We start from the raw sequence: 57,671 nt of genomic DNA on the forward strand, positions 1-57,671 counted from the left end.
ACTTTGGTGTTTCTGAAACTTCGAGATTTTCGAGAACCAGTTCTGGTTGAGAAGGTTGGTTCGACTTTGGTGTTTCTGAAACTTCGAGATTTTCGAGAACCAGTTCTGGTTGAGAAGGTTGGTTCGACTTTGGTGTTTCTAAAACTTCGAGATTTTCGAGAACCGGTTCTGGTTGAGAAGGTTGGTTCGACTTTGGTGTTTCTAAAATCGGTTCGGATTCTGGTTGAGAAGGCTCGATCGACTCTACTGTTTCTACAATAAGTAGATTTTCGACTATCGGTTCTGGTTGAGAAGGCTCGATCGACTCTACTGTTTCTACAATGAGTAGATTTTCGACTATCGGTTCTGGTTGAGGATGTTCTAGCGACTCTACCGTTTCTGAAACTTCTAGATTTTCGACAACGGGTGCTGGTTGAGGATGTTCTATCGACTCTACCGTTTCTGAAACTTCTAGATTTTCGACAACGGGTGCTGGTTGAGGATGTTCTAGCGACTCTACCGTTTCTGAAACTTGTAGATTTTCGACTATCGGTTCTGGTTGAGGATGTTCTAGCGACTCTACCGTTTCTGAAACTTGTAGATTTTCGACAACGGGTGCTGGTTGAGGATGTTCTATCAACTCTTGTCTTTCTACAGTTTCCAAAAAATCGGCCACTGGTTGCATTTCAGGTTCTAAATCGCTTATTTCCTCTGCTGTTTCTGTAATTGGTTCGGATTCTGGTTGAGAATAGTTGATCGACTCTACGGTTTCTACAACTTGCAGATTTTCGACTATCGGTTCTGGTTGAGAATAGTCGATCGACTCTACGGTTTGTGAAACTTCTAGATTTTCGAGTATCGGTTCTGTTTCATGATGCTCGATCAACTCTTGCCTTTCGACAACTGGTTCAGATTCTGACTGAGGATGCTCGATCGACTCTACTGTTTCTACAACTTGCAGATTTTCGACTATCGGTTCTGGTTGAGAATGCTTGATCGACTCTACGGTTTCTACAACTGGTTCGGATTCTGGTTGAGAATAGTTGATCGACTCTACGGTTTCTACAACTTGCAGATTTTCGACTATCGGTTCTGGTTGAGAATGCTTGATCGACTCTACGGTTTCTACAACTGGTTCGGATTCTGGTGGAGAAGGTTCGATCGGGAGTCTCTCACTTTTGTAAAAAACATTTTTTACAAAAGTGAGCATCCTGCTTGCTTGTTTAGATATCTGTAGCGAGTAAGATGATCTGGTTCCTGTGACACCCAAACTGAGATGCTTCCCTTTTATCGGCTGTACGGTTTCTACAACTGGTTCGGATTCTGGTTGAGGATGCTCGATCGACTCTACTGTTTCTGAAACAACGGGCAGATTTTCGACTATCGGTTCTGGTTGAGGATGCTCGATCGACTCTACTGTTTCTGAAACAACGGGCAGATTTTCGACTATCGGTTGCGATTCGGATTGATGAGAATCCGCGATCAAGTCTTGAGTTTCTGCCGCTTCTTGCAGATTTTGATCGACCTCCGGTTCGCTATGAACCAGATTTTCTTCCGGTTTCTTTTCAGCCGCTGTCAGCCTTAAAAACACATCTTCCAGAGTAGCGCGAGAGCGACGCATTTCGCACAGTCCAAATCCAGAGGCGACGATAGCTGTAGCAATTTCTCGTCCGGGTTCTATGTCGGATTCGCACAATGCCCGCAGGCGGTAGCGACCCACTAAAAATTGATTGCTTGGAATCAATTCCACCGATCGAACTCCCCGCAAGTTTTCCAAAGAAGGCAACAGCAGACTGTTTACCAAATCCCCCTCGCCTTCAACTTCGAGTTCGTAGCCCTCTCCGGCGGCCAACTCTCCCATCAAATTTTCGGGACTACCCGCGGCGACGATTTTTCCGCGATTGATGATGGTGACGCGGTTGCAAGTCATGCTGACTTCCGGCAGAATGTGCGTGGAAAGGATGATTGTGTGCTGGCCGCCAAGACTTTTGATTAAATTGCGGACTTCGATGATTTGTCGGGGGTCGAGGCCGACGGTTGGTTCGTCTAAGATAATGACCGGTGGGTCGTGGACGATCGCCTGCGCGATACCGACACGCTGACGAAATCCTTTAGAAAGCTTGCGGATTAAAACTTTGCGTTTATCAACCAGGCCGCAGCGTTCGATCGCGGACGTAACTCGTCGCGCGCGATCGCCCGCAGGTACTTGCTTAATCCTGGCCACAAAAAACAGAAACCCTTCCACAGTCATTTCTGGATAAAGCGGCGGGTTTTCCGGCAGATAGCCGATGCGCTGTCTGACGGCCATCGAGTTTTCGTGAACATCCATGCCGGCGATGCGGGCCGTACCACTGGATGCCGGCAAATATCCCGACAAAATCCGCATCGTTGTGGTTTTTCCCGCGCCGTTTGGTCCCAAAAAACCGAGAATTTCTCCTGATTCGACCGAAAAAGACACGTCCGCGATCGCTGCGGTCGAACCGTAAGTTTTGCTTAAGTGTTCTACTTCAATCATTTGTCAGAAGTCACGCAATTTTAGATTTTAGATTTTAGATTTACTTTGCCAACCACAGGCGGGACGCCTGTTCCACGAAGTGGAGAGTCCCGCCCGGTCGGCGGGTCGATCGAATTTATGGCGAAATTTTTAATTTGATTTTGTCTTCCAGTGTAGTCTGGCAAGAACCAAATCTATCATAAGGGTCGATCGGACTTTGAAGCAAAATGCTAGGTAGTAGGGTGCGAAGCCCGGAAATGATTAGCCCATGTACATCGAATCGCTACCAACTGACGCACCCTACCAGTAGAGTCCGTGCCTACCCCAACCCTCAACTAGCTGGCTTCGCTACAGAGGCGCGGCTGTTTCTAGGTTGAGTAGCGCTTACGCGCCCCTCCGCGTAACGCGCCTTCGCGGTTCGTTAAAAAAAATCTCAACTCCTTTTCCAAATCTTAATTTCCCCCAACCAACCTGCACTAACAATAGTCTTACCGTCGCTGCTAATCGCCACAGCGCTAACGTAGCCAGCATGACCGCTCAAATTACCTCTCAATTCGCCTGATCGTACATCCCAAAGTCTCACACTCTTATCCCAACTCCCAGTAACCAGCGTAGTGCCATCCCGACTGAATGCCACCGACCAAACCCCGTCAGTATGCCCGCTTAAACGCCGAATTAACTGCCCGTTTCCGGCATTCCACAACCCAACAGTGCCATTGCTGTTTCCCGCAGCTAAACTCTTGCCGTCGGGAGTAAAAGCTAGCGACAAAACAGCCAAGTTTTTGCCGCTAATCGTGCGAATTGCTTGACCTGTAGCTAAATTCCACAACCTAATTGAACCGTCTTTGCTGCCGCTAGCTAAAGTTTTGCTATCGGGACTGATTGCAACAGCATTCACCAACCCAGAATGCCCCGTCAAAGTCCGCAGCAACTCTCCTGTTTTCGGGTTCCAAATCTTAATCGTTTTGTCCCAACTGCCACTGGCTACAAATTGACCGTCAGGACTAACGGCAACGCTCGAAACTGCATTGGAATGCCCGCTTAAAGTGCGTACAACCGCGCCAGTTTCTAAATTCCAAATTTTCACGGTTTTGTCGTCGCTGCCGCTAGCTAACACCTTGCCATCCGCACTCGCGGCCAATGCGTTTACTGCTTCCGTGTGACCTTGCAGGGTAGTTTTTAATTGCCCGCTGGGAAAATTCCAAACTGAGATTGTGCCGTTGCTATTTCCTGTAGTAAAATAAGCTGAAGCTAGGGCAAGGGAACTGACAACTTCCGAAGGGCCTTTGAGGGTATTTGTAGCAGCAAAGGCGATCGCACTTGCGGGCGTGCGTGGCGCATTATTCGCCGGAGTTTTCGGGTTTCCCGCAGTAGGAGATTGAGGAACGACTGGCAGCGAAACAGTCGATCGCCATTTCATGAAAGTATTAATTTCTATTCCCGCAGCCACGATTTTATCAGAGTTGTCCTCTAACCTGACAATGCCGTTAATTGCGACAAGTCGCCCCGCATCATCGAGCACCGGCCCCCCACTCATGCCCGCTCTCACTAAGTTGTTGTAGACCAAAGTATAGCCGTTCCAGGCAGTTTGGCGGCCGGTGAGCAAGCCTTCCGTGGCGATGAAAATCGGCTGTCTCAGAGAACCGCCGGATATCGGCCAGCCCGCCACATAAGCCTTGTTTCCCTTAGTTGCTGGGGAATTGGCTAATTGAGCCAAGGGGTAGCTTTGAGTGCTGCTGAATGGCACGATCGCCAAATCCGCACCGGGCATTCGCCGCACGAGGCTGTATGATACAGAGTGAGCTTTGCCGTCGGGAGTTACGACCTCGTAATCGCCTGCTTTATCGACAACGTGCCAGTTTGTGAGAATATAGTATGTGCTGCCTTGTTTCTCTAAAATTACTCCTGAACCGCCTTTTGGCCCCTGGATGCGAACAGTAATTTGTTGGGCAACGGTTTTAACTTTGTCGGCGGTTAATGCGAGGGCAATTTGAGGTGATGTCAGTGGGATGAGGGCGATCGAACTCAGGGCGATCGTAGCACTCAAAATAGCCGGAATTGTTCTGCTGTAATTCATTATTGTGTAAATTTAACATACCCACATATCCACTGACGGATAACTTTTCCGGTTTGTGGCATATTGACAACGCCAAAATGCCTGCGCGACGATATCGAACTTTCGACATTCGCACAAGCCTCACAATATTTGACACCGCCCTCTGGCTAGCAGAAAAATTTAGAATCGGGAACCGCACCTAGCCTCAACAATAGCAACTGGCTGATCTCTATTCTTTTCTCGGCAAAGGATACTTTGAGCCGAACGCTGGTCGGAAAAAGACCCATTAGCCATCCAGCCGAGGGGTGCGCCCGCGATCGCGCCGACTGCAAAACCAGTGATGAGGCTCCAAACAAGATGCTTTCTGGCGATCGGGTTTTCTTGCATAAAAATTTATCCTAAACACTTAACCTTAGCAAAAATACCACAAATAAAATTTACTGTCTTCCTCCTATTTACTTATTTCCTAAGTAGTAACCCACCCTAAGTAAGGTGCGGATTTGGCACCTTACTTAGTATGTAGGATGCCCAATTTTATGCCAAATCAAACAGCAAAAATTCCGCATCTGCCGTAGCTTCAATCACCACCTCAGACTCACCGCTAACCGCCGCAGCGTCGCCATTTTCTAAAGTCAAACCGTTCAGCAAAACCGAGCCGCGAGCCACTTGCACCCAAGCATGGCGATTCGGCTGCAAAGTATGAGAAACCTGCGAGTCTTTATCCAAAACAGCCGCATACAAATCAACATCTTGATGCACTTTCACAGCACCATCTCTCGCATCTCGTGCCGCCACTAAGCGCAATTTTCCGCGCCTTTCTGCTAGGGGAAAATCCCGCTGCTCGTAACTCGGCTGCAAGCCTTTTGTATCGGGTAACAGCCAGATTTGCAGCAAATGAACCGGGTCTGTTTGCGAGCTATTGAACTCGCTGTGCTCGATACCCGTACCTGCACTCATCCGCTGCACTTCACCGGGTTTAATCACTGCACCGGTACCCAAACTATCCTTGTGTTCTAACGCTCCTTCTAATACATAAGTAATGATTTCCATGTCGCTGTGTCCGTGAGTGCCGAAACCTCTGCCGGGGCTAACGAAATCCTCATTAATTACCCGTAAAGAGCGAAAATTCATATAATTTGGATCGTAATAGCCGGCAAAAGAAAATGTGTGGTAACTGTCCAGCCAACCGTGATTAGCGTGTCCTCTTGCTTCACTTTTTCTGACGGTAATCATTTTCTGAATCCTCAGTGAAATTTATCGGGTGTTTCTGTGATGTTTTTATTTTAAACCGAGTCAAGTTATTATGGATAGTACGCACTTAAAAGTGCGATACTTACCAAAAAGATACTATGCAAGTCCAAGAAGTAAAGGTCGATCGCGCAAATTGCCCTGTAGAACGCACTCTAGAGGTGATTGGCGGGCGCTGGAAAGTCTTGATTCTGCGGGAGTTGTTTCCAGGAGTGAAGCGCTTTAACGAGCTGCAACGAGCTGTCAACGGCATTACTCAGAAGATGCTGACGCAGCAACTGCGGGAAATGGAATCCGACGCGATCGTGCATCGGGAAATTTACCTGCAAGTGCCGCCAAAAGTTGAATATTCGTTAACGCCTTTGGGCGAAAGTCTCAAACCGATTATTAATGCCATGCACGAATGGGGAATTCAGCATATTAGCGAAGATGGAAAATGAGCGGTTTCTCGATGGTTTTTTCCGTCTTCCGACAGATTTCAAATTTTCAACCTAGTTCAACAATAATAATATGAACAAAATAGAGCGTCTCGCCACCCTCAACCGCATCCGCAAACTCAGCCGCCTGATGGATACCGCCATTGGCATCCCCGGCACTAAATTTCGCATTGGTTTAGACCCCATTATTGGTTTAGTTCCGGGTGCTGGGGATATCGTAGATACCGCGTTTTCCGCCTACCTAATTTATTTAGCAACTCGATTCAACATTCCCCAAAAAACTCTAGGGAAAATGGTTTACAATATCGGTCTAGAAGCCGTGGTGGGTTCAGTACCGTTAGTCGGAGATATCTTCGATGCTTTTTATAAATCAAACATGAGAAATCTGGCGCTTTTAGAAGCACACCTCGAAGAAGTTGAACCCGAACTAGCCGCAGTTGCAGAACCTATTCCTCAACCTATTAAAATGTAGGGCTGGTGTCACAAACAATAATTGTAAATAACCAACAATCTCTCAAGCCTACCCCAATCAAACGAAAAATCAGAATGTAGATTTTCCGCATTCGATCCAAATTTAATGTTGATGCGGGTTGTCTATTGTGGGGGGCGGGTTGATCTAGATTGTTGGTACTCGTCAGATATTATTCGTAAAACCAACCCTTACGAAATAATTACTGATGTCGTTTAACCGCTTCCACCAAAGCAATAACATCCGCTTCCAAAGTATTAAAAGCCGTTACCAGTCTAACAGTACATTCATCCCACCGATAAAACAGAAAGCCCTCAGCTAAAACCGCTGTAATTACCGATTCGGGAAGTTGAATAAAAATCTCGTTGGCTTCAACTCGATGGCAAAACTTCGCTCCTTCAACTCCCGCAAAACCTTCGGCTAATCGGGCTGCCATATTATTTGCATGAGCCGCATTCTTCAGCCACAAATCATCTGTTATATACGCTTCCAACTGCGCCGACAAAAACCGCATTTTCGAGAAAAGATGCCCGCTGCGCTTGCGGTAAAAAGGGAAAGTCTTTGCTAATTCTTGATTAAAAAAAACCACAGCTTCCGCAGCCATTGCGCCATTTTTTGTCGCTCCAAACGAGAGAATATCTACACCGGCGCGCCAAGTGATATCAGCAGGAGAACAGCCAAGACTGGCGACAGCATTGGCAAAGCGAGCTCCATCCATGTGCAGGCGCAAATTGTGAGCGCGAACTACTTCTGAAATGTGGGAAATTTCCGCTGGATGGTAGACTGTGCCGGCTTCCGTTGCTTGAGTGATGCTGACGGCTGCGGGCTGTACGTGGTGGACGACACCTGCACCAGCGCGATCGAGTATTTTTCCTAAAGTCTCTACCTCTATTTTACCATGATTTCCTGTTACTGTAACTAACTTTGCACCGCCTGTAAAAAACTCCGGCGCGCCGCATTCATCTAGATTAATATGAGATTCCGCGTGACAGTAAACCGCCCCGTAAGGAGGAGTCATAACCGCAAGGGCCAGAGCATTAGCAGCAGAACCTGTTGCTACCGGAAAAACTGTCACCGATGTCTCGAACAAATCCGAAAATTTAACTTGTAAACGCTGTGTATATTCATCATCTCCGTAAGACATCACAGCACCGCAATTAGCCGCTGCAATCGCCGCCATAATCTCCGGCGAAACCCCGGTTGCATTGTCGCTACAAAAATTCATTAGAATAATTGGTAAATAGAATCTATAATATAACTCAACACTCAACCGTCAACACTCAAGCATTAAACCAAGAGGAAGAATTATGGCAGAATACCGCCAAATAGAATACCGCATCGGCAAAGACGGCAAAATTACCGAAACCGTCCTCAACGCCACCGGTTCGAGTTGCACCGAAACCACCGCCGGAATTGAAAAAGCCCTCGGAAAAGTAGAATCTCAAGACTTGCTGCCAGAATATTACCAAGGCGAAGAAAATTTGGTCGTTGAACAAACGCAGACTTTAAAACAAGTTTAGAAAAATTAACAATGTTCTATCTCCTCGGTGCAACAGTTGATGTAACAACAGTGCCTGCCTTCAGCTTCGCGCTAGCTATCGGGGGCATTTTTCTAATTTTAGTCTACGTTTATGCTGCATCTGAGGCGGGAGATGCGATCGAGTTTAAGTACGATACAATTCTGCGGGAACGCATGAATCAGCTAGACATTCTCGATTGGCAAGACTTAGGCGAAAAAGCAGGCTTAAGTCGCTTCGGGGTGCGCTTAGTGCGGCAGGGAGACGTGGGAAAACTCACGCTAGACCAACTGAGACGGCTGGCAACAGTGCTGAATTTGAATTTTCAAGAGTTCGATCGCACTTTGCTCGCACTGCCAATATCGGCTACAATCACAACTGATCCCAGCGAAATAGAAGAATTGAGGCAGCAGTGTTTCCGGCTGCGATCGGAATTACAGCAGCAAAAAGCTCAACTAACGGCCGATTTTCGCCGCGCTACCTTTGAACAGTTGCAAACTTTGTTAACCAACTATCCCGCCGCCCGCAAAATGGCAGAAGCCAAGCCGGATATGCCCGCCAAAAATCTCTCAGCTTTGTTTACTCCCTTAGAAAATCTCTTGTCAAGTTGGGATTTTGAAATGATTGGTTCTGCGTGGGAACAAACTGCTTACAATCCGCAGTTGCACCAGCCGGATGTTGAGGATATAACCGAAGGAGAATTAGTTTATATTCGGTTTGTCGGCTATCGAGAGGGAGAGCGAATTCTTGCTCCTGCTAAAGTTAGTCGCACCCTTCCAGCGGGAATAAAAAATTAAATCTAAAATCTAAAATCTAAAATCACCATGACTACAGTTGCCAATGAAAAATTAAATCTAAAATCTAAAATCTAAAATCACCATGACTACAGTTGCCATTGACTTCGGCACCAGCAACACGGTTGTCTGCATTCTTAACCCGGATACGCAAACACCAGAAACTTTGAGATTGGGCGAGATGTCCCGCATTTTTAAAACGAAGAATTTGAGCGGAGATGTGCGAGAAATATCTGTAGTTCCGACTTTAGTCTTTGTGAAAAATGCCGGAGACTTGGTGTTGGGAGAAAAAGTGCGATCGCAGCGTTTGGGGCAATCCCAGCCAGACCGTTTTTTTAAAGCTTTTAAACGCAATTTAGCCGCCGACTTTCAGCCACCACCCCGCAATCTTGATGGCGACACCTACACGTCAGAATCAGTAGCCGAACAGTTTATCACAACTATTTGGAAACAGTTGTATATACAAAATATACAGCCAGACCAAGTAATTTTTACAGTACCCGTCGGAGCATTTGAGCGATATCTAGATTGGTTTCGCGACATAGGAGAAAGTTTGGGAGTTCCGGAAGTTCAGGTAATAGATGAATCCACAGCCGCCGCCCTGGGATATGCAGTACAACGCCCCGGCTCTCTAGTTTTAGTAGTTGATTTTGGCGGCGGAACTTTAGATTTAAGTTTAGTTCGCACTGCCCCTCCTTCCTCAGTCAAAAATAGCAAATCTCAAAGTCCAAATTTAATGCGTGCCGAAGTGTTGGCAAAATCCGATGCTTATGTAGGCGGCGAAGATATTGATATCTGGATTGTCGAAGATTATTTGCGGCAAATTGGTTCGTCGCGCGCAGAAGTCGGCCCAATTGGCTGGCAAAACTTATTAGAAATAGCGGAAAAGTTAAAAATTCAACTTTCTCAAGTTAATGAGGCGAAGGAAAGCTGGTTTGACGATGAAAATTTTATGTCTTACGACTTGCAGCTAAACCGAGACAAGCTTGAGGAAATTCTGGAATCTCGGCAGTTGTTAGAACAGTTGCGGGAAAGTTTAGATGAAGTCCTGAGTATTGCGCTGGGAAAAGGTATCGGCAAAGCAGATATCGAACAGGTTTTGCTGGTAGGAGGAACTTCTTTAATTCCGGCTATATCTAATTTAGTGGTTTCGTATTTTGGGCGGCAAAAAGTCAAAGCTGACAAGCCGTTTGAAGCGGTGGCGCACGGTGCTTTAGCCTTGACACAATTAGCTAGTGTTGACGATTATTTGCGCCACAGCTATGCAATTCGCCTCTGGGAACCTTATGCTAAAGCTTATGCTTATTCGCCGATATTTAGCAAGGAAATGAAGTATCCCTGTCAAAGTTCCGAAGAGTTGACGCTGCAAGTGGCAATTGAAGGGCAAAGGGAAATTAGGTTAGATATTGGGGAAGTGGCGGAGGTATCGCAAGCGGAGGTTATTTTTAACGAAAAAGGGCAAATGACGAGCAGTTGGCTCAACAAACAGACGGATTTTCGCTCTTTGGACAGCCACCACCAGCAGGTTTGTGTGGCGCATTTGAATCCGCCTGGGGTATTGGGAATTGATAGGGTTTCGGTGAGTTTTGAGGTGGATGAGAGGCGGGTTTTGTTGGCGACGGTGCGGGATTTGGTGACTGGTAAGGTGTTGGTGGAAAAAGGGGCGATCGCCAAACTGCAATAATGGTAAAATTTTTAGATAACATTCGGATCTGGAAATTGCTACTCCACAAACTCTCGTCTGGATGGTGCGCTGACTGAAGAATATCGCTTTAAATCAAATTTATGCCGCCATGAAAAAGCAACAAAATAAATTCAGCCACCTGACGGCCATCGAAAGAATTTACCTGTCATTTCCAGCCAGATTTTTATTAGATAAAAACTTGCTGAAAGGCAAAGTCTTAGATTTTGGGTGCGGCTTCGGCAGCGATGTGAGATTGTTGCAGCAAAAAGGCTTCGATATTACGGGTTATGACCCTTATTATTTCCCGGAATTCCCCGAAGAGAAATTCGACACAATCATTTGTTTTTATGTTTTGAATGTTTTGTTTCCTGAAGAACAAGCTAATGTCCTGATGGAAGTCTCGCACCTGTTGAAACCAGGAGGGAATGCGTATTTTGCGGTAAGAAGGGATATCAAAAAAGAAGGCTTTCGAGAACATTATGTCCACAAAAAACCTACATATCAGTGTATTGTCAAACTTCCCTTTAAGCCAGTTCACCTAGATGAGTCTTGCGAAATTTACAAATACGTTCATTACAACCATCAAAGAAATTCTACTAATAACTGCATATTCTGCAATCCTTACAAAAACCTAACTTTGCTAACTGAATCAGCAACAGCTTTTGCGATGTTTGACGGTTATCCCGCCAGCAAAGGTCATGTTTTAATCATCCCCAAGCGTCACGTTGCTAATTATTTTGAACTGCCTTTTCGAGAACAATCGGCTTGCTGGTTTATGGCTAATAAGGTGCAAGAAATGTTAAGTAAAGAATTTCAGCCTGACGGGTTTAATGTGGGAATCAATATTAATAAACAGGCTGGTCAAAGTCGCAGTCACGCGGCTATTCATGTTATCCCCCGTTACAAGGGCGATGCGGCTGGGAATAAAGGCGGAATTAGGTATGTGATTCCCAAGAGTGAAAAATAAAAGTTAGTAAATTGTGAAAGGAATTATTTTTTACCGCAGAGGCGCAGAGAACACAGAGGAATAGAGAAGAGAGGAATTCATAATTTTTGTAAGGATTGTTATATTTGAGCAAACGGCGAGCCAAATAGAGTTAAAATGTGTTTGCAAGGTCTAAAACTACACATTAGCAGCAATTTGGTGTTCTGTTTATGTCTAAGCGCAAAAAGCAAGAATGGCTCAAGGAAACTCTAGAACTCAAAGAAGACCACAATTGGAAGTCAAAGCCTGGAACTCGAATTTTTGTAGCAGGAAGAGGTGCAGTCCGCTTTGATGTCCCGGAAGATTGGCATTTTGAACCGGATACTAATTCGTTCCGGTTTACGGATAAAAAGCCGCCGGATGATGATTGTCGTTTGGAGGTTTCTTTTAATTTGCTACCACCTGGTAACTGGGCAGATTTTCCGCTGGTGCCGCTATTACAGAAGGTGGTTGAAGATGATACCCGGAATCCGATCGCTTTTGGGGAAATTATCCAATTGAAGCGGCAAACTGCCCGCGTTGTTTGGACTCAATTTAAGTTTATCGACCCTCCAGAACAGCGGGAAGCTTATTCGCGAATCTGTATTGGATTGGGTTCTAATGTTCAGTGTTTGATTACTTTTGATTACTGGGTTGATGATGCTGAACGTTTGACTCCTGTCTGGGATACGGTGATGGATTCGTTAGTTCTGGGTTTGTTTATTAGCGACCCTCGAACGGGGTTCGCACGTCCAGACTAGACCGATTTTCTGGGAAACTTTCAACAACTAATTTTGCTAAGTGTTGAATTGGCAAGCCACCGGACAGTAAATTTAGAACCTACATTAAACTTTACAACCGCTTTGCCATGAAAATATCTGGCTTGCCAATTCCGTTGGCGTCGGGCATCACTCCGACGATCGCAAAACCCATTTTTTGATAAAATTCGTAGGGATGACCGCGCAAATTTCTAATTTTGGCGATGTGTTCCCAAACGTTAGGATAAAGATTGATGCCTGAAAGAGTGGTTTGATTGTCTTCGTCGTCGGTACCCACCCACAGCACGAGCCCTCCCCGGTTTTTAGCTTCTGCTGCTAAATCAGCTACGAGCGATCGACCAATTCCTTGTCCGCGAAATTCTGTTCTCACTACCAGCGGGTGCAGTTCCCAAACATTACCATCATACTGTTTAATCCCGCCAATCCATCCCAAAACTTGATTGCTGTCGCCGACAGCAATTCGACTGATGCGATCGGCTCCTAAAGATTCTTGCACTTCTTGCAAAGCAGATTTTAGATCGGGCCAAGCATCGGGCCAATGCTCTTTAAAACCTTCAACTATTAATCTAGCTACCTGTTGAATTTTTGGCTCGTCAACCGCACGCAAATCTGTAATTTGTACGTTCATGATTTTACATACTAAATTAAGGATGACGGACTAATACGCTCACAAACCGGATTTTATAACAGGGGTAAACGGCAAAAACGAAATATTATTCATAGTCTTCAGGCTCCTTATGTTCCAAAGCGAAAAGTTATTATTGGAAAGTTGCGTGAAGCGAAGCTATCCCGCTCTTAATCGCCAGTTAGGGAAGCCCTCGAAGAGGATCGCCAATTCGTCGCAAAATACTAACACAAGTGCCGTACAATTATCCCACCATCCGGCATCAACCAACCTGCTAACCCCATGCTTTGCGATTACCTGGTACAAATCCTCACCGCCCGCGTCTACGATGTTGCTCAAGAAACAGCCCTAGAATGCGCCCCGAATCTATCAGCACGGCTCAACAATAAACTTTTGCTGAAGCGAGAGGATATGCAGTCGGTGTTTTCCTTCAAACTGCGGGGTGCGTACAACAAAATGGCGCAACTGTCGCCGGATTTGCTAGCACAAGGTGTGATTGCAGCTTCCGCCGGCAACCACGCCCAAGGAGTCGCCCTCGCCGCCCGTCACCTGGGAACTCGCGCGATCATAGTCATGCCCGTAACGACCCCGCAGGTGAAGGTAAATGCGGTGATAGCCCGTGGTGGAGAGGTAGTCTTGCATGGGGATGCTTACGATGATGCTTACGCTTTTGCGCGTCAATTAGAGGCGGAAAAAGGTATGACTTTTATTCACCCTTTTGATGACCCCTACGTGATTGCTGGACAGGGTACGATCGGCATGGAAATTCTGCGGCAACATCAAAAACCAATTCACGCGATTTTTGTGGCAATTGGTGGCGGCGGATTGATTTCTGGAATTGCGGCTTATGTCAAGCGGTTGCGGCCGGAAATTAAGATTATTGGCGTCGAACCGGTGGATTCCGATGCAATGAATCAATCGCTGAAAGCCGGTAAACGGGTGCGTTTGTCGCAGGTGGGTTTATTTGCTGACGGCGTTGCTGTGCGGGAAGTGGGGGAGGAAACTTTTCGCTTGTGTCAGGAGTATGTGGATGAGATTATTTTGGTGGATACGGATGATGTTTGCGCGGCGATTAAGGATGTTTTTGAAGATACGCGATCGATCTTAGAACCTGCAGGCGCTTTGGCGATCGCAGGTGCGAAAGCTTACGTCGAACGGGAACAAATCGCAGGAGAAACATTAATTGCTGTTGCTTGCGGCGCGAACATGAATTTCGATCGCCTGCGTTTTGTAGCAGAAAGAGCCGAGTTTGGCGAACGCCGCGAAGCCATTTTTGCAGTCACAATTCCCGAACAACCGGGAAGTCTCCGCAGGTTTTGCGAATGTCTGGGAAAACGCAATTTAACTGAATTTAGCTATCGAATTGCGGATGAGAAAGAGGCACATATTTTTATCGGCGTACAAATTCAAAACCGTGCGGATGCGGTGAAGATAGCCGCAAGTTTTGAAGATTGTGGCTTCAAGACTTTGGATTTAACTGATGATGAATTAACGAAGTTGCACGTGCGGCATATGGTGGGCGGGCGTTCGATGCTGGCGAATCATGAATTGTTTTATCGCTTTGAATTTCCCGAACGTCCGGGTGCGTTGATGAAGTTTGTCGGTTCGATGAGTCCTAACTGGAATATCAGCGTTTTTCACTATCGAAATAATGGCGCCGATTACGGGCGAATTGTGGTGGGAATTCAAGTACCGCCCGATGAGATGCAGGAGTGGCAGGCTTTTTTGGATACGCTGGGCTATCAGTATGGGGATGAGAGTCAGAATCCGGCGTATAAGTTGTTTTTGAGGTAGGGGTTTTTGGGGAAAGTTACTTGGTTTATGAAGGAGGCGGTTGAAACCGCTTCTTGTCAAACGAAGTCTGCCTCCGCAGACTAAGAAATAAAGGGAGTATTTAAGCCGGACTTGGTATGGCATCATGGGGTGCATGGGAAAAGCTGGTCGAGTTTTGAGAGATGTGCTGAACACCTATGGCATTAGCCAAAACAAATTGGCATCGCAATGGGTGTGCGAAGTTCTGTTGTCTATCGTTGGTTTAATGAGTTGATAGATCCAACGGTCAACACGCTTGTGAAGATGGTTGTGGCGTTAAAGTTGCTTGATATAGATGCAGCGCGGGAGTTTGTGCAGCGCTATTTGGGTGAGATTTTGGAGGATGAGGGTGAGGGTGAGGTCGATCGGTCTACAAACACAGAATAGACTTATTGTTCAGAAGGTCGATCGAACTTGACGGGGGATTCCCTTCCGGATAGCTTCGCTGGCGCGCACTTTTCCAGATAGACGCGATGGGAAGTACAATAAAGTTGAAGAATCTCGGTAGAGCAGCATCAAGTTAACCGCATTGTTTACGATCCTGTGAAAGAGGTGATTGTGCAATGGATAAGCTAGAGCAGTATCGTCAGTGGATTCAATCATTATTGACTGAATATGTGGCAACTCCGATCTCCAATGGTGCTATTGAATCCCAAACGCTTTTTGATACGCAGCGGGATCATTATCAGGTGACGAATGTTGGTTGGGATGGGCATCGGCGAGTGTATGGATGTGTGCTGCATTTGGATATTAAGGATGGTAAGATTTGGTTGCAGCAGAATACAACGGAGATGCGAGTCGCGCACGAGTTGGTGGCAATGGGTGTGGCAAAGGATGATATTATCTTGGGATTTCAAGCGCCCTATGTGCGCGAATATACGGGCTTTGGGGTGGCTTAGCCATTGCCAAGGATGCGGCAATGCTTTTTTTAGAAAGAAACCGGGTTTTTTACGAAAAGACGCGTTGCAGCCAGCAGATTCCGCAAAAACCCGGTTTCTGGGCCCCATGTGTAAGTCCTAATTTATTGCCTGCATCAACACTGCACCAGCACCAAAAGTATCGTAGGGGGTTGGTAAGTAGTAAATCTTGTAAGGTTCCAAAGGAAAAATATTCTCACTGATATCTTCTTCTGCGATTAGAATGCGGATTAACTCTCGTTTGTCGATCGCAGACAGTTGTCTAATGGTAGGGAGTAATTCTGTTAGTGTCATCGGTTGTTTTCCTACGATGCGTCTATGTTAACGGTAGCAGGTTAACGTAGTAATTGCAACTTCCAGGGGAGCTTGAGAAAGATAGGCGCGATCGATCGCATTTTAGTTGCGATCGCGCGGCGGTATGATATTCCTAATGTTGAAACGATTTGGTAGTTGCGGGCGATCGCACTTGGGTTTTCTGGTTAGGGCGATCGCCTTTGTAGTTACAAACTGTTTACTTTTAGCTTCTGGTTAGATAAGTATGCTACTTTTGAAGAACATAAATATAGTCACTTTTGTCGGACTTATCTGTCACAGTAAATTCCACTTTGTATGTGGAAGCATTTGTGATGTCTATGTTTTCTCTCAATGCTTCACCACGATTTAAATCAATATTCTTTCGTAACTTTCCGTCAACGTATATTTTAGCTACTATGCTATCCAATTCCGAATTTTCAGGTAAGGCATATGCTAAAGGAAGCTCACCAAAATTTTTCTGAATTTCACACACAATCGACCGAGGACTGTTTCTAGTAATATAGAATCTTGATACTGGTTTTGCAGCTTTATTTGCAACAGGAATTATATCTGTGTATTCACCCTCATTGGCTAAGGTCCCACCAAAATTTTTACACTCGACTTTTGGTGGCTTCGGCTCCTTTGCAGAGATTTGAGTGGGTGAAAGTCCCGTAGGAGTAGCACCAACAGGGACTGGAGTTGGTTTATCAGCAGATATTGGCGGTGTTGAGAATGAGGTACTCTTTGAGGTACTCTTTAATATATATGCCTTTGCTACGACTGAACCTCCTTTTAGATCTACTATCTCACTAATTGTTTCAAATCCCTCTTTCCTCAGCGTGATTTGTAAATCTCTTGTGCTAGGTATTTTCACCATGACGTAGCCATTTGACTCAGTAACTGCTGTCGCGGCTATTCCTCTCTGAGATGTGAATTCAACGTTAACACCTGCAAGAGGTGCTGAAGATTCAGTTCTAACGATGACAGGAACCTCTTTGATTTCAGCATCTTTAGAAGACTGATTAGTTTCAAATCCGAAAATTTGACGAACTTTGGGAGTGGTGACAGCTACTATAATAGCTAAAGTTGAGAGCAAAATACCAATATAAACAGTCCACCTAGAGTTCATAGAGTTATTTCCTTATAACTAATTTTTGATCGTGCCTTAAATATCCATACATCGGTGCAAACTGCATTTCCGAACATTCCGATAATTAATTTGTTATACAGGAAAGTTATGGCTGCTGACGGGGCAACAAGTAGCGTAAAATCTAAGCTAGCAAAGGGTTTAATTAGATAGGCTTCACAAACATAGAAGCAGTCGATCGCTCTTTAAAAAAACTAAGGGCGATCGACCATCTTTATTTGACCAAACCTGTGCATAGAGGCTCTTTTCCTGGACGACTTACGCAAGCTCGAATATCTGTTATGTCTGCAGACAACATACCCGTAACTTGAGGTTCTGGATAATCATCTTGCATACGCAGAGGCTGGAATCGTTTTTTATCTTTGCCCTCAAAGTAAATAGTTGCACCAGGCACGGTTGGCAGTTTGACCCAACGAGCATGACATTTAGCGGAGTATTTTATCTCAAGATTCAGATTCTTGAACTTTTCCCCTAACTCTGGAAAACTAACGAGTTCGGTAGTGTAAATACTCATATCTTGATCGCAAAGATTTTTTGGAGCACGTCCTGTGCAACTCTCTGCTTTGCAATTTCCTAAATCAGCTTGTTTTTTTTTTTAATATATATGTCTTTGTTACGACTGAACCTCCTTTTAGATCTACTATCTCACTAATTGTTTCAAATCCCTCTTTCCTCAGCGTGATTTGTAAATCTCTTGTGCTAGGTATTTTCACCATGACGTAGCCATTTGACTCAGTAACTGCTGTCGCGGCTATTCCTCTCTGAGATGTGAATTCAACGTTAACACCTGCAAGAGGTGCTGAAGATTCAGTTCTAACGATGACAGGAACCTCTTTGATTTCAGCATCTTTAGGAGCAGGAACCTCTTTGATTTCAGCATTTTTAGGAGATGGATTAGTCTCAAGTCCCAAACCATAACGAACTTCGGGAGTGGTGACAGCTACTATAATAGCCAAGACAGAGAGCAAAATACCGATATAAACAGTCCACTTAGATTTCACAGAGTTGCTTCCTTCTAACGAATTTTTATCAGGCCTTAAATATCCATACATCGCCGCCAACTGCATTTCCGAACTTTTCGAGAGTTAATTTGTGGTACAGTAAAATCATGGTTGCTGACGAAGTAACAAGCAGCGTGAAGGCTTAGCTAGAAAATGGTTTAAGGTGATTTGCAAAAACTCTAGTAGGATGCTGATGGCAGACTCATCCATACTATACCGATCGCCCAAAAATTGTCCATAAAAAAAAGTTGGAAAAAGTGGGAACTTCCTAAAATTCGGATGCGCTGCCCCAAAAGTTGCAAAAAGTTGGAAAAAGTTTGCTATAGTAACTAAAATTATCTCACCATCCAACCTATGGACAGTCCTCAGATATTGCAATTTGTCGATGAAGCTGTCTGCGCCACGACAGGCAAACATCTAAACAACTTGCAGCGCAAAATTATCACGGGAATACTGAATCGTAAAAAGTATACTGATGTTGCAGAAACTTATGGTTATAGTTCCCAGCACGTTAAAAAGGCTAGTCACGAGCTTTTGCAAATGTTATCTGAGGTGTTTGGCGAACCCGTTAAGAAAAGTAATCTTGAATCCGTTATAGAAAGACAGATAAATCAGAATATAAATCTGGGCAAAAATAATAATTTTCAAAATAACAGAATTAGCTACGTCAATAATTGCCCTAATCCCTCTACTTCTACCCCAGATGAAACTCAGCCGGAAAATCCCGACTTGCAGGAGGAAACCATAAATCAAACTAAGATTGAAACAATAGATAAATTACGGCAGTTTGGCTTGAGCGACGAACAAATTGCAGAAGCGCTAGATATACCTTTAGAACAGGTTAAACAGGTGGACTTGGAGGAGTAAAGTCTCCTACAGTAATGAAAAGGTAAGTTTTGAAAAGAAATTAGGAGAATCAATTGAAAATCAAAATTATTATTCACGAAGCAGAAGAAGGCGGATATTGGGCAGAAGTTCCTGCTATTCCGGGCTGTGCAACAGAGGGAGAAACCTTCGAGGAACTGCTGCAAAACCTCTATGAAGCAATCGAAGGTTGCCTTAGTGTAGATATTGAATCGATCGAGACAAATGAGCGAGACAAAATTATGGAGATTGCGATATGAACTCCATGTCTGGCAAAGAGTTAGCCAAGCTGCTAGAACGTAATGACTGGATATTATTAAGAGTTCAAGGCAGTCACCACATCTACGGGAAAGCGGGAAGCTCAATCCGAATTTCTGTGCCAATTCACGGTAATAAATCTTTAAAAGTTGGGCTACTCAGACACTTGTTAAAACAGGCGGGTTTATCGGAAAATATTCATCAAAATACTAGCATAGTTGAAGAGTCAAATAGTGACAAGAAGGCGGCAAATGAATCTGATTCGAGCGATGAAGAACAAGAATAAAATTGCCTCCATCTTGCGATGAAAGTAATAACCCAGCCTACAAGCTATTTTGGGAAACATCGCAAATCCCTGCAATAAAGGTTTCGCCGTCAATCGGTGGAGTATGTTCGGACATGGCAACAGCAGCATCTATCTTAACTCGTACAGATTCGATCCACTGGGGCTCGGCGAGAGCTTCTTGGAACTCTTCAAGCCATTCGAGAAATTCTGCGAGTTCATTCTGTGGAAGTTCCCTTACTGCTGTCTTCAGTTCTGCAATGTTCATGGGTAAGTAACTTTTTTTTGCTAATAGGCGTTTACCTGTGTACTCTAATTATCAGATTGTTCCCATGAAATAGGGGAGAAAATCTCAGACTCACCCTACAACACAAACTAGAATCATCGTGCAAACTCATAGGCAATATTCGTGATGCGGCCGCGCCAGTAGGGAAATAGCGAGCCATCAGGCAGTTGCCACGCCACCTCACCGGAGAGCGGAATCCGCATACCGTCTCGCAATTCGTAGTCCCAGAAACGGCCAATCCAGGGCGCAAACACCAGCCCCCCGTTAACTGTACGGGCGCGGGCCTCGGCGCGGATACTGGCGATTAGCCCTGCTTCATCAAAGCGGAAATCCAGGGAAACAGCGGTGTCGCCATCCTGTAGCGTTGCTCTGGCGGAAGAATTGTCGATCGCCTCCCAGCGAACACCCTGACTCGGCAGCAGTCTCGTCGGATACCAAGCAGCCTCCGCGAAAAAGCGCATCAGTTCCCCTTGTGCCGCTTCTGGGGTGCCGCGGATATCCGCCAGAGTCACCAGGCCCAGCAGCGCCGCATGGAGGATGCCTTCGCCAGAAATGTAGGCATCATGAACGAACGCATTGATACCGGGCATCATGGCAATTCGCCCGTCCCAATCAAAGCCAGGGCGCTGAGTAATTACCAATTGAGTTGAGGTGAAGGCGCTCCATTTTTCTGCGGTTTCGCTCATGTTAAACGTGCCTTCGTGGGAAACCCGCGCTGTTGCAATTAGCGGTTGTCCATCCTTGAGCACCGCACGAAAGTAGCGCTGCACGGGCTGGGGTAAATCGGCGATTTCCCGCGCATCAAATGTGAGAGGTTTAATCGGCAAGCGTGCAGCTTCCAGATTGGCTCGCAGTTCCTTGGTACCCAGATGCCAGCGGTATGCTCCAAGGGCGATCGCCCCAACAATGCCAACTACTAGCGCGAGAATGATTAGTACGATCGGCGATCGCCACATGGTGATTCCTCTTGATAGGTAAAAACAAGTTAATCAAATGCGAGTCTTAAACCCATCTACCCACTACAACTCTCAGCGTTCCATCTGCCAAAGTTTCCTCTTCTTCAACATTAAAACCCTCTGACTGCACCGCCGCCATCAAACTTTTGCGCGCGTATTTTTGACTAATTAAATTAACAAATTCCTGCTGATTAATTCGAGCGCCCCAAAAATCCGCCACCAATTCGTAATCCTCTTCGCTGCGGCGAAAACCCAAATCGTAACCATTGGATTGCCGAATCACGTACTCCGCATTAGTTTTGTCACCGCGATAACCCCGTACCTGCACATTGCACTCTACTTGATAACCCAACTCTTCCAACACTTGATGTAGCAGTTCGCCGTTCTTGATCTGAACCTTGATAGTTGTGAAGTGTGACATATCACTTTCGGATTTTTGTGTGAAACGCTGATTTGATTATAATACTATCAAGTGCAACAGTCAATAAGTTAGAAATGGCGCTCTTAAACCAGGTTTGAGCGTCAGCGAAAGCAGCCAGGTTACAAGCTTCCGGATTCATCTGTGCAGAAATTAAAAACATAGTATCCGATAACAATTCCCCAGATTCATCCGTGAGTTCGCTTTCTTCAATCCTCCAATTCTTCAAATCTAAAATTTAAAATCTAAAATCCTATGATGGCCGATAATCCTAACCAACCCAGAGAATATGATGCCGTCCTCGGCGGCCAAAGTCAAATCCCGATCGCCGGCGCTGTTTTGGGAGGGATCGCTGGGGTCAAGCAGCGCTTCAACAGTCCTAGTATCGAGGCTCGGATTGCCGCTGTTAAAGATGCTCCTAAATACGGAGGCGCTGGTTTAAATTTAGCAATTGAGGCGCTGCTTGACTCCGCACCAGAAGTGCAGCGAGTTGCTTATTTAATTTTGCGATCGAGGACAGAACCTCTAGTGCGCCAAGCTTTAAAAGACTTCGTGCCTTACAAGCTTTTTGACTGCATCCGCAGTGTGAAAACTGGGACAAATGTTGCGATTAGTCCCGGAGGATCTCGCACGGCGAGTTTGCACGGGAAAATAGTTAGAATTTGCGATGTAGAGACAGGAGAAATACTCTATAGTGTTGACAAGTATCCCCGCGCTCAAGAAACTTTTGTGCTTTGCCAAGAAAGCGAAGTTTTTGTGAGGAGCAGAAATACTCCGAAACACCGCGCGATCGAAATTTGGCAGGGAGGAGAATTGCAGCATACTTCCCTCGGACATGAAGCGGAAATTAGCGCAATTGTCATCAGTCCCGACAGTCAAGTTATCGCCACAGGTTCGGCAGATACTACTATCAAAATTTGGAATTTAGAGACGGGTAAGTTAATCTGTACCTTTGGCAGTCTTTTAACTTGGGGAGCTCATAAAGCAGGAATTGTTAGTCTTGCTTTTAGCCCGATCGCACAAACTCTCGCTAGCAGCAGTTCTGACGGTACAATTAAACTGTGGAACCTCCGCAGCAGAGAATGCTCCCAAACAATTAAGGGTTACGCGAATTGTCTGGCTTTCAGCCCAGACGGGCAGACTTTGGCTACTGGCGGCTGGGACAGAAATATTCAACTGCGGCAGCTATCGAATCCAGATAGTTCAATCACTTTAGCAGGGCATTTTAACTCGATAAATGCGATCGCCTTTAGTCCCGACGGACTCACTGTTGTCAGTGCTAGTGCTGATGGTAATATCAAATTTTGGAATGCCAGTACCGGCGAACATATTCACACTCTCAGCGGACATCAAAACTCTGTTACTTGTCTTACTTTTAGCAGCGATGGTGCAACTATTATCAGCGGCAGTTTAGATAAAACTGTCAAAATTTGGGGAGTTAATTGAAGGAAGAAGGAAGTTCGGCAACGGATTCGCTCCACGGATGTAGCGGATGGAAGAAATAGAGAATAGAGAATAGGGAATAGGGCATAGGGCATAGGGCATAGGGCATAGGGCATAGGGCATAGGGCATAGGGAAGAATGCAGAAGGCAGAAGGCAGAAACAAGAGGGAATCGACCTCATGATTTTCACAAATTAAGTACCTCCTAACCATTCAGGTGCTGGCTATATTTACAAATTCCAGATTCTAGATTCCTCGGTGCGTGAATCTACGCAAACAAATATAATAAATTTACAATCCCAGTTATTGTGCAAGCCGAAAATCGCGGAACTTATTTTTGCACTACTACAAATAGTTACCGTAAAAATACCGACTGGCAGGCATTATTCAGCTTATTATCAATTTGTGAACTGTCGCCGAAAAGCCTGAGCGAGCCGCAATTTCTGAATCCTTTAAAGTAGCTTTAATATATCGCATCTGGGTCGGATGAGTATTCCTGCTAATTGTAATATTTGACTGAAAAAGTTTATTCTTAAAAGATAGGCTAGGGTTAAATATACAGTGCGCCCTAGAGTAACCATGTCACACTGCAACCAATCCATCTGCCGTTCCCGCAATCTCGCAGAAATGTGCGATACTGCTGCCAGTTGGCAGCAAAAAGCCGATCGACTAACGGTAGAACTAAACACCACCCAGGATCTGCTTCACGCAGAAATCGATCGGCTCAAACAAGCCAACGAAACCCTTCACGCCGCTGTCAGTTGTGCCCCTATTTTCCTGTGGGCAACAGACAGAGACGGCAAGTTAACCCTTGCAGCAGGGAAAGGATTAGAAAATTTGGGACTCAAACCATGTGCAACTGTCGGGCTATCGATTTTTGAAGTTTACAGCAGCCAACCAGATATGTTAGAAAATATTGCTGAGGTATTAGCAGGAAACGATCACAATTGGAATGCCCGAGAGGGGCATTTTATTCACGAAATTCGATCGGCAGCCCTGCGAGATGGAAACGGCGAAGTTGTCGGCGCAGTTGGTGTTTCTACTGAAATTACCGAGCGCGAGCACTCCATCGCAACTCTGGAAACGGCAAATCAAGAATTAGAAGAGAGACTTCAGCAGCAGACGGCAGTCTTCAATGCAGCACTTGCCGAAAGCGAAAAAAAGTACCGCAACCTCGTAGAAACCTCCCAAGAATTGATTTGGTCGATCGATATTGAAGGCCTCTTGACTTTTGTCAATTCCGCCGCCAAACGCATCTACGGTTACGAACCGCCAGAAATGATCGGACGCCGCTTCACCGATTTTTTAGTTCCCGATCAAGAAAGTAGACCAAGAGAAATATTTGCCCAACTTTTAGCGAGAACCAAACTTCAGCCACAAACAGCTAATTCTCCTTACGAAACAGTACACATTCGTAAAGACGGTACTCCCGTCCACCTGCGCGTCAACAGCATCGTCAACCAAGCTGAAAACGGCGCTATTTTAGGCTTGTGCGGAACGGCGACAGATATTAGCGATCACAAGCGATCGGAAGAAGCACTCCAAGAAGCTACAGACCAACTTCGCGCCGTTTTGGATGCCGTACCCGGACTGATTTCTTGGATTAGTTCAGATTTGCGGTATATAGGAGTCAACCAGCACTTAGCAACCTCATTCAACCTGTCTCCTGAAAGCTTTGTCGGTCAAGAAATCAACTTTCTCGACAAAGGCTCGACTTTTGGAGAACTGATCAGAAAATTTTTTGACAGTTCATCTCAGCAAACCTGGCAAGAAATAGACATTGAAATTAACGGTTTCGTCCGCAACTATTTGATAGTAGCTCAGAAATATCATCAGGGAAGCGCAGCAGTTTCCGTAGGAATAGACATTACCGACCGCAAGCGTGCGGAAGCTCTCAAAAACCAATTGATCTGCTCGTTGCAAGAATCAGAACACAAATTTCGCAGCCTTTATGAAGCCACCAGCGACGCAGTAATGTTGCTTGACGAAAAGGAGTTTTTTGACTGCAACCTCGCTACCTTAAAAATATTTGGCTGTAGCAACACAAAACAATTTTACGGCAAAAAACTGAGCGACTTTTCCCCACAATTTCAGCCTAGTGGACAAGACTCATCCAGTCTAGCAATACAGAGAATATCGACAGCAATGCAAACAGGTAGCTGTCGCTTTGACTGGGTACATAAACGACTCGACGGTTCAGAATTTCCCGCTGAAGTGCTGTTAAATGCAATGGAAATTAAGGGACGAAAAGTAATTCAAGGAGTAGTGCGGGATATTACAGATCGCAAGCGCGACGAAGATGGCATCAAAGCATCCCTCGCAGAAAAAGAAGTTCTCCTCAAAGAAATTCACCACCGTGTCAAAAACAACCTCCAAGTTATTTCCAGTTTGCTCAAACTTCAGTCACGCTACATCCAAGACAGCCACGTTAGTGAAATGTTAAAAGAAAGTCAAAACCGAGTCAGATCAATGGCCCTGGTTCACGAACAATTGTATCAATCCAAAGACTTGTCAAACATTGACTTTGCTGAATACATCCAAAATCTCGCCCACAATTTATTCCAAGCTTATGAACTTCATGCAGAAGGCGTTAAGTTGCAAACAAATATTGCGCCGTCTTCTCTTAATATTGATACGGCAGTTCCTTGCGGGTTAATTATCAACGAGCTTGTGACAAATGCCCTAAAATATGCCTTTAAAGGACAAGTTAAAGGTAAAATTAACATTGATTTCACTTTAGATAATAACAGAGTTTGCGTGCTAACTGTGAGCGACAGCGGAATTGGTTTCCCTCAAGACTTAGATTATCGCAAAGCCCGAACTTTGGGCTTGCGACTGGTCGGGTCTTTAGTCAAGCAAATCCGGGGGAAAATAGAACTGTTAGAAACTCCTGGCACGACTTTTAGAATAACCTTTTCTCAACCCAAGTTGCACTCTGAGGAGAAAAATTAGTGTCCAACAAAAAAATTCTGATCGTTGAAGACGAGAGCATCATTGCGGAAGACATTTCCGACAGTTTGATATCTCTAGGATATAGAATAACTGGCATGGTCTATTCTGGAGAAGAAGCGATTGAATCGGCCGCCAACTTGCGCCCGGATTTAGTTTTAATGGATGTTAACCTGCAAGGAGAAATCGACGGCATTACAGCAGCCGAAGAAATTCGCTTGCGCTTTCAAATTCCGGTAGTTTATCTAACAGCTTATGCCGATGAAACTACTTTGCGACGAGTACATAGTACAAAACCGTTCGGCTATATTGTCAAGCCCTTTGAAGAAAAAAACTTGCACACAACTATTCAACTGGCACTCTACCGACATCAGTATGACAGCTTGACCAATTTGCCGAATCGTTCATTTTTGCGAGAAAATTTAAGTCGAGTATTAGATGGTCAAAAAGAATTGTCAGGAGTCATTCCCGTTGTCACGCTTAGCTTAGATAAAATCAACCGCATTAACAGTACCTGGGGACACGATATCGGCGACTCAGTGCTTTGCAGCATCGCCCAGCGCCTAACTAACTGCATGGACAACATTAATATTGTTGCTCGTTTGGAAGCGGCAGAATTCGCGCTGATTCTCAAACCAGTTGCAGAAAAACAGGATGTGGCTAAGATTGCTCAAAGCATTTTAGATATTGTATCCCAAGGTATGATTGTCAAAGATTGCGAAGTCTCTGTCACTGCTAGTATGGGGATCTGCTTGTATCCCGGAGACGGCACTGACGGAGATGAAATGCTGAAAAATGCTTATATAGCAATGTATCAATCTCAGCAGAAAGGCGGCAATACTTATCATTTTTATACTGCAAAGAATGCTAATTTTTTTATTAATACACTTCTTCAAGAAACTTCACTGCGCCAGGCTTTAAAAAGCTCAGAATTTGAAGTATACTATCAGCCGCAAATAGAAATCAAAACAGGTAAAATTATTGGTGCTGAAGCTTTGGTGCGCTGGAATCATCCAGAACGGGGGCGAGTTTCTCCGGGGGAATTTATTCCAATGGCTGAAGAAATGGGCTTGATTGCACCGTTGGGCGAATGGGTATTAGAGACTGCTTGCAGACAAACTAAAACATGGCAAAGAGCAGGTTTGCCACTCCTGCGAGTGGCAGTTAACGTGTCAGCCCGTCAATTCGAGCGCAAAAATTTCACGGAAAGAGTCAGGGAGATATTAACAGAAACTGGTCTTGATCCCAAGTGTTTGGAATTAGAACTGACGGAAAGTCTGGTTTTGCAAGACGAAATTGCAGCAGCTAAAGCTTTTACGATGTGGAAAGATCAGGGGATTAGGATAGCAATTGATGATTTTGGGACTGGATATTCTTCTTTGAGTTATCCGAAACGCTTTCCGTTTGATGCGATAAAAATAGACAAGAGTTTTATTTGCAACATTGCAGACGATCGCCAAAATGCAGCGATCACAATAGCGATTATTCAAATGGCACACTGCATGAACATGACGGTGGTGGCTGAGGGCGTAGAAAATAAGGAGGAACTTGATTTTTTGTGCGAGCACGAATGTGACGAAATTCAAGGCTATATTTTCAGTCAGGCTTTGCCAAGGTCTGAGTTTGAAGCGCTGCTGAAAAGCGATAAGTGCTGGAATTTAGATCAATTCCGGTTGCAATGCTCATGACTGTTAACTGTTGACTGTTGACAACTGACAACTGACAACTGGCTAATTTAAAAGATACGATCGCCCAACCAACTTCCCAGCCACAGCCCGAAACCCGAAGTAGCCACCAACAGGATAACCGTGTAAAGCCCGCTGCTGGTGTGGATCAACCTTTCTGCAGCTACCATCCGCGCCACAACTCCAGCAATAATGCCGATCGCAGCCCAAGCCCCATAAACAGTCTTAGACCCGGCGATAGCAAAGGCTTGGACGATCGCCTCCAAGCCCGCCCCAGCCCAAGCCCCAGCCCACCCCCCAATCCCCAGCCCGATCGCACCAGAGAGCCCGACGGGGCCGCCAGAATTGACGCCTAGTTCCGTCGCCAGCCCGCACGTCAAGCCGACAATCGCCCAACACACGGCCGCCACCAACGCCTTAACCCAATAATTCCCAGGAACCGTTCCCGCCAGCAATCCCACCACTGTCACTACTCCCCCTACAGCCAAAACAGCAGCCACAGCCCGAGACTCAGCCTCGGAACTGGCGATCGCCCCCAAACCAGCCCCAACTGCGGCCCAAGCAGCCCCTGTGACCTTTCCTCCCGCCTGAAAACCAGCGATCGACCCCCCTACCGCCCCAGCCAAAACTAACGCCGCCAGCCACACTCTAGGCGTTGCTGAACCCTCCGCCAGCAAAATCGCGGCCCACAGCCAATCTGCACCGCAGATTAAAGCCCACATCCACAGCGGGGCGGCTGATTTCGTCAAAATCCAACCGGTCAAAGCGTAACTCGCCACGGCGATTGCCAGCGGCCACCAAGGGAAGCTTGAATAGTGTTGAGATGGCCGCACTTCCCTCGGCGCGCTTCGCGGTTTTGAGTATTGAGTTGAAAATTCTTTTTTCCTTTTCGAGGTAAGCTTTCGATAGTGTTGAGATGGCCGTGCTTCCCTCGCAACGCTTCGCCCTGGTTGCTTTCTGCCCCGCCACGCTTGGCGATTTTGAGTTGTAAATCGTTTCTTGCTTGAAGAGTTCTTTTGAGTTTGAAATTTTTTGGAGGCGGTTTTTGGGCGGGTTTGACTGCGCTGGGAACCAGGCCTAGCGGCTGATTTTCGAGAAGGCCTTCTCAGCGGCTTTTCCGGCGCAGGCGGCGGTGGCTGCGGAAACTGTTTTTCGATCGACCTCGATGATTCAGGCTGACTCAGAAACAACACCAACTGCTGGTAAGCTTCATTAATTTCTGTTAATCTTTGTTGAGCTTTTTGTTGCAGGCGATCGTTGTGGGCAAACCGATCGGGATGCCACACAAACGCTAAATCCCTGTAAGCACGCTTAATTTCTTCTAGGGAACTTCCCGGCTCAATTTCGAGGATTTCGTAGCATCGATTAATGTCAGCCATAGGCTTGGGGCAGGTGTTTGTAAATTCGCGTGAAGCGAAGCTATCCCGTAGGGAATCGTACTTAACATCTTGTACTATTCTCAGCCAAGCTGCACAGTAAGCCGAGATCCGCTCAAGTGTCAAGCGTCCTCAAGTCTGCGGGCCATCCTTCTGGTCGATCAATGCAGGCGGACAACTGAGTACAATGAGAAAATCCTTTCGTGCGATCGGTATTTGTGTCTGTGTCGGCAAATCAAGCTCCCATCTTCATCTTAGTTGACGGTCACTCCCTGGCCTTTCGCTCCTACTTCGCCTTCGCCAAAAGTCGAGACGGAGGCTTGCGAACTACGACAGGCATTCCCACCAGCGTCTGTTTTGGCTTTCTCAAGTCGCTGCTGGAAGTAATGGCGGCTCACGACCCCCAGTATATGGCGATCGCCTTTGACCTCGCCACGCCCACATTTCGCCACGAAGCAGACGAAACTTACAAAGCCGGTCGTGCGGAAACTCCCGAAGATTTTATTCCCGATATCAAAAACCTGCAAGAACTCCTCAGCTATTTGAATTTACCTGCAATAACTGCTCCCGGCTACGAGGCCGACGATGTTTTGGGAACTTTGGCAAACAAAGCCAGCGCGGCCGGTTATCAGGTCAAAATCCTCACGGGCGATCGAGATTTGTTTCAATTAGTAGAAACCGAAAAACAAATCAGCGTATTATATTTGAGTACCGATGAACTCAGGCGATCGGGCAAAGGCAAATCCCAAGAATACGGCCCGGAAGAAGTCAAAGCCAAACTCGGTATTTTGCCCGAACAAGTAATAGATTACAAATCCCTCTGCGGCGACAAATCCGACAACATCCCCGGAGTCAAAGGCATCGGCGACAAAACCGCCCTGCAATTGCTGGAAGCTTACAATTCCCTAGATGGAATTTATGCAGCCATTGATGAGATTAAAGGAGCAACTAAGAAAAAGCTAGAAGAAGGCAAAGAAGCTGCTTATCATTCTCAACGCATGGCGACAATTGTCCAAGACGTGCCATTAGAAATCAACTTAGAAGATTGCAAGCTTATAGGTTTTGACGAATCAGCCTTGATTCCAATGCTGGAAAAGTTGGAATTTAAAACATTTTTAAGCAAAGTTAAACAAATTCAAAAGCGTTTTGGTGGTGTTGAAGAAAAGGAAAAACAAGAAGAGGAATCCTCGTTCCCAGGCTCTGCCCGGGAACGCATATCCAGAGGCTCTGCCTCGTCTGAAAACACCCTAGAACAGGCATTGGAGGGTGTAAAAGAGCCATTGGAGGGTGTAGAAAAGCCCTTGGAACAGGGCGGGCAAGATGCCCACCCCACGTCACCTCAAACTTTTGAAAATTCAGAAGATAAAGCATTAGATTTCTATTCTCCCGACGAAACTAACGCAGATATGGAGAGAAAAAAAGCCGCTCAGCAACAGAAACAACCGCCAATTAAACCCCGAATAATTCAAACAACCGAACAGTTAAACGAATTAGTCCAACTGCTGGAAACTTTAACCGACAAAACCTCACCCGTGGCGTGGGATACCGAAACCACCGCCCTCGAACCGCGAGACGCCGAATTAGTCGGAATTGGCTGCTGTTGGGGCATCGGTGAAGAGGATCTCGCTTACATTCCCACGGGACACAAAACGGGCACAAACTTGGACAAAGCCACAGTTTTAAATGCTTTGCGTCCGATTTTGGAAAGCGAGAAGTATCCGAAAGCGCTGCAAAATGCTAAGTTCGATCGATCGATCCTGCGATGTCAGGGAATTAAACTAGCCGGAGTCGTCTTCGACACCATGCTAGCCAGTTACGTACTCAATCCCGAAACCAGCCACAGTCTCAGCGAATTGTCCAAGAAACACTTAGTCGAGTCAGAAGACAATCACAGTGTCAGCGAATCGTTAAGGGAATACTTACGCACTAATCCCAAAAGTTATAATCAATTAGTACCAAAAAACAAAACAATTGCTGACATCAGCATTCGAGAAGTAGCCGACTACTGCGGCATGGATGTTTACACTACATTTCACTTAGTTGGGGAACTTAAAGCCAAATTGAAGGAAGCTGATGAATCTAGCTTTCCCGGAAAAACTTTGGAGGGGTTATTGCTGGAAGTAGAACAGCCCCTAGAACCAGTTTTAGCAGAAATGGAATACTGCGGAATTCGCATTGATTCAGCTTACCTGCAAGAACTGTCGCAACAGCTAGAAAAGAGCTTAACAGAAATAGAAGAAAAAACTTATCAAGCAGCGGGGAGAAAGTTTAATTTAGGTTCCCCGAAACAACTCAGCGAAATCTTGTTAGAAAAAATCCCCGATGAGTTTCAGAAAAAGTCTCGCAAAACTAAGACGGGATACTCTACAGATGCGGCTGTTTTGGATAAATTGCAAGGAGACCACCCGATTGTAGACGATTTATTAGAACACCGAACATTATCCAAGTTGAAATCAACTTATGTCGATGCTTTGCCTCAGTTAGTGCGTGCGGATACTGGGCGAGTGCATACAGATTTCAACCAAGCTGCAACTGGTACGGGAAGGCTTTCTTCTTCCAATCCCAATTTACAAAATATTCCCATCCGCACAGAGTTTTCACGGCAAATTCGCAAGGCTTTTTTACCAGAAGCAGGTTGGCTGATGGTGTCGGCTGACTATTCTCAAATCGAACTGCGAATTTTGGCTCATTTGAGTCAAGAACCTGTGTTAATTGAAGCTTACCAAAATAACCGAGATGTGCATACTGTGACGGCTCAACTGTTGTTTGAAAAGGAAGAAATAACTCCTGACGAGCGCAGGTTTGGCAAGACGATTAATTTTGGGGTAGTTTACGGTATGGGGGCGATTAAGTTTGGCAAATCGATGGGTAAAAGCGCAGCAGACGGCAAAGAGTTTATTAAGCGATTTAACGAGCGTTACAGTAAAGTTTTTGAATATTTGGAGAAAGTAAAAAAACAGGCGATCGCCCTCGGCTATGTTACCACAATTCTAGGCCGCCGCCGCTATCTAAACTTCGATAAAAATGGCAGCCTCCGCCGCTTACAAGGCAGCAATCCCGAAGACATTCGCTCAAACGAACTTAAATCTCTCAGCAGAGATGACGCCCAATCTTTGCGGGCGGCAGCCAACGCTCCCATTCAAGGTTCCAGTGCTGATATCATTAAACTTGCCATGATTGAGGTACACAAAATTTTGCAAAACTATCAGGCGCGGCTGCTGCTGCAAGTTCACGATGAATTAATATTTGAAGTACCTCCCGATGAATGGGAAGAATTGCAGCCGAAAATTAGAACTGCGATGGAAAATGCTCTGCAACTTAGCGTACCGCTGATAGTTGACATCCACGCTGGGCAAAATTGGATGGAAACTAAATAAAACACAGAAATATGAGCCAACCTAAAATCGCCCTTTTCCCAAAAATAAAAACCTTAAGTGCAGTTGCTCTGCTATTGCTACTATTCGGGTGTCCACAAAAGTTAGCGCCCAACAACTATGCTGTCAAGCGAGTCAGCGACGGTGACACCCTCGTCGCCAGCGATAACGCCGGGAAAGATATAAAAGTGCGTTTTGCCTGCATAGATGCACCGGAAGTCGCGCACACAAATGCTGAGAAAAATAGCAAAGCAGCAGCAAAAAAAAATCAATTTAAGTGGGGAAATCTAGCGCACCAAAGAATGCAGCAGCTAGTCAAACAAGGAGGCGGTCGCGTTGTTTTGACCGTCACGGATACTGACCGCTACGGCCGCAAAGTTAGCGAAGTTCGCTTGCCAAATGGTACATTTGCCCAAGAAGTTTTGACCCGCGAAGGATTAGCAATGGTTTACCGTCCTTACTTGAAAAACTGTCCGAGTGCAAGTATTTTGGAACAAGCGGAAGCCGAAGCTAAGAAAAATCGCCGCGGCGTTTGGGGAGATTCTAAGTTTGTTCCCGCGTGGAAATTTCGGAACAGTGATAAATGATTGGAAGAAACCCGCTCGACTTCGCGATCGGGTAAAAAGAAGGAAAATGGTAGGAGTACGAGCTAACTCTTGCCTTCGGAGTTTTGTTAGTCTAGTATTGCCACAAGTTTCAACCGATTTGTATATTGACAGGGACAGGATTATGTTGTTGGCGTGGAATATGGGAACCTGTATCAGACATTTACAGTCTTGGACTTACTCAGGTTTTGTTAAACCCCGTCTCTACTATAAATCTTAGGTTTAGCTGCTCCGCATCGGCCCAGAAAGCGGGTTTCTAGATACCGATGCCGATAGTCCTAATTTAGTAGAATACAATCAGGACGAGGTTCTGCTCCTACGGTCTACAATCTGTGGAGTTTCGGCGATAGCTGACGCCAGATCCATCTCAAACTAGACATGAGTTCGATCGCACTTTTCTCCGACCTGTTTTTTCGGAAAAGTCAACAAATGTGATAGGCTCCAGATAAACTAATAGACTGCTGACAAAAGCGGTCTATTGCAATCACCCAAAATTAACTTTAAGGGACATCAATGAATTTCAAACATCTGGTTATTTCCGGCCTTGCCCTGATCCTCGGTACTGCAATTGTAGGAAATGCGATTGCTCAAGAACTGACCGAAAACGAAAAAACGGTTATTTGTCGCTTGAAAACAGAAGTTGACCAGCGGAAAAGCAACGGTCAAAAATTAGTATTTTTGCCGTTGCTGGGCCAAGTTCGCAAGCAAGTTTCATCTCCTTTTAGAGCAACGCTGCATCCTAATGTGGAGTATGTTTTTGTTGCCACTTGCGACGGAAATTGCCAGGATTTAAACTTATCTCTCAAGGATGCAAGCGGTCAGGAAGTCGCTGTGAGTCAAAAAACAGGCGAATTGGCGTCAATCTCTTTTACTCCCCCCTCCCAAGGCGAATATCAAATCACTGCTAAGCCTGGGGAATGCACGACGGCAGAGGGTTGCAGTTACGGCCTGGGAATCTTCGTTCCTGCCTCTGCTAGCGTACCTAATGCTTCAAGAATTCCTGCTGAGATAGCACAATTTCGACTTTGCCAGTAGGGGAACAGCGATAGAGTTGTGGGTTGCGAGTAGAGTAGAGTTTTTAATCAGAAATCTAACTCATAACTTGCAACTTATAACTCGCAACTTATCTCGCAACCACGCCAGACGGTGAGTAGGTTCTTAATTAGTGAAACCATGCCTTTGACTGGTTCTTACTTCTTGCTTTTTTTACTCTGAGCGACTTGCCCTGCCCTTCGACTTGGCTCAGGAACCGCGACTTGCCCGATCGCATCGCCGAAGGGAATGTAGCCGAAGGCAGCCGAAGAGCCTTCTTCCTTCTGCTATAATTTGTTACGCATAACTGCTCCAAACTGTCAAGCCGATCGAGCTGTGGAACCCTGCAAAGACCCCACAACTGCCGAAACCTGGCTTGAAGCCAGAACTTTATTTACCCTCATGCAGGCATCAATTAGAATATAGATGGTGCCTCTCAAAGGTGACGAGTACATTGCCCATGTCTTTAACCTTAGCTTTGAAAAATCAACTGCAGAACCGTCCTCAAATAGGGTTGAAAAGTCTGTTGGGCCGCTTAGGTATCAGGCAGAAAATCGGCTGCGGATACGCCTTGGTCATTGGTATTGCCGTTTTGGGTGCTGTGGCGGGACGGGGAGTAGAATCCTATCACAAACAGCAAGTTAGAGAAAAACTAGCGATCGACCGAGATAAAGCGGAAATCCTGACAAACCTCAATAACACGGTGCAGGAAGTCAGAATTCAGCAGCAAGAGCTCGCGAGTCTGACGACCAAACCGCAAATTTTCGATCAGGAACGATCGGAATTCCTGACTCGCGTTGCTCAGATGAGCGGCATCCTCGAACAACTGCAAACCCTACCGCCGACGAAGAATGCCGATATTGCCAAAGACTACCAACTGCTTCAACAGTTCGCTCAAGTCAACGGCAAAACCGTAGAATCATACTTTCAACAAGTACAAAAATTGTTGGCTACTGCGAAATTATCTGCTTTGAATCCGCAACAGCAGCAGGCTTTCGGGCGGAACTTGAACAATTTTGTGGCGGGCGAAACTGCTTTGAAACTCAAACAGTTTTCCGAGGATTCAGCCCAACTGGCCGTCAACTTTCGCGAGAAAGCAGACGAGGCATTGAGAACCTACGAAAATGCCGAAAAACTCGGAACTCTCATTCTCGTTGGCTCTCTCTTGATATCAGGTGCGATCGCAGCAATTCTAGCAGCATACACCAGCGGGGCGATCGCTCGCTCCCTAGAAGCCACCACCCTCATTGCTCAGCGAGTGACAGAAGAATCTAACTTTGACCTGCAAGTACCCGTCACTACTTCCGACGAAGTGGGAATGCTAGCAATTTCCCTCAACGAACTAATCCAAAGAGTAGCGGAATACACAGAAGAATTGCACGAAGCAAAAGTAGCCGCCGAAGCTGCTAACCGCTCCAAAAGTGCATTTCTCGCCAACATGAGCCACGAACTACGCACCCCCCTCAACGCCATCATTAACTACAGCGAAATGCTGCAAGAAGATGCTCAAGATTCCGGTTCAGAAGACTTTCTCCCGGACTTAGAAAAAATTCAAACCGCAGGCAAACACCTGCTGGATATGATCAGCGACATCCTCGACATTTCCAAAATAGAAGCCGGTCACGTCACCCTTTATTTGGAAAACTTCGACGTGGCGACCATGATTGAAGAAGTGATGACTACGGCTCAACCGCTAGTAGAAAAAAAAGGCAATGCTTTAGCACTAAAAACAAAAGGCGAACTCGGCACAATGTACGCCGATCAACCGAAAGTGCGGCAAATTCTCCTTAATTTGCTCAGCAATGCTGCCAAATTTACCGAAAAAGGCGTCATTACTATCGGCGTGGAAAGAATTAAAATTGAAAAATCAAGACCGACGAAACCAAATAAAAATAATGATATTCAATCGGGTTCAAGCTACACTTCTCAAGTTTTAATGTTTCGAGTCAGCGACACCGGCATCGGCATGACAAACGAGCAATTAGAGCAGATATTTAAACCTTTTACCCAAGCTGATGCTTCGACTACCCGCAAGTATGGAGGCACAGGTTTGGGATTGACAATTAGCCAGCGTTTGTGTCAAATTCTCGGTGGCGAAATTAGCGTCGAAAGCGAAGACGGTAAAGGTTCAACTTTTATTGTCAGTCTCCCGGAACGGGTTGTGATGCAGGCATGAAGTCAATCGATTTTAGATTTTAGATTTTAGATTTTAGATTAAAGAATTGAAGCCTTGACCCCACGGATAAATTCGGGGGGCAAGTTTCATCGGATACAGGTTTTTTATTTCTGGACGGATGAATCCGGGGGCTTGTATCCTGGATGCTTTCGGTGAGGCAATATATGGATTTTGACACGGATACACGGATTAATTATTGAGCATTCGTCAATAGTCAGGAGGCAGATATTCAAGGAAAAAGAAAGAGGGAGGAAGGAAGAGGGAAATTTTAAAATATATTGATATAGCAACCGCCAAGGCTGTTAGGGCATAAAGTGTAAATAGCCCCAATTGCCGTGCGATCGCAAAACCCATCTCCAAAGTTGTACTCTTAAATATCAATACTTGGGACAGTTTTTGATTACCAGCCGTAGAATAAGGGTTTCAAGGCTCCAAGGCGATCGAGCTACCAACGGAAAATCGAGGGTTTCAGACTACGAAATAAAAACAGTTCGGACTATTGAAATATCAGGGCTTATGAATATTACTCGCGTCTCAGTTGACTCAGCAGGCAATCAGGCCAATCAAGGCCCATCAGTATCCTCCCATCCTTCCATTTCGACCGACGGGCGGTTTGTGGCGTTTGGATCTCCAGCATCCAACCTCGTGCCGGGGGACACTAACGCTGAATCCGATATCTTTGTGCGGGACACGCTAGCCAATACCACCACCCGTGTCTCAGTTGACTCAGCCGGCAATCAGGCGAACGGCATTTCCGTCGCGTCCTCCATCTCAGCCGACGGGCGGTTTGTGGCATTTTCCTCTAATGCCACCAACCTCGTGCCGGGGGACAGTAACAATAAAAACGATGTCTTCCTGCGCGACACACTAGCCAATACCACCACCCGTGTCTCTGTAGACTCAGCAGGCAATCAGGGGAACAGCCATTCCGTCGGGTCCTCCATCTCAGCCGACGGGCGGTTTGTGGCATTTTTATCTTTTGCCACCAACCTCGTGCCGGGCGATACTAACGATAACCCTGACATCTTCGTGCGGGACACGCTAGCCAATACCACCACCCGCGTCTCTGTTGACTCAGCCGGCAATCAGGGAAACAAGTATTCCGGCGAACCCTCCATCTCAGCCAACGGGCGGTTTGTGGCATTTAGGTCTGATGCCACAAACCTCGTGCCGGGGGATACTAACGATAACCCTGACATCTTCGTGCGGGATTTGTTGACGAATACCACCACCCGCGTTTCTGTTGGCTCAGCAGGTAATCAGGGGAATAATGGGTTCGGCGAACCCTCCATCTCAGCCGACGGGCGGTTGGTGGCATTTTCTTCTAATGCCACCAACCTCGTGCCGGGGGATACTAACAATAGACACGACATCTTCGTGCGGGACACGCTAGCCAATACCACCACCCGCGTCTCTGTTGACTCAGCCGGCAATCAGGCGAACGATTCCTCCGTCTTCAGCCCCTCCGTCTCAGCCAACGGGAGGTTTGTGGCGTTTTCTTCTAATGCCTCCAACCTCGTGCCGGGGGATAGTAACAATAGCCACGATATCTTCGTGCGGGATTTGTTGACGAATACCACCACCCGCGTCTCTGTTGACTCAGCAGGCAATCAGGGGAACAACGGGTCCTTCGAGTCCTCCATCTCTGCAGATGGGCAGAAAGTAGCGTTTTCATCTGAGGCTAGTAACCTCGTACCGGGGGATACTAACTTTACTTTCAATAGCCGCCTCGATGTCTTTGTTTCTGACACCGGTAGCACTCCAGGCAATAACCCTCCTGATAACAGCATCAACGGCAGTCCCGACAACGACATCCTGTTTGGCACCAGCGGCAACGACATCATCAACGGTGTGGAAGGGAATGACGTACTTATGGGTTTACGAGGCAACGATATGCTTGTCGGGGGCGACGGCAGCGATGTCCTGAATGGTGGCAAAGGTTTTGACACCCTCAACGGCGGTTTAGGAAACGATATTCTAGTCGGCGGTGGGGGCAACGATGTTTTTGTTTTAGGTGTCGGATTGGGAGTTGATACGATCGTTAATTTCGTCAAGTCTCAAGATACCGTGCAATTAATCAATGGCTTGACCTTCGGACAGCTATCAATTTCGCCGGGAACTGACGGCACATTAATTACAGTAGCCAGCAGCGGTGAAGTTTTAGCTTCTTTGATAGGTGTTGCTCCAAATCTCATCGGTTCTGAAGATTTCATCTCGGTCTAGAGATAGTAAAGCGGTCATTTGTGAAATCACCTTTACTCAGGGAACATGATTAAAATTGGCAAACAATCCTTGGCATTAATAGGCACGGTTATTGCAGTTGTGTAACCTAGTTTTACCGCTTGCTTCACAATAAAGCAACAGCGAATTGAGCAAACTTAAATTTTTATGAGAAGCCCAAAAATGGTTGTTGCCGATCGAGAAACAGTCTCTGCGATCGGCAACAACCCCGCCAATCTGTCTTGTCCGAACCTCCGCCGCCCCTTTTACCGTCGTTGGAGCGTGTAATCGAACAGTTTTTGAAATATTGTTGACTGTTGACTGTTGACTGTTGACTGTTGACTGTTGACTGTTGACTGTTGACTGTTGACTGTTGACTGTGAGTCAAAAAAATGAAAATTGCGCGAATTATTTGTTGGCAGCTTGATTCGGCTTTACGCCCGACGAGGAAACGCGGATTTGATATCAATTATCACAATAAAGAATAATTAACAACCAGACCCGGACTTACGCACAGACTCTATCTGTAGGTGCGCGTTGTGAACCTTACATATAGGGGTTCTGCGTAAGTTTTGATAATTCCCAGGTTAAAACCTGGGAATATAGCAAGTCTAAAGAACAAAGCCTTGTACAACAGTAGTTTTCAAGACTCCTTCAAAAGTGCGTTCTGTCTTGTCCAGCAGGACAACGACATTGCGCCCGTTCGGAGACAAACGAACTTCTCGGATGGAATAAGAGAACACCCAATCTTGAAAATTGTTCAGCGTTCCGAGGACACGCTGCCGACCGTTATGATTAATTACAAGACGCATTGCCGCGCTTTCTTTGCCAGGAGGAGTAGTTTTTTGCCGCTGTTCCAGGCGAATTTGTAAAGGCTTTGCTGTATTGACTTTGACGGCGACTGTCTCGCTTCCATTGGCTCCGGGAGTACGAGAAATAATGTTCAGTTTAGTTCCAGCTTGAGGAGGAGTTAACTTCAAAGTTTGCCTGCTATTCCAACTTTTTTTAAGCAAGTCATCTTCTGCCATTTTAGTGCTTTTATTGGAGTCAGGCTCGCCATATTTAGTTTCGATACACCCATTTCTGATGCAGGAATTTGCAGCAACTTGGACAATTTGCAATTCGGCTTTGGGAATTCCCGCTCCAGTATCTCTGGAACTTTCTAGATACAAGTAGTAATTGCTGTCGGCGGAAAAACCAGACATCCGGTGTGCGGCACGCCAGGTACTTGCCAAAGCTTCAGGGGCTAGTGCGATCGCGGCACTTGCTATAATACCTAACGAAATTAAAGGTACAATTTTCATAGCTATATTTTCCAGGTGTGAGAGTTATAGCGGCTGTTATTGATGAGTAAAACAATAACGCTTCGGGTTTCGCTATAGGACTGTGACGCTTCTCAAGTCCTCTCTCCTATTTACATGAGTGTTTCTCCATTTTCCGCAGCAGGAGACTGTTTAAGAATGTGCCGTTTTTTCAAGTGGCACTAGAAAGCATTTTTAATGTGAGATTTGGTCTTATCTCACATCTTGCACTATTCTCAAGAACAGGCTTTTCGGCCTGTTCCACAAAGAGTGAATTTTCTTGTGGAACAGGCCGAAAAGCCTGTTCATAAAAAGCTTATTGAGAATGGTGCAACATCTCAGTTTTATCGAAGAGTGCAACTTTTAGGGGCGACAGTTTGCTTTTGGCTGCCAGAGACTGCGACAAAGGACGGAAATACCTATCTACAGATAGGGGAACACCGATCCGATCGCCCTCCGTAACTCCCTACAATGACAATTGTACGGGCGATCGAGCAATTGCCTCTACAGCAGCCATCATTTTTAATGCAGGGAATTAAAATTTATGCAACCGAATAATCCAAACCAATTTACCGAAAAAGCCTGGGAAGCCCTCGCCCGCACCCCCGAAATCGTCAAAGCAGGTCAGCAGCAGCAGCTAGAAAGCGAACATTTGATGAAAGCTTTGCTGGAACAAGAATCGGGACTTGCTAGCAGCTTATTTAACAAAGCGGGAGTTTCTGTAGCAAAATTGCGCGATCGCACTGATGAGTTTATCAGTCGTCAGCCCAAAATTACTGGAAGCGGCGGCAACGTTTATCTCGGTCGTTCTCTCGACACTTTGCTCGATCGCGCCGAAACTTATCGCAAAGAGTACGGCGATGAATTTATTTCGATCGAGCATTTGATACTAGGTTACGTTAAGGACGATCGCTTTGGCAAAAATTTACTACAAGAATTTAAACTAGATGAAGCCAAGCTCAAAGATATCATTACCCAAGTCCGGGGGAAGAACAAAGTGACCGATCAAAATCCAGAAGGCAAATACGAAGCGCTGGAAAAATACGGCCGAGATTTGACTGAAGCCGCGCGTCAAGGCAAACTCGATCCGGTAATCGGACGGGATGACGAAATCCGCCGCACGATTCAAATTTTGAGCCGTCGCACCAAGAATAATCCGGTATTGATTGGGGAACCGGGAGTCGGCAAAACTGCGATCGCCGAAGGACTCGCCCAGCGAATTATCACCGGAGATGTGCCGCAATCTCTCAAAGACAGACAATTAATTAGCTTAGATATGGGCGCATTAATTGCAGGGGCAAAATTCCGGGGGGAATTTGAAGAACGCTTGAAAGCGGTGCTCAAAGAAGTGATGGACAGCAACGGCAAAGTCATCTTATTTATCGATGAAATTCACACCGTTGTCGGGGCCGGCGCAACTCAAGGATCGATGGATGCCGGCAACTTACTTAAACCCATGTTAGCGAGGGGAGAATTGCGCTGTATCGGTGCAACAACTCTCGACGAATACCGCAAGTACCTCGAAAAAGATGCGGCACTAGAACGCCGTTTTCAACAAGTTTATGTTGACCAACCCACTGTTGAAGATACTGTCTCGATTTTGCGGGGATTGAAAGAACGGTACGAAGTTCACCACGGCGTTAAAATTTCTGACAGCGCCCTAGTGGCGGCGGCTACTTTGTCTACTCGATATATTAGCGATCGCTTCCTCCCCGACAAAGCCATTGATTTAGTGGACGAAGCAGCAGCTAAACTCAAAATGGAGATTACCTCCAAGCCGGAAGAACTCGACGAAATCGATCGCCGGATTTTGCAGCTAGAAATGGAAAGACTGTCGCTGCAAAAAGAAAGCAATGCCGCTTCGATCGAACGCTTGGAAAGACTGGAAAAAGACTTAGCGAACCTCAAGGAACAGCAAAGCGCTTTGAATGCCCAGTGGCAATCGGAAAAAGGTGTCATCGGCAGCATTCAAAAGATTAAAGAACAGATTGATAAGGTGAATATTGAAATTCAGCAGGCTGAATTAAAATATGACCTGAACCGTGCTGCTGAGTTGAAATATAGCAAGTTAACCGAATTACAAAAACAACTGCAAGAAGCTGAATCTCAACTTTCAGCAACTCAAACCACAGGTAAAACTTTGCTGCGGGAAGAAGTCACGGAAGGTGACATTGCGGAGATTATTTCCAAGTGGACGGGAATTCCGATTAGCAAGTTGGTTGAATCGGAAATGCAGAAACTTCTGCACTTGGAAGATGAACTGCACAAGCGGGTAATTGGACAGGATGAAGCAGTGACTGCGGTTGCAGATGCAATTCAGCGATCGCGCGCAGGTTTAGCCGACCCAAATCGTCCGGTTGCGAGTTTTATCTTCCTCGGCCCCACGGGTGTTGGTAAAACTGAGTTAGCCAAAGCATTAGCGGCTTATCTGTTCGACACGGAAGAAGCGATCGTGCGAATTGATATGTCGGAATACATGGAGAAACACGCAGTTTCGCGGTTAATTGGTGCGCCTCCGGGATACGTTGGCTACGATGAGGGTGGACAATTAACTGAGGCTGTGCGCCGCCGTCCTTACTCGGTGATTCTATTCGATGAAATCGAGAAAGCGCACCCGGATGTATTCAACATCATGCTGCAAATTCTGGATGACGGCCGCGTTACTGATGCTCAAGGTCACACGGTAGACTTTAAGAATTCTGTGATTATTATGACATCGAATGTCGGCTCTCAATACATTTTAGATGTGGCGGGAGATAACGAACAAATGCGGAGTCGGGTAATGGAAGCGATGCGGGGAACTTTCCGCCCGGAATTCTTGAACCGGATTGATGAGATGATTATCTTCCACGGTTTGAGTAAGACCGAACTGCGGCAGATTGTGCTGTTGCAAGTGAAGCGGTTGGAAAAACGGTTAGCCGATCGCAAGATGTCTCTGAAATTGTCGGAATCTGCGATAGACTTCTTAGCAGAAATTGGTTACGATCCGGTTTACGGTGCGCGGCCATTGAAGCGGGGAATTCAACGCGAGTTGGAAACGCAAATGGCGAAGGGTATTTTGCGGGGAGATTTTGCTGACGGCGATACCATTTTTGTGGATATCGAGAATGAAAGGTTGGCGTTTAAGCGGCTGCCGGCACAGTTGGTGACTGCGAAATAATTTGAGTAGGGTGGGCTGCGGCCCACCTTATTTTTTTGAGGCGGTGGTTCTTTTTTTTACCGCAGATGTAGGCGGATGGACGCGGATGGACGCGGATGGACGCGGATCGGATTGCGGGCGATCGTTCTTAAGGGCGATCGCTTTCTGATTTATCTTTTTTCAACTCTTGGCGTTCTCGAACAGATTTCGTCAGCAGGTACGTTGCCAAACTGCTAACGGATCTGCTGTCTTCTTCTGCCCATTCTTCGAGAGCTTTTTGAATCTCTTCTGGCAAGTATGCGGTAACTCGTCCCCGTGAAGCCATTCGTTGTACTGCAAAACATCTCAACACAGTCCATCTTACGCTGTTTTGAGTTAAGACCGATAAAAATATTTCATTTTAAGTCATTTAAGGTTATTGTACGTCATTATGTGTTATAATGCTACCTGTAAACAGTCAAAAGCCAGCCCCTTACTGTGGAAGGTTCCGGGCTGGCTCTGGCTCCAACATTCAATGGAGACGGATTCTATTATGACGTACAAAGAACGCTTGTGCTGTTGGGCGATCGCCCGTTTGTTACCCTCTGAGCAATGGATTATTGTTGCCCGCTTCCGCAGTCCTTCAGATGCAGACGGGCATTTTCAGTTTTTGCGACAAACTATACCTCACGTTAAGTTTGAGGTTGTGTTCGATCGCAGTGGGGACAGTCACCGTTTATCCGCGACCTGCCACCCTTCCAATTCCGTCACCACCGCGTTATAAATGGTAATTTTCGCGGCGGTTTCAGTTAACTAAACATTGGCGATTCCCTACGGGATAGCTTCGCACGCGCGTACTTTTTTTGATAAGTGCGATCGTCTTTCCTTTCTTAAGTCCCCCTCTGCTGGGACGATAGTTTCTGTAGAAGCGATTTCAATCGCCGAGTTATCTGTTGGGATGTCTCTACTAACTTACTGCCGCACCATCACAGAGCGAATCACAGCATTTGGCTGATACTTATTAGTCTGATAAAATCCCCCTTGACCAGGGCCATAAACCCCCGCAAACTGCTTCCCCTCAGCCTTGGGAACAAACATAATTTTTCTAGTGGGTTGCTTGGCAAATACAACCCCTTCTCTCATTTCATTATCCACGTTATAAGATAAAGTCGCCTTGCCGTAAATTGCCTCCGCTTGTTTCAGAGTCATTCCCGGCCCGACGCCCTGAACTGTTTTATAATTAGCATTTTCAGTCATCAAAAGTTCAATGACATCGGTATCTTTTAGCTTTGTACCCGCAGCATAAATAATCCGATATTGCACTTTTCCCGATCGACTAACTGCCACAGAATCAAAGTCTACCATAAAAGGAGACTCTACTTTAAACTGTGCTGTGGAACCGAGAGCCTTTTTCAATTGTCCTAAAGTCATCCCCACCTTCGCCGCTCCAATTGTGCGATCGGAAATCGTTAAACTTGCAGAAGGTGTTTTTTGAGCAGCATTTGCCACTTCTCCCAGCTTATTTGCACCCCCAGGCGCAATAGCGGAACCCGGAACCGAAATTAAGGTGAGGTAACTGCCGATCGCCAATAAAACAGCTATCATTGATCCAGACAAAACTTTAACATTCAACATGACTAATTCTCCTAAATTTCAAATGCGACTATCTACCCGCATCTTTTTGACTATCCTGGGCCTCACCCTCCTAGTTTGGATTCTCAGAGGTGTTGGAATATTGACATTCATTCCCGGTGGTGTTATCTGGATACTGATTTTGTTGTCTTTTGTTGCGGGTATCCTCAGCACTTTACTCCGTCGGTAAGCCAGCATCCGGCAAATAACAAATAAGAATTAACAATTAAAGTTTAACAAATTATTTTGATTTTGATTGTTTCATTGCCTTTCCCACTGTCACATTCAACTGAGCGCCGATCAGCATCACCAAAGAAGAAATATCCAGCCACAGCAGCAACACAATAAAACTTCCGATTGTGCCGTAAGCCCAACTAAAATTGCCCACATGCAAAACATAAAACCGAAATAAAGCTGAAAATAGCGCCCACAAAATAGCAGCAAAAACAGCTCCTGACACAAGAGGAATGTCTTGTTGGCGGCGGCTAGGCCCGTAGCGGTAAATAAAGGCAAAAGCCAGTGATACAATTCCCAAAGAAATCGGCCACCGCCACAGCCGCCAAACACCTAACAGTTGCGACTCCAAAGGGCAAGTGCTGGCGAGTAGCAAGCAATTTTGAACATCTTTTAAATCGCAATTGGCGACGGACTCCAGCAGGCAACTCTGGCGGGCAATAGCTTGTACAATTAAGTCGCTGACAAAGACTACTCCCGATGCTAGAATTAACAGCACAATTGTGCCGATACTCAGCGCCAAAGAAATAAGTTTTGCTTTCCAAAATGGTCGAGTTCGATCGCTAGGGATTTCATGGATGCGATCGAGTGCAGCCATCGCCGCGCTCATTACTCCAGAAAATGCCCAAATCGCCCCAAGAAAGCTCACCGAAAACAGCCCTTTACTGCGAGTTAGCAGAATTTCTTTGATTAAGCCACCAATCAAATTCCGCACGTCATCGGGTATAACTTCGCCCAAAAGACGGGCGATTTGATAAAGTGTTGACTGCAAAGGTTCAAACAGAGCGATCGCAGATAAGATAGCCAACAGCCCCGGAAACAGCGCCAGCATAGAATTGTAGGCCATTTCCGCAGACAGCCCCGGCAAGCGCTGTTCTCCTGCCTTCGCGCCGACTTCCTTGAGCGTGTCCCAAGTCAAACACCGACAAAACAGCCAAAAACCCCCAAATTTCCGTTTGAGAGCTCGAAGCAAGCTTAAAAGCGCCTTAAACAAAGCTAAAATCAGGTAGCGCAACCAGTAAAAAATGTTCATAGCGCACAGGCAACGGGGCGAAAGATGAGGTACACAAGTCGTTAATTAATTAAGCCATTATCAACTCGCAATTGCCAATTCCCAATTGCCAATTCCCAATTCCCCAATCTAAAATCTAAAATCTAAAATCTAAAATCAATATTATGGCTCAGGATGTCAGACAGTGGTTAGATGAAATCAAGCGGCTGCAACAGCAGTTAACAGAAGTTTCGCGCGATCGCGATGAGGCCGGTGAAAGTGCTGCTCAATGGCGCCAACTCTACAATACCGAAGCCGAACAGCGGCGGAATGATGCCAAATTAACTCAGCAAAGCATCGCTTCTCTGGAAGCACAAATAGAGCAATTACAAAATTTTTCCCCCATTATGCCCGAAGGCGACGATGCTGGAGTTGCTCGCCAGCAGGAAATCGCACAACTGGAAACAGTAGGCGAACTTAAAGCTAAGTTAGCAGAAGTCCTCGAAGAGCGCGATCGGGCGATCGAACAAGTTAAACAACTCACTCAAGCCCTCAAACAAGAAGAAGCCCGTCACGCCGAAACGAGCAAAAATTTAACTAGCGCCCTCGGAGATGCTGTTGACTTGCTCACGAAAGCCCAAAATCCCGCTCCTGCAAAAACCGAGACAGTATATTCTTTGGAGATAGTACCTACTCGCACTGCAAATCCTGGCGAAACTGCGATAGAAATCCGCCAAACTTCCGCCCAAACGGGCAAAAATCCCGCCCAGCTTCCACCTTCTAAAAATCAGTTACTCGATTTACCGCCCTTTGGGAATTAGGAGTTACAAATTCAGGAATTGTCGGCATGGCGAGTCCCCTTAGCAGGTGGGATTTAGTTACCGATGTGTTGTTTTTGCTTTTCCGGCAATTAAGCGGCATTAATTTCTCAGCTTCTTGATGATATTCAATTCCGGTTCTATCGGAAGAGTAAATTCGAGTTCACTGTTCACTGTTGACTGTTCACTGTCAACCGTCAACAGTCAACATCATTCCGGTGTAACCGGAAATGATATTATTCCGCATCTACGGATAATATACTAATCGATGTAACTGTACTATATCCCAACCTATAATCTGCATTCAAAATTTTGAGGACTGCCAAAAAATCTTCCTCGCGTCGTACCAACCTACAGTCTTTAGATAGAACTTAATCGAGCTAAATTTTACTACTATCGACAACGACTGATGCGCGAGGAAACTTCATGAAGGCAGAGATATCTATAGTCTGGAAAAAGATTCAGAGCATGATCGACAGCTTTATGATCATGCTGCCTAATATTGTGCTGGCCTTAATTGTCTTTGCAATTTTTTACTTTGTGGGGAGGCAAATTAAGAGAGTGGTCAGGCGACTTACCCGCCACCACCACCAAGCTCGAAATTTGGGGCTGGTGTTAGGACGGTTAGCCCAGAGTGTGATCGTTTTAGTTGGTCTATTTATTTCTCTTTCGATTGTAATTCCTACATTAAAAGCTGGCGATTTGGTGCAACTGCTGGGAATTAGCGGGGTGGCGATTGGTTTTGCATTTCGCGATATCTTGCAAAACTTCTTAGCCGGTATCCTAATTCTGTTGACGGAACCGTTCCGAATCGATGACCAAATTGTGTTTAAAAACTTTGAGGGAACGGTAGAAAATATTGAGACCCGCGCTACAACAATCCAAACTTATGATGGTCGGCGGATTGTCATTCCAAATGCCGAATTGTTTACGAATTCGGTGACAGTGAATACTGCTTTCGATAAACGCCGCATGGAATACGATATTAGTATTGGTTACGGCGACGATATTGACCACGCCAAGCAGTTAATCCTGGAAGCACTGTACAGCCTGAAGGAGGTTTTGAAAGCTCCTGCACCCGATGTGCTGGCGATGGAGTTAGCAGAAAGTACCGTCAATATCCGCGTTCGGTGGTGGATTGCTCCGCCGCGCCGAATTGACGATCTGCGATCGCGCGACAAGGTAATTTGTGCTATTAAAAAAAAGCTATATGTGGAAAACGGCCTCGATTTGCCTTATCCCACGCGCAACATCTTGTTGTACGATCAAACCGAAGAAACCGATGGCGATCGCTCCCAGCAGCGTGAAGGATGGCCTGCAGACAAACGTAAAGTTCCGAAACCTCGTCGTATTAGTGCCTCTGTGCGAAAACTGACCCAAGGGCTATCGCAAATTGACGACAATGGACAATCTTAAGCGCGTCACAATTCATGAAAAATATCAAGTTGAGAAAACTTTGGGAGTCGCTACACTGCGATCGTGCAACCGGAATTGATATCACCCGCCGAGTGATCAAAGGAGTAACAAACCAGGATTGATATGATACCTAATTTTCAAGCAAAAACCACAGTCCGATTGCCGTAAACTAAAACACGATTTTGTAAATGATATCGCACCGCTCTTGCTAACACAACCCTTTCTAAATCTTTACCTTTGCGAACCAAATCAGACACTTCATCGCGGTGACTGACGCGCACAACATCTTGTTCGATAATCGGGCCCGCATCTAAATCGGGGGTAACATAGTGGGCTGTTGCACCGATAATTTTTACCCCTCTTTCATAAGCCCTTTCGTAGGGATTTGCACCCACAAACGCGGGTAAAAATGAATGGTGAATATTAATCACATTGGGAAATTTTATGATAAAGTCTTGACTCAAAATTTGCATATATTTCGCCAGAACTACTAAATCAATATTATATTTTTTAAGAAGTTCTAACTGTTGTGCTTCTTGAATAGCTTTATTGTCTTTAGTAATGGGAATATACTCAAAGTCGATACCGTATTGTGCGGCAATGGGCTTTAAATTTTCATGGTTGCTGATAATCAGGGGAATTTCACCTCTGATTTCTTGCGCTCGCTGTCGCCAAATTAAGTCTAATAAACAATGATCTTGACGGCTCACCCAGATCGCAAGCCGTCGAATTTTTTGGGAGAAATGCAGTTGCCAATTGGCTTGTAAATCCTTGGCAATTTCACTAAAAGCAGGTGTTATTTGTTCGGTGGTTAAGTCAAAATCATCTAATTGCCATTCTAGCCGGCTCAGAAATAATCCGGCGGTAAAATCTGTATGGTGATCGGCGTGGATGATATTGCCGTTGTGGGACGCGATAAAATTGGCAAGTAAGGCGACGAGTCCTTTGCGATCGGGACAGGCAATTAACAGGGTTGCAGTAGGGCTAGTCATTGTATAATCGCTAAAGTTTTATTGACGCTCCGCAGCATACAAGCTCTTTGAAGTTATTCTGTAGGGTGTACGCTACGCAGCTTACTGTTACTCGAACTACCGCCGTTTGGTAATCAGGAATTTAAAATACTGCTTGCTCCGAAGATTTGTTGTGCGGTTAACTGCAAGTCTGGGAAGAGTGAAGAAATCAGTCGTTCGCTCTTTTGAAACAACTGTTTTTGATACTCATCTTCTCGCAGCATACAAATCGTAATTGTCGGCTGTTTGGGTTTGCCAATATATTCTCTGCCGCCAATGCCCAGATAATCCACAATCCAATACTCAGGCACTCCCAGCATTGCGTAATCTTCAACTTTGCGGGCGTAGTCGTTCTGCCAATTGGTGCTGACGACTTCAGCGATTAGTTTAATTGAGTTTCCCGATGTAATTACAGGTTCTTGTTGCCACAAAGGTTCATTAATTAGTTGAGTTCGATCTACTACAAGTACGTCGGGGCGGAACGCTGTTGCTGTTCCTAATAATTTGATGAGACAGCGAGGGGGAATAAAGTAGGGTAGATCCAGACGATCGATTTCTACATTGAGTTTTCGCCCGAGGAAGGCGGATACTTGTTCGTGCGGCCCCGTGGGCTCCATTTCGGTTAATTCACCATCGATTAGTTCGTAACGCTCGCTGTCGCCAAAGTTGGCAATAAATTCATCAACACTTAGAAGTTTGGCAGGTGATTGAACCATTCTGTTTGCTCCTAGTGATGAATTAAGAATTTTTTTAACGAACCGCAGAGGACGCAGAGGACGCAGAGGAAGAGAAGAGAGAGAAGATGACAAAGAGTTTTCATATTTCCCTGTTCCCTCTTCCTTCTTTTAAAATCCCATCGCCCCAGCTACTGCATCCAAAGTCGGAGCAATACCGCTTTTAAACATATTGTTGCTGTGATTAATTGCGGTATCCGGGTCTTTCAAACCGTTACCAGTCAACACGCAAACCACCGTCGCCCCAGTCGGAACTTGATCTTTTACCTTCAGCAAGCCGGCCACAGAAGCTGCACTCGCCGGTTCGCAGAAAATCCCTTCCTGCGATGCTAACAAGCGGTAAGCGTCCAGAATTTCGGCGTCGGTGACGGCAGCAAAACTGCCGCGGCTGGCTTCGGAAGCTGCGATCGCCTGTTTCCAGCTAGCGGGGTTGCCGATCCGAATCGCCGTCGCCAAGGTTTCTGGGTGCGATACCGGTGAGCCCGTTACCAACGGTGCAGCCCCGGCTGCTTGAAATCCCATCATCTGCGGCAAGCGCGAACATTTTTTGGCTTGGTGGTATTGACAAAAACCCATCCAGTATGCTGTGATGTTTCCCGCATTTCCCACGGGAATGCACAGCCAGTCGGGGGCGTCGCCCAAGGCGTCCACCACTTCAAAAGCTCCGGTTTTCTGACCTTCCAAGCGGTAAGGATTGACGGAGTTGACCAATGTCACCGGATAATTGACAGCCATTTCGCGGACAATTTCTAAGGCTCGATCGAAATTTCCGCCAATCGAAATGACTTCCGCACCGTAAAGCAAAGCTTGCGCCAACTTGCCCAAAGCCACGTAACCTTCGGGAATCAACACGAAAGCTCGCATCCCCCCGCGTCGGGCGTAGGCGGCGGCCGAGGCCGAAGTATTGCCGGTACTGGCGCAAATTACAGCTTCGGCACCAGCTTCCTTTGCCTTGGAAATCGCCATTGTCATCCCCCGGTCTTTGAAACTACCAGTGGGGTTGAGGCCGTCGTATTTCACTAGGACGCGCACGTCTCGACCGATGATAGAGGCGATCGCAGGTGCTGGAATCAGGGGAGTATTGCCTTCTTGGAGGGTCACTACCGGCGTGGTTTCTGTGACCGGCAGGTAGGGGCGATAAGCTTCGATCAAGCCGGGCCAGCCGTAGCGTTTCGGCTCGGCTGCGCGGGCAGCGGAGTTAGCAGCAGAGTCAGTAGCAGGTAGAATCAGGGTCACGATGTCAATGGTTTTAGGCAATGGCTAAGGAATTTACACTAATTTTAGCTTGATCGGTTAATTTGATGTTTAATACGATCGGTTCAGGTTAAAGTAACTTAATGGTGTGAATGTGTAGATATGTCTACTCAATTACTAATGTCAAATAATTCATCCACTCTTTCCCGGCCTCAAGTCACCGCGAGCAACCCCGAAATGGCTAGTTCTTCTACCCTATCGACCAGTTTTGCCCGCAAAGTAGATTTGGTAAAGTGCCCCTACCAAGCCGATCAGCAAGTTAAGTTCCTGCACTTGCAAGCAGAAATCGAATCCTTGCTGCTGGAAGTACAAAGCCTCAAACAGCAACGCTCGATCGCTGGCTTGCGGGAGATCGACCCCATTTCGGGCAGCAACAGCAATTAGCAGACAACAGTCGCTAATGCTAATTGTCCTGCCCCTGTGTTATAAAAACAAAGGTTTTGCTACCCGCAGTGTTTTTTGCCGAAAGTGCTAGAAATTCCTAACTGCGGATAGCGATCGCTAGCTTTTGCTAAAACGCGCTTGCCTACAGCTCAACTCGTCTGCTGCTTGCTGGCAACGAGCTGACATTTTACGGCGCTTTTTTATTGCGCTAATTTGTTAAGCCATCCTCATGGCATACGGAGAATCGAAATCAGTTTATGACAGCATCGATCGAAAAACCACTAAATTTGACATCCGCAAGTGACACTTCCAACCTGCGCCTCAAAGATATTCTCAAAACCCTGCCGCGGGAAGTATTCGTCAAAAACCCCCGCAAAGCTTGGACAAAAGTAATCGTCAACGTTTTGCTCGTTGCTGTTGGTTATTGGGGCATAGCAGTCTCTCCTTGGTTTCTACTACCCCTAATGTGGATTTTCACAGGCACCGGATTAACCGGTTTTTTTGTGATCGGCCACGACTGCGGACATCGGTCATTTGCTAACCGCCGCTGGGTAAACGATTTAGTCGGACATATTGCATTTCTGCCGTTAATTTTTCCGTTTCACGCATGGCGGCACGGGCACAATTATCACCACAAGCACACCAATAAACTTGGCGAAGATAATGCTTGGCAACCCATGACAGCAGAAGACTACGCTGCCGCACCCAAGGCTTTACAAATAGCTTATAGTTTAATTTTCGGTCGGATGTGGTGGATCGGCTCGATCGCCCACTGGGGAAAAGTGCACTTTATGTGGTGGCGCTTCAAAGGCAAACAGAAACAAGAACAAGTGCGGTTTTCAGTTTTTGTCGTTTTAATCGGTGCTGCGATCGGATTTCCGATTTTAATTGCCACAACAGGCATTTGGGGATTTGTCAAATTTTGGTTAGTGCCCTGGCTGGTTTACCATTTCTGGATGAGCACTTTTACGATCGTTCACCACACAGCACCAGATATTTCCTTTAAAGAACCCGAAGAATGGAACGAAGCCCAAGCGCAACTATCGGGAACAGTTCACTGCGATTATCCCCGCTGGGTAGAGTTTCTGTGCCACGACATTAACGTGCACGTTCCCCACCACCTTTCAACTGCTATTCCCTGGTACAACTTGCGCCTGGCCCACAGCAGCTTAAAGGAAAATTGGCAAGATCATCTCTACGAAACAAAATTTTCTTGGTCTTTAATGAAGCGGATTGCCGACAACTGTCACTTGTACAATCCCTCTGGTGGCTATCAAACATTGCAGGAATTTAACGCTAAAACAAAGTAAGTTTTAAACGCGATAAATGCCAGAAAAACCCGGTTGGTCAAACACAACCGGGTTTTTCGATATTACAATCCGTAGCCTTTGTAAGGTGCGGAATGCGCTCCCTACTGTGAATATCACAATCCGTACCATTATTAAATCAGTCATTCCCAATCTAAAATCTAAAACCTAAAATCTAAAATCGAATGACTTTCAATCCCAATAACTGTCGCAACGAAAGCGAAGTAGAAAGCAAACTGATTGTCAGCTATCTGCTACCAAAGTTAGGTTATACGCCCGACACTTGGCACCAAGAAATAGCATTTGGGAATATTCGTCTAGACTTCCTCTCATTTGCCACCCAAGTTATCCCCATAGTGGTCGATGCAGAATCGCCGATGAGTGTAGTTATGGAGGCTAAACATCCGAAGGAAAATTTAGACCGCCACCTGCGAAAACTCAATCGCTATTTAACAAGTTTGAGCATCCGCTACGGCCTCATAACTAACGGTAAAGAAATTAGAATTTACCAAAGAGTCGTTGATGATATTCAGCTAGTTTTTAAGTGTGCTGGAAAAGACATTGAAAATAGAATTGATGAAATTATCGCTTTAATTGGCAGAGATAGTTTAAATTTTATAAAAAATTCCGATAATCTCGAACTGGAAGATAGTAAAATTAATTTGGTTAGTCCTGAGTTAATTAGCGAAGTCCCAGTACAGCACCGCAATCCCGCCACCGCAGAACCTGAGCCAAGTCACATCTCAGAACCGGAACAAATACCTGAAAATAATCCAGTTAAGCCTCAAGTTAAATCCGATGTAACCGTTCCCCAAAAAAGCCAAAATACGATGAAAATCATTGCAGTTTACCATAACAAAGGTGGCGTGGGCAAAACTACAACAGTAGTCAATTTAGCTGCTGCGCTGAGCAAGAAAGGTAAGAGAGTCTTGGTGATAGACTTAGACAGTCAGGCTAATACAACCTTTGCGACGGGTTTAGTAAAATTTGAGGATGAAGAACAAGATGATTTGAAAGATAATAATATTCTTCAAGTTTTGCAATCAGAAGACTTTTTCTCGATCGAAGAAGTAGCTCGCAAGTCTAATTTTTGCCATCCAGAAATAGATGTGGTTCCTTCACACATTGATTTAATGCAATATGAAACGGAACTCAATCAACTAGATTACAGCCGAATGATTTTGATTCAGAAACTAGCAGAAGTACAGGATAAATATGATATTGTACTGATTGATACGCCACCATCGTTGAATTTTTACGCCAGAGTTGCCCTAATTGCGGCGGATTATTTAATTATTCCTTCTGACTTAAAACCTTTTGCCAATCAAGGACTGATTAATGTCAAGGATTTTATTAAAAAAGTCAACGGGTTCAAAAAACAAATTGGCAAGAAGCCTCTAGAAGTTGTAGGTGTACTTGCTTGCAAAATCTCCACAAATTCTAAATTTGTACAGTACAGTTTGCCCAAGCGGAGGGAGGCAATTCCCAAACGCTACGGCTTTGAAATCATGGACAGCGTAATTTACGAGAGAGACGATTTAGCAAAGTGTGCAGAACAATTTCAAATAGTCGGGAATATGGAAATCGCCGATCCGATTTCAGTGCTAGACTTTAAGCCTGATTCCATCGCCTCTCAAGAATTTGAAATGCTAGCACTAGAAGTTTTGGAAAAAACAGGTAAAAACTAATGAAAAAATTATCTCCGTCACTGGTTGCAGTTAAAAAAATTACGTCCGCAGTTCCCCGTTCCAATTTTGCTGAGCCTGATTTGGATAAATTAGCTAGACTGATTTTAGAGTCAGGAGGATTGATCAACCCCATAATTCTCCGTCGCAACGGTATGGATGCCTACGAAATAGTAGACGGAGACTTTGAATATTATGCGGCCGCGAGAGCAAAGGAAATAGAACCTCAAAAAGGCGAGACAATCGGAGCATTTATCCTGGAAGAAGAAAATGAAGAGCTTCTCCTCAAACAACTTGAAATTCTCAGAAAAACCGCAATCACTGAGAATAAAATTGTAAGTGAGGTTCCCCAACACTCCTCCACCTTTGAACAGCGGCTGACAAATATTGAAACTCGATTGGAAAACAGAATTAATGAATTGAAAGCCGAGTATACGCGGGAAAAACAGGCGCTGATAGAGAGGGTTAAAGATGTTGAAAGTCTGATTCCCAAACCTGTTCCGCTGTTGGAAGCACTCAACACTCAAGATAAATTCAAATTGGCTACAAATTTGAAAAATGCTGGCATAAAAGCTCAAACAATAGAACAAATCATCAAAGAGCGAGATTTGCAGCAGTTTGCATCTTTTGAAAATGTGTTGGAACGCATGAAAGGTAAAGGGTTAGGCGAGAAAACAATGATTAAGCTTATTGACAAGTGGCAAAAATATTTATAAGCTTTCAGCCATCTCAATTGCATTTTTGGGGCGCTCAAAGCCCGCCCGACAAAATTTGAAAAACCCGATATGACTCGGCGGTTGAAACCCATCCTACACAAACTTCCGTCCCTCTCGCTGGAGACTAAAGAATAAAGGGGATATTAAAGCTGGCTTTCGTATACGTCGCAACTCCTGCGGCCACTCGCAACGCCAGCCCGATCGCCCTGACGCCAAAATAAGTAAAGATGAGTAAAGCAGTGTATCCTTGGTGTCCCGCAGCCAGTTAAACTCATCACAGTCGCTTTTTTAGGAATTGCAGTAACTTTTGCCGTAGCACGGGCGAGGGCGGGAAGCCATCGCCAGGGATGTCACCCCACGGGAAGCCGCGTAGATATACATAAATACCCAAACAGCAGATTTTAATGACAAAAGGGGACTTGTAACAAGATGGATCGATCGTCCGATCAAAACCCAATAGTTGAATATTTGCGGATTAAGCCAATTAGTCACAGTCAGATTTACACTTCCCAAATTGCCATACCAGAGCCTCATCGGGGGGAAATTCCTCGCGAACGCCGCGAAGCTCTCAGGAGAAGTCTGATCGAGCAAGGCAGCAACTTAATTCCTTTAATTGTACGCCCTACAGAAGCTTACAGCAACGAAGAAGAATATGAAGTTGTCTGCGGCTCAGATTGGTGTATTGTTGCTAAAGAACTCGGCATCGAGCAAATGTGGGCGTGGGTATTTGAAATGACCGACGAGGAGGTAGCTGTTGCTCAAGCAGAAATGGAACATTTAGCTCCGCAACCGACTCAGAAAACAGCACAAATTGACACTCTACTGCAACAATTTGAGCTATCATTTCAAAAAAAGGTAGATAGTCTAACAAAACAAATAGAACAATCTGTTAAAAAAAATGAAGACCTGCTAAAAAAGCACGTAAAAGCTCTAACTGAGCAGAACTTTGAGCGTAACCAAATAGAACAGATTAAGCATTTGCTCGAACAAGTGGAAAAAGCATTTCATGAAAAGGTAGATAAAATGGCTAAAAAAATTGAACAATCGAGCAGCAACCGTCCGCCAACATCGGCTGTTATTTCTGAGGTAAATCTTGAAGGTGCTTTGAGACAGTTGGATGAACTGGAAAAACTGCTATCAATAAAATTAGAACGCACAGTCGAAACAATTAATCAGTTTGTTTCCGACGCCATTGAAGACGTAGAAAATGACCTAAAAAATCAAATTGAAACGCTCCGCCGCCAACTGGGAGCCACAGCTACGCACTCAGAAATACAGCCCGAAGCACAGCCGAAGAAGCAGTCAAAAACGCAGCCTAAGAAGCAGTCGAAAGCACAGCAAAAACCTCAGTTACCGCAGTTGCAGTTAGAGTTGCCGTTTCCGTCCCCGTCCCCAGAGGATGACTACGAAAGTCTTTCGCTGAGAGGGTTGAAGGCGATCGGCAAAGAGCGGAAACTGCGGGGCTACGCGCGCATGAAACGACCAGAAATTCTGGCGGCTCTCAGGGAAGCTGACGGCAGATAAAACGGTAGTTGCTAATAGTTAAAAACTAATTGTTCGGTGTTCGATCGCGTTTTATGCCAAAAAGCGCGATCGGGCTTTCAGAATAGTTTTGGGCGCAGAAACGAGCCGATCGCCTGGCCGCGAAACTGCGAGAATTAAATATTGATCCCGATACAATTTAGTCCAGCCCCTACTCACAAAAACACGGTTTACTGCCGCGTGTATCGGTGCTTCACCCCAATCGGAAAATACTCCGCATCGCCCATAGCAGTTAATGTCACCACAGGTAACTGATATTCTGGCGGAACGTAATTAGCAAATTCGCTGTTTAGCCGTCGCAATTGCGCGAGAATTGAAGATGCGATCGCCTGCTTCATCTCCTCGTCGCCCTCCACCCCCGCTGCTAATTCCACAACCACCGATAAAAACCGATTTTGATCCGCATCTTCCTTGACTTGCAGTACAAATTTTCCCGTCACCCATTCCCGAATGGTGGGAACTTCTAAACCTACGGTGACATTTTCCGGGTAAATGTTGGCACCGAAGTAGGAAACGGTAAAGTGCGTTAGCGAAGCCCTCGAAGAGGATCGCCCGAATACATAGACAAAGGGCAAGCAGCGAATTCCTCTCGGGAAATCAGAAACTTTCATACCTGCTGCTTGCTGCAAACGTGCCACAGGGTTAAACCCCCATTCTGCCAAAAAATTGAGCATTGCTTCGTAACAAATTAAACCGCCGTTATCGGAGATGTGATAGCGTATTAGCGGGATGCCGTTGTCGCCCGAAAATAACAGCGTGCCGTCATTATTCACTTCAAAAAAGCGACTTTTCGGATCGTACTGCATCAGCGTTGGCAACCGCGATTCCCCGAATAAATTGCGTGCTGCTTCGGGATTGTTTGCTAAAAAGCGGCGGATGCAAATACTCAGCGGTGTCTCGTTGCCCAAAACGCCCGCGTCTGCCGTACCGTAAAGGCTCGCAGAGTTGTAATATAGATTGTCAGAATTAGTGCGATCGCTCACCAAACTCCGCCATTCTTCGCTAAACACTTCCCCCGCAAACACCATCTTAATTCGATATTTTTGCCACTCCACACCCCCAGCAATTCCGCTATCTATCACATCCTTGATAAACGGCGGATATCCCAACAAAACTACTTGCTCAAAATGCTCCCCAAGTTCCTGCACTACTCGAAATATTTCAGTCTTATTATTCCCAGGCGTCACAACTGTAACTGGATAGCCCTTACTCGCTAGATAGCGGCAGCAATTTGCCGTGTACATTCCGCCTACCCAAGTTCCCAACGCAAAGCAAATGACAGCTAAAGTTGAGCGTTGGTCGGCGTAAAAACTGTCGTGAAATATTTGTTCAAAACGAGCGGCAATTTGCAACTCGTCGCTGATAAAACGCGGCCAAAATGTCGGATT

Annotated in this window: 52 protein-coding genes and 1 pseudogene (1 of these 53 running past the window's edge); 31 read left to right on the forward strand and 22 right to left on the reverse strand. The window is 45.8% G+C overall.

Annotated features, from left to right (window positions below):
- Nucleotides 1–1,423: 1,423 nt before the first annotated feature.
- The 4 genes and pseudogenes from QUA90_RS07825 to QUA90_RS07840 form a co-directional block, all read right to left on the reverse strand.
- Nucleotides 1,424–2,494, reverse strand: a pseudogene (locus tag QUA90_RS07825) (ABC transporter ATP-binding protein); the annotation flags it as partial.
- 412 nt (nt 2,495–2,906) lie between these two features.
- Nucleotides 2,907–4,550: a WD40 domain-containing protein gene (locus QUA90_RS07830; protein WP_333444751.1), complete on the reverse strand. Its 1,644-nt coding sequence runs from the start codon at nt 4,548–4,550 to the stop codon at nt 2,907–2,909.
- Nucleotides 4,551–4,709: 159 nt separating this feature from the next.
- Nucleotides 4,710–4,916, reverse strand: a complete 207-nt coding sequence (locus QUA90_RS07835; RefSeq protein ID WP_333328613.1) for a hypothetical protein — start codon at nt 4,914–4,916, stop codon at nt 4,710–4,712.
- 147 nt (nt 4,917–5,063) lie between these two features.
- Nucleotides 5,064–5,762: a pirin family protein gene (locus QUA90_RS07840; RefSeq protein ID WP_333444753.1), complete on the reverse strand. Its 699-nt coding sequence runs from the start codon at nt 5,760–5,762 to the stop codon at nt 5,064–5,066.
- A gap of 116 nt (nt 5,763–5,878) precedes the next feature.
- On the opposite strand from QUA90_RS07840, the gene QUA90_RS07845 reads away from it, so the two are divergent.
- Together QUA90_RS07845 and QUA90_RS07850 are read left to right on the forward strand one after the other, a co-directional pair.
- Nucleotides 5,879–6,217 carry a helix-turn-helix domain-containing protein gene (locus QUA90_RS07845; protein WP_333129966.1) on the forward strand — a complete coding sequence of 113 codons (339 nt, stop codon included), beginning with the start codon at nt 5,879–5,881 and terminating at the stop codon, nt 6,215–6,217.
- Nucleotides 6,218–6,287: 70 nt separating this feature from the next.
- Nucleotides 6,288–6,686: a DUF4112 domain-containing protein gene (locus tag QUA90_RS07850; RefSeq protein ID WP_333444756.1), complete on the forward strand. Its 399-nt coding sequence runs from the start codon at nt 6,288–6,290 to the stop codon at nt 6,684–6,686.
- A gap of 199 nt (nt 6,687–6,885) precedes the next feature.
- On the opposite strand, the gene QUA90_RS07855 is transcribed toward QUA90_RS07850, so the two are convergent.
- A complete protein-coding gene (locus tag QUA90_RS07855; protein WP_333444758.1) occupies nt 6,886–7,908 on the reverse strand; it encodes a low specificity L-threonine aldolase in 1,023 nt (340 codons plus the stop codon).
- Between the two features lie 82 nt (nt 7,909–7,990).
- Between QUA90_RS07855 and QUA90_RS07860 the strand changes: the two genes are divergently transcribed.
- The 5 genes from QUA90_RS07860 (at nt 7,991) to QUA90_RS07880 (ending at nt 12,403) form a co-directional block, all read left to right on the forward strand.
- A complete protein-coding gene (locus QUA90_RS07860) occupies nt 7,991–8,203 on the forward strand; it encodes a DUF2997 domain-containing protein (RefSeq protein WP_006633566.1) in 213 nt (70 codons plus the stop codon).
- Between the two features lie 11 nt (nt 8,204–8,214).
- Nucleotides 8,215–8,997 (forward strand): XRE family transcriptional regulator, encoded by a 783-nt coding sequence (locus QUA90_RS07865; RefSeq protein WP_333444760.1) that lies wholly within the window; start codon nt 8,215–8,217, stop codon nt 8,995–8,997.
- Nucleotides 8,998–9,079: 82 nt separating this feature from the next.
- On the forward strand, nt 9,080–10,678 hold the full coding sequence (locus QUA90_RS07870) for an Hsp70 family protein (RefSeq protein WP_333444763.1): 1,599 nt from the start codon (nt 9,080–9,082) through the stop codon (nt 10,676–10,678).
- A 109-nt stretch (nt 10,679–10,787) separates the two neighbouring features.
- Nucleotides 10,788–11,645 carry a bifunctional class I SAM-dependent methyltransferase/HIT family protein gene (locus tag QUA90_RS07875; protein WP_333328599.1) on the forward strand — a complete coding sequence of 286 codons (858 nt, stop codon included), beginning with the start codon at nt 10,788–10,790 and terminating at the stop codon, nt 11,643–11,645.
- A 188-nt stretch (nt 11,646–11,833) separates the two neighbouring features.
- Nucleotides 11,834–12,403 (forward strand): hypothetical protein, encoded by a 570-nt coding sequence (locus tag QUA90_RS07880; protein ID WP_333389185.1) that lies wholly within the window; start codon nt 11,834–11,836, stop codon nt 12,401–12,403.
- Between the two features lie 91 nt (nt 12,404–12,494).
- Here QUA90_RS07880 and QUA90_RS07885 read toward each other — a convergent pair whose 3' ends face one another.
- Complete coding sequence (locus QUA90_RS07885; RefSeq protein ID WP_333444765.1) at nt 12,495–13,049, reverse strand: GNAT family N-acetyltransferase; 555 nt, start codon at nt 13,047–13,049, stop codon at nt 12,495–12,497.
- A 258-nt stretch (nt 13,050–13,307) separates the two neighbouring features.
- Between QUA90_RS07885 and ilvA the strand changes: the two genes are divergently transcribed.
- The 3 genes from ilvA (at nt 13,308) to QUA90_RS07900 (ending at nt 15,757) form a co-directional block, all read left to right on the forward strand.
- Nucleotides 13,308–14,840, forward strand: a complete 1,533-nt coding sequence (gene ilvA / locus QUA90_RS07890; protein WP_333083310.1) for a threonine ammonia-lyase, biosynthetic — start codon at nt 13,308–13,310, stop codon at nt 14,838–14,840.
- Nucleotides 14,841–15,053: 213 nt separating this feature from the next.
- Nucleotides 15,054–15,245: a hypothetical protein gene (locus QUA90_RS07895; RefSeq protein WP_333389187.1), complete on the forward strand. Its 192-nt coding sequence runs from the start codon at nt 15,054–15,056 to the stop codon at nt 15,243–15,245.
- A gap of 176 nt (nt 15,246–15,421) precedes the next feature.
- Nucleotides 15,422–15,757, forward strand: a complete 336-nt coding sequence (locus tag QUA90_RS07900) for a XisI protein (RefSeq protein ID WP_333444767.1) — start codon at nt 15,422–15,424, stop codon at nt 15,755–15,757.
- 117 nt (nt 15,758–15,874) lie between these two features.
- Here QUA90_RS07900 and QUA90_RS07905 read toward each other — a convergent pair whose 3' ends face one another.
- From QUA90_RS07905 to QUA90_RS07920, 4 genes are all read right to left on the reverse strand, one after another.
- On the reverse strand, nt 15,875–16,069 hold the full coding sequence (locus QUA90_RS07905; protein ID WP_333444769.1) for a hypothetical protein: 195 nt from the start codon (nt 16,067–16,069) through the stop codon (nt 15,875–15,877).
- Nucleotides 16,070–16,316: 247 nt separating this feature from the next.
- Nucleotides 16,317–17,198 carry a hypothetical protein gene (locus QUA90_RS07910; protein WP_015177437.1) on the reverse strand — a complete coding sequence of 294 codons (882 nt, stop codon included), beginning with the start codon at nt 17,196–17,198 and terminating at the stop codon, nt 16,317–16,319.
- Nucleotides 17,199–17,430: 232 nt separating this feature from the next.
- Nucleotides 17,431–17,730 carry a hypothetical protein gene (locus QUA90_RS07915; RefSeq protein WP_015177438.1) on the reverse strand — a complete coding sequence of 100 codons (300 nt, stop codon included), beginning with the start codon at nt 17,728–17,730 and terminating at the stop codon, nt 17,431–17,433.
- A gap of 64 nt (nt 17,731–17,794) precedes the next feature.
- Nucleotides 17,795–18,283: a hypothetical protein gene (locus tag QUA90_RS07920; RefSeq protein WP_333444771.1), complete on the reverse strand. Its 489-nt coding sequence runs from the start codon at nt 18,281–18,283 to the stop codon at nt 17,795–17,797.
- 288 nt (nt 18,284–18,571) lie between these two features.
- On the opposite strand from QUA90_RS07920, the gene QUA90_RS07925 reads away from it, so the two are divergent.
- The 3 genes from QUA90_RS07925 to QUA90_RS07935 are packed head-to-tail and all read left to right on the forward strand — an operon-like array spanning nt 18,572 to nt 19,625.
- Nucleotides 18,572–19,084: a hypothetical protein gene (locus QUA90_RS07925; RefSeq protein WP_333444773.1), complete on the forward strand. Its 513-nt coding sequence runs from the start codon at nt 18,572–18,574 to the stop codon at nt 19,082–19,084.
- Between the two features lie 53 nt (nt 19,085–19,137).
- Nucleotides 19,138–19,341, forward strand: coding sequence for a type II toxin-antitoxin system HicB family antitoxin (locus QUA90_RS07930; protein ID WP_332960085.1), 204 nt, complete (start codon nt 19,138–19,140; stop codon nt 19,339–19,341).
- Entirely contained in the window at nt 19,338–19,625 is a 288-nt protein-coding gene (locus QUA90_RS07935; protein WP_333444775.1) for a type II toxin-antitoxin system HicA family toxin, read from the forward strand. The genes QUA90_RS07930 and QUA90_RS07935 overlap by 4 nt, the downstream gene beginning before the upstream one ends.
- Nucleotides 19,626–19,662: 37 nt before the next feature.
- Here QUA90_RS07935 and QUA90_RS07940 read toward each other — a convergent pair whose 3' ends face one another.
- From QUA90_RS07940 to QUA90_RS07950, 3 genes are all read right to left on the reverse strand, one after another.
- Complete coding sequence (locus tag QUA90_RS07940) at nt 19,663–19,890, reverse strand: hypothetical protein (protein WP_333444777.1); 228 nt, start codon at nt 19,888–19,890, stop codon at nt 19,663–19,665.
- A 113-nt stretch (nt 19,891–20,003) separates the two neighbouring features.
- On the reverse strand, nt 20,004–20,864 hold the full coding sequence (locus QUA90_RS07945) for a DUF6920 family protein (RefSeq protein WP_333444779.1): 861 nt from the start codon (nt 20,862–20,864) through the stop codon (nt 20,004–20,006).
- A gap of 46 nt (nt 20,865–20,910) precedes the next feature.
- Nucleotides 20,911–21,285 (reverse strand): DUF1257 domain-containing protein, encoded by a 375-nt coding sequence (locus QUA90_RS07950; protein ID WP_333321831.1) that lies wholly within the window; start codon nt 21,283–21,285, stop codon nt 20,911–20,913.
- Nucleotides 21,286–21,537: 252 nt separating this feature from the next.
- Here QUA90_RS07950 and QUA90_RS07955 point away from each other — a divergent pair, with 252 nt between their 5' ends.
- From QUA90_RS07955 to QUA90_RS07965, 3 genes are all read left to right on the forward strand, one after another.
- The gene (locus tag QUA90_RS07955) at nt 21,538–22,728 is read left to right on the forward strand and encodes a WD40 repeat domain-containing protein (protein WP_333444781.1); all 1,191 of its coding nucleotides are present in this window, start codon (nt 21,538–21,540) and stop codon (nt 22,726–22,728) included.
- A gap of 575 nt (nt 22,729–23,303) precedes the next feature.
- Complete coding sequence (locus tag QUA90_RS07960) at nt 23,304–25,676, forward strand: PAS domain S-box protein (protein WP_333444783.1); 2,373 nt, start codon at nt 23,304–23,306, stop codon at nt 25,674–25,676.
- Entirely contained in the window at nt 25,676–27,361 is a 1,686-nt protein-coding gene (locus tag QUA90_RS07965) for an EAL domain-containing protein (protein WP_333389390.1), read from the forward strand. The genes QUA90_RS07960 and QUA90_RS07965 overlap by 1 nt, the downstream gene beginning before the upstream one ends.
- 47 nt (nt 27,362–27,408) lie before the next feature.
- Here QUA90_RS07965 and QUA90_RS07970 read toward each other — a convergent pair whose 3' ends face one another.
- A complete protein-coding gene (locus QUA90_RS07970) occupies nt 27,409–28,737 on the reverse strand; it encodes a J domain-containing protein (RefSeq protein ID WP_333389392.1) in 1,329 nt (442 codons plus the stop codon).
- A gap of 200 nt (nt 28,738–28,937) precedes the next feature.
- On the opposite strand from QUA90_RS07970, the gene polA reads away from it, so the two are divergent.
- The 5 genes from polA to QUA90_RS07995 all read left to right on the forward strand — a co-directional run bounded on the left by polA (nt 28,938) and on the right by QUA90_RS07995 (nt 38,144).
- On the forward strand, nt 28,938–32,111 hold the full coding sequence (polA, locus tag QUA90_RS07975; protein WP_333444785.1) for a DNA polymerase I: 3,174 nt from the start codon (nt 28,938–28,940) through the stop codon (nt 32,109–32,111).
- A gap of 11 nt (nt 32,112–32,122) precedes the next feature.
- Complete coding sequence (locus QUA90_RS07980; RefSeq protein ID WP_333444787.1) at nt 32,123–32,695, forward strand: thermonuclease family protein; 573 nt, start codon at nt 32,123–32,125, stop codon at nt 32,693–32,695.
- Between the two features lie 531 nt (nt 32,696–33,226).
- Nucleotides 33,227–33,748, forward strand: coding sequence for a hypothetical protein (locus tag QUA90_RS07985; protein ID WP_333444789.1), 522 nt, complete (start codon nt 33,227–33,229; stop codon nt 33,746–33,748).
- A gap of 457 nt (nt 33,749–34,205) precedes the next feature.
- Nucleotides 34,206–35,921, forward strand: a complete 1,716-nt coding sequence (locus tag QUA90_RS07990; protein WP_333321815.1) for an ATP-binding protein — start codon at nt 34,206–34,208, stop codon at nt 35,919–35,921.
- Nucleotides 35,922–36,437: 516 nt separating this feature from the next.
- Nucleotides 36,438–38,144: a calcium-binding protein gene (locus QUA90_RS07995; RefSeq protein ID WP_333444791.1), complete on the forward strand. Its 1,707-nt coding sequence runs from the start codon at nt 36,438–36,440 to the stop codon at nt 38,142–38,144.
- Nucleotides 38,145–38,752: 608 nt separating this feature from the next.
- Here the strand turns inward: QUA90_RS07995 and QUA90_RS08000 are convergent.
- Nucleotides 38,753–39,445, reverse strand: a complete 693-nt coding sequence (locus QUA90_RS08000; RefSeq protein WP_333444793.1) for a DUF2259 domain-containing protein — start codon at nt 39,443–39,445, stop codon at nt 38,753–38,755.
- Between the two features lie 380 nt (nt 39,446–39,825).
- Between QUA90_RS08000 and QUA90_RS08005 the strand changes: the two genes are divergently transcribed.
- Nucleotides 39,826–39,981 (forward strand): hypothetical protein, encoded by a 156-nt coding sequence (locus tag QUA90_RS08005; RefSeq protein ID WP_333444795.1) that lies wholly within the window; start codon nt 39,826–39,828, stop codon nt 39,979–39,981.
- A 5-nt stretch (nt 39,982–39,986) separates the two neighbouring features.
- Nucleotides 39,987–42,602: an ATP-dependent chaperone ClpB gene (clpB, locus tag QUA90_RS08010; RefSeq protein WP_333444797.1), complete on the forward strand. Its 2,616-nt coding sequence runs from the start codon at nt 39,987–39,989 to the stop codon at nt 42,600–42,602.
- 127 nt (nt 42,603–42,729) lie between these two features.
- Here the strand turns inward: clpB and QUA90_RS08015 are convergent, their stop codons facing one another.
- Entirely contained in the window at nt 42,730–42,906 is a 177-nt protein-coding gene (locus QUA90_RS08015; RefSeq protein WP_332979594.1) for a ribbon-helix-helix domain-containing protein, read from the reverse strand.
- A gap of 207 nt (nt 42,907–43,113) precedes the next feature.
- Here QUA90_RS08015 and QUA90_RS08020 point away from each other — a divergent pair, with 207 nt between their 5' ends.
- Nucleotides 43,114–43,344, forward strand: coding sequence for a hypothetical protein (locus QUA90_RS08020; protein ID WP_333389407.1), 231 nt, complete (start codon nt 43,114–43,116; stop codon nt 43,342–43,344).
- Nucleotides 43,345–43,532: 188 nt separating this feature from the next.
- Here QUA90_RS08020 and QUA90_RS08025 read toward each other — a convergent pair whose 3' ends face one another.
- Together QUA90_RS08025 and QUA90_RS08030 are read right to left on the reverse strand one after the other, a co-directional pair.
- A complete protein-coding gene (locus tag QUA90_RS08025; RefSeq protein ID WP_333444799.1) occupies nt 43,533–44,195 on the reverse strand; it encodes a hypothetical protein in 663 nt (220 codons plus the stop codon).
- 238 nt (nt 44,196–44,433) lie between these two features.
- Nucleotides 44,434–45,459, reverse strand: coding sequence for a YihY/virulence factor BrkB family protein (locus QUA90_RS08030; protein WP_333444801.1), 1,026 nt, complete (start codon nt 45,457–45,459; stop codon nt 44,434–44,436).
- A gap of 143 nt (nt 45,460–45,602) precedes the next feature.
- Here QUA90_RS08030 and QUA90_RS08035 point away from each other — a divergent pair, with 143 nt between their 5' ends.
- Complete coding sequence (locus QUA90_RS08035) at nt 45,603–46,238, forward strand: hypothetical protein (protein ID WP_333444803.1); 636 nt, start codon at nt 45,603–45,605, stop codon at nt 46,236–46,238.
- Nucleotides 46,239–46,661: 423 nt separating this feature from the next.
- Nucleotides 46,662–47,651 carry a mechanosensitive ion channel family protein gene (locus tag QUA90_RS08040; RefSeq protein ID WP_333444805.1) on the forward strand — a complete coding sequence of 330 codons (990 nt, stop codon included), beginning with the start codon at nt 46,662–46,664 and terminating at the stop codon, nt 47,649–47,651.
- Nucleotides 47,652–47,788: 137 nt separating this feature from the next.
- Here the strand turns inward: QUA90_RS08040 and purU are convergent, their stop codons facing one another.
- The 3 genes from purU to thrC form a co-directional block, all read right to left on the reverse strand.
- Complete coding sequence (purU, locus tag QUA90_RS08045; protein WP_333444807.1) at nt 47,789–48,643, reverse strand: formyltetrahydrofolate deformylase; 855 nt, start codon at nt 48,641–48,643, stop codon at nt 47,789–47,791.
- 113 nt (nt 48,644–48,756) lie between these two features.
- Nucleotides 48,757–49,377, reverse strand: coding sequence for a Uma2 family endonuclease (locus QUA90_RS08050; RefSeq protein ID WP_333444809.1), 621 nt, complete (start codon nt 49,375–49,377; stop codon nt 48,757–48,759).
- Nucleotides 49,378–49,506: 129 nt separating this feature from the next.
- On the reverse strand, nt 49,507–50,631 hold the full coding sequence (thrC, locus tag QUA90_RS08055) for a threonine synthase (protein WP_333321788.1): 1,125 nt from the start codon (nt 50,629–50,631) through the stop codon (nt 49,507–49,509).
- Between the two features lie 195 nt (nt 50,632–50,826).
- Here thrC and QUA90_RS08060 point away from each other — a divergent pair, with 195 nt between their 5' ends.
- The 5 genes from QUA90_RS08060 (at nt 50,827) to QUA90_RS08080 (ending at nt 56,265) form a co-directional block, all read left to right on the forward strand.
- Nucleotides 50,827–51,033 carry a hypothetical protein gene (locus QUA90_RS08060; RefSeq protein WP_333321785.1) on the forward strand — a complete coding sequence of 69 codons (207 nt, stop codon included), beginning with the start codon at nt 50,827–50,829 and terminating at the stop codon, nt 51,031–51,033.
- A gap of 257 nt (nt 51,034–51,290) precedes the next feature.
- The gene (locus tag QUA90_RS08065; protein WP_333444812.1) at nt 51,291–52,343 is read left to right on the forward strand and encodes a fatty acid desaturase; all 1,053 of its coding nucleotides are present in this window, start codon (nt 51,291–51,293) and stop codon (nt 52,341–52,343) included.
- Nucleotides 52,344–52,525: 182 nt separating this feature from the next.
- Nucleotides 52,526–54,028 (forward strand): AAA family ATPase, encoded by a 1,503-nt coding sequence (locus tag QUA90_RS08070; RefSeq protein WP_333444814.1) that lies wholly within the window; start codon nt 52,526–52,528, stop codon nt 54,026–54,028.
- On the forward strand, nt 54,028–54,741 hold the full coding sequence (locus QUA90_RS08075; protein WP_333444816.1) for a ParB N-terminal domain-containing protein: 714 nt from the start codon (nt 54,028–54,030) through the stop codon (nt 54,739–54,741). Before QUA90_RS08070 ends, QUA90_RS08075 begins: the two co-directional genes overlap by 1 nt.
- Nucleotides 54,742–55,170: 429 nt before the next feature.
- Complete coding sequence (locus tag QUA90_RS08080; RefSeq protein WP_333321775.1) at nt 55,171–56,265, forward strand: Rho termination factor (modular protein); 1,095 nt, start codon at nt 55,171–55,173, stop codon at nt 56,263–56,265.
- A gap of 188 nt (nt 56,266–56,453) precedes the next feature.
- On the opposite strand, the gene QUA90_RS08085 is transcribed toward QUA90_RS08080, so the two are convergent.
- Nucleotides 56,454–57,671: the 3' portion of a phenylacetate--CoA ligase family protein gene (locus QUA90_RS08085; RefSeq protein WP_333444818.1), read on the reverse strand. The gene runs 333 nt beyond the window's last position; 1,218 of the gene's 1,551 nt are visible here — the last part of the coding sequence; its start codon lies beyond the right edge, outside the window; its stop codon occupies nt 56,454–56,456.

Source organism: Microcoleus sp. D3_18_C4 (genome assembly GCF_036702355.1).
GTDB lineage: Bacteria > Cyanobacteriota > Cyanobacteriia > Cyanobacteriales > Microcoleaceae > Microcoleus.

Coding starts and splice junctions, on each gene's coding strand:
- QUA90_RS07830 (WP_333444751.1), bottom strand. CDS start 4,550: ATGAATTACAGCAGAACAATTCCGGCTATTTTGAGTGCTACGATCGCC.
- QUA90_RS07835 (WP_333328613.1), bottom strand. CDS start 4,916: ATGCAAGAAAACCCGATCGCCAGAAAGCATCTTGTTTGGAGCCTCATC.
- QUA90_RS07840 (WP_333444753.1), bottom strand. CDS start 5,762: ATGATTACCGTCAGAAAAAGTGAAGCAAGAGGACACGCTAATCACGGT.
- QUA90_RS07845 (WP_333129966.1), top strand. CDS start 5,879: ATGCAAGTCCAAGAAGTAAAGGTCGATCGCGCAAATTGCCCTGTAGAA.
- QUA90_RS07850 (WP_333444756.1), top strand. CDS start 6,288: ATGAACAAAATAGAGCGTCTCGCCACCCTCAACCGCATCCGCAAACTC.
- QUA90_RS07855 (WP_333444758.1), bottom strand. CDS start 7,908: ATGAATTTTTGTAGCGACAATGCAACCGGGGTTTCGCCGGAGATTATG.
- QUA90_RS07860 (WP_006633566.1), top strand. CDS start 7,991: ATGGCAGAATACCGCCAAATAGAATACCGCATCGGCAAAGACGGCAAA.
- QUA90_RS07865 (WP_333444760.1), top strand. CDS start 8,215: ATGTTCTATCTCCTCGGTGCAACAGTTGATGTAACAACAGTGCCTGCC.
- QUA90_RS07870 (WP_333444763.1), top strand. CDS start 9,080: ATGACTACAGTTGCCATTGACTTCGGCACCAGCAACACGGTTGTCTGC.
- QUA90_RS07875 (WP_333328599.1), top strand. CDS start 10,788: ATGAAAAAGCAACAAAATAAATTCAGCCACCTGACGGCCATCGAAAGA.
- QUA90_RS07880 (WP_333389185.1), top strand. CDS start 11,834: ATGTCTAAGCGCAAAAAGCAAGAATGGCTCAAGGAAACTCTAGAACTC.
- QUA90_RS07885 (WP_333444765.1), bottom strand. CDS start 13,049: ATGAACGTACAAATTACAGATTTGCGTGCGGTTGACGAGCCAAAAATT.
- QUA90_RS07900 (WP_333444767.1), top strand. CDS start 15,422: ATGGATAAGCTAGAGCAGTATCGTCAGTGGATTCAATCATTATTGACT.
- QUA90_RS07905 (WP_333444769.1), bottom strand. CDS start 16,069: ATGACACTAACAGAATTACTCCCTACCATTAGACAACTGTCTGCGATC.
- QUA90_RS07910 (WP_015177437.1), bottom strand. CDS start 17,198: ATGAACTCTAGGTGGACTGTTTATATTGGTATTTTGCTCTCAACTTTA.
- QUA90_RS07915 (WP_015177438.1), bottom strand. CDS start 17,730: ATGAGTATTTACACTACCGAACTCGTTAGTTTTCCAGAGTTAGGGGAA.
- QUA90_RS07920 (WP_333444771.1), bottom strand. CDS start 18,283: ATGCAGTTGGCGGCGATGTATGGATATTTAAGGCCTGATAAAAATTCG.
- QUA90_RS07925 (WP_333444773.1), top strand. CDS start 18,572: ATGGACAGTCCTCAGATATTGCAATTTGTCGATGAAGCTGTCTGCGCC.
- QUA90_RS07935 (WP_333444775.1), top strand. CDS start 19,338: ATGAACTCCATGTCTGGCAAAGAGTTAGCCAAGCTGCTAGAACGTAAT.
- QUA90_RS07940 (WP_333444777.1), bottom strand. CDS start 19,890: ATGAACATTGCAGAACTGAAGACAGCAGTAAGGGAACTTCCACAGAAT.
- QUA90_RS07945 (WP_333444779.1), bottom strand. CDS start 20,864: ATGTGGCGATCGCCGATCGTACTAATCATTCTCGCGCTAGTAGTTGGC.
- QUA90_RS07950 (WP_333321831.1), bottom strand. CDS start 21,285: ATGTCACACTTCACAACTATCAAGGTTCAGATCAAGAACGGCGAACTG.
- QUA90_RS07955 (WP_333444781.1), top strand. CDS start 21,538: ATGATGGCCGATAATCCTAACCAACCCAGAGAATATGATGCCGTCCTC.
- QUA90_RS07960 (WP_333444783.1), top strand. CDS start 23,304: ATGTCACACTGCAACCAATCCATCTGCCGTTCCCGCAATCTCGCAGAA.
- QUA90_RS07970 (WP_333389392.1), bottom strand. CDS start 28,737: ATGGCTGACATTAATCGATGCTACGAAATCCTCGAAATTGAGCCGGGA.
- QUA90_RS07980 (WP_333444787.1), top strand. CDS start 32,123: ATGAGCCAACCTAAAATCGCCCTTTTCCCAAAAATAAAAACCTTAAGT.
- QUA90_RS07985 (WP_333444789.1), top strand. CDS start 33,227: ATGAATTTCAAACATCTGGTTATTTCCGGCCTTGCCCTGATCCTCGGT.
- QUA90_RS07990 (WP_333321815.1), top strand. CDS start 34,206: ATGTCTTTAACCTTAGCTTTGAAAAATCAACTGCAGAACCGTCCTCAA.
- QUA90_RS07995 (WP_333444791.1), top strand. CDS start 36,438: ATGAATATTACTCGCGTCTCAGTTGACTCAGCAGGCAATCAGGCCAAT.
- QUA90_RS08000 (WP_333444793.1), bottom strand. CDS start 39,445: ATGAAAATTGTACCTTTAATTTCGTTAGGTATTATAGCAAGTGCCGCG.
- clpB (WP_333444797.1), top strand. CDS start 39,987: ATGCAACCGAATAATCCAAACCAATTTACCGAAAAAGCCTGGGAAGCC.
- QUA90_RS08015 (WP_332979594.1), bottom strand. CDS start 42,906: ATGGCTTCACGGGGACGAGTTACCGCATACTTGCCAGAAGAGATTCAA.
- QUA90_RS08020 (WP_333389407.1), top strand. CDS start 43,114: ATGACGTACAAAGAACGCTTGTGCTGTTGGGCGATCGCCCGTTTGTTA.
- QUA90_RS08025 (WP_333444799.1), bottom strand. CDS start 44,195: ATGTTGAATGTTAAAGTTTTGTCTGGATCAATGATAGCTGTTTTATTG.
- QUA90_RS08030 (WP_333444801.1), bottom strand. CDS start 45,459: ATGAACATTTTTTACTGGTTGCGCTACCTGATTTTAGCTTTGTTTAAG.
- QUA90_RS08035 (WP_333444803.1), top strand. CDS start 45,603: ATGGCTCAGGATGTCAGACAGTGGTTAGATGAAATCAAGCGGCTGCAA.
- QUA90_RS08040 (WP_333444805.1), top strand. CDS start 46,662: ATGAAGGCAGAGATATCTATAGTCTGGAAAAAGATTCAGAGCATGATC.
- purU (WP_333444807.1), bottom strand. CDS start 48,643: ATGACTAGCCCTACTGCAACCCTGTTAATTGCCTGTCCCGATCGCAAA.
- QUA90_RS08050 (WP_333444809.1), bottom strand. CDS start 49,377: ATGGTTCAATCACCTGCCAAACTTCTAAGTGTTGATGAATTTATTGCC.
- QUA90_RS08060 (WP_333321785.1), top strand. CDS start 50,827: ATGGCTAGTTCTTCTACCCTATCGACCAGTTTTGCCCGCAAAGTAGAT.
- QUA90_RS08065 (WP_333444812.1), top strand. CDS start 51,291: ATGACAGCATCGATCGAAAAACCACTAAATTTGACATCCGCAAGTGAC.
- QUA90_RS08070 (WP_333444814.1), top strand. CDS start 52,526: ATGACTTTCAATCCCAATAACTGTCGCAACGAAAGCGAAGTAGAAAGC.
- QUA90_RS08075 (WP_333444816.1), top strand. CDS start 54,028: ATGAAAAAATTATCTCCGTCACTGGTTGCAGTTAAAAAAATTACGTCC.
- QUA90_RS08080 (WP_333321775.1), top strand. CDS start 55,171: ATGGATCGATCGTCCGATCAAAACCCAATAGTTGAATATTTGCGGATT.